Here is a 57,671-nt window from a genome sequence, read left to right on the forward strand (position 1 = left end):
CTTGAACTCGGCCGAATACTTGGCCATGCAAAACCCCCTACGGTTGGATCAGTGTCCAACTTTCGGGGGTCAGTTCAGAATGACGGGCCCTTCGCGTTACCGAGACTCGTTGTCAGAAAAATCAATCCACATTCAGCCCGGCCCCCTGCAGCCATTGTGCCAACGCCTTGGCGTGCGGTCCCAATTCGACATTGAGCGTCGAGAATTCCCGGCGTAGCGGATAATGTGCCCGGCAGGCATCGAAACCCTTGGCCATGCCGAGCCGGCGGCTCTCGCGCTGCAGGCTGTCGTGATCACGGCGTACGTCGTATACCGTGCGCAGGCACAGCCGCAACGCCTCATCCGGCGTCAGCCCGCCCTGCAGTGCCAGCCGCGACACGGGCGGATCCGGCAGCAGGTCGGTCAGGGCGAGCCGCGTCGGCAGCCCCAGGTCACGCGAAAGAGCCGTATAGATCTGATGGGTGCCGCGCAGCTTGCCATCGAGGCTATGGCCGGCGATGTGTGGGGTAGCCAGCGAGGCTAGATCGCGCAGGGCCGGATCGATGCCCGGCTCCCCTTCCCAGACATCCAGCACGGCACTGATATCGCCCTGCCCCGATAGACGCTGACGCAACGCAGCACCGTCAATGCAGTCGCCGCGTCCGGCGTTGAGCACTAACGTGCCGGGAGCCAGTTCGGCGATGCGCTGGGCGTCGAGCAGGTGAAGGGTCGCATGCGGGCCTTCACGTACCAGTGGGGTGTGCAGGCACAGCACGTCACACTCGCCGATCAGCGTCTCCAGATCGGAGAAACCGTCGCTGCCCTCACGCTGTGCGCGGGGCGGGTCACAGACCAGGCATTCGAGGCCCATGGCAGCAAGGCGAGTGCGCAGCCGTCCACCCACGTTGCCCACACCGACGATGCCGATGCGGCGCTCGGCGAGTCGCCAGTCCTGGCACTCGGCCAGGGTGAGCAGGCTGCCCAGCACGTAGTCGACCACTGCTTCGGCGTTGCAGCCCGGCGCACTGGCAAACGCAATGCCGTGACGCGCCAGGGCTGCCTGGTCGACGTGGTCGGTGCCGATGGTGCAGGTTCCGACGAAGCGCAGCCGGGCACCTTGCGCCTTGGCCGCGTCGATGGTCGCCGCATCGAGCCGAGTGATGGAGCGGATCACCAGCGCATCGACATTGCGCAGGGCCGCGGCGTCGATCTCACGTCCCGGCAGCCTCACCAGTTCGCCCAGCGGGCCGAAGCAGGCCTCCGCGCCGGGTACGTTGGCATCGACGAGAATCCTCACGTTTTCTCTCCTTGAGGTGGCAGTGGCAAAGGCAGCTGGCGTGGCTTGTGCCGGCGGCGTTAAGCCTTACAATACCGCACGAACCCTTTGCGCTTCCTCCCGGTAGCGCCTCAATGTTGGTGGAGCCTCCGTGATCGTCCGCTGGGAAAGTGAACATGACTACGTACTGGTGCACATTCATCAGGACATGTTCGGTGACTGGATATTCAGCCGCGCCTGGGGGCAGATCGGCACCCAGTTCGGCGGGCTCAAGCACATGCTGGCCGACGATCACGATCAGGCGATGATGTGGCTGTCCGACGAGACCACCATCCAATCGTCGCGTGGCCTGCGCAAGGTGCTCGAAGTGGAAGCCGAGAGCGCCGAGGGCCGGGCCGCAGTACGCCAGCTCTCGCTGCTGGATTCGCTATAGGACTGCCTCAATTATTGATCTTCCTGTATGGCCTCGCTGGCATCGATCCAGTATTGCAGCAGACCCAGCAATTCCTCGCTCACTCCCTCAACCTGTCGGGCATGCTGCTTCACTTGCTCGTCGTCCTCATGCACCTTGAGTTGCAACGCCTCCTCGGCAAGCCGGTCGTAGACGGCGCAGAGCGCGGCGATCCGCGCCGTGTGCTCACCCCCTCTGACCGGTGATTCATCGAGAGCGGAGAGCCACTGCTCCAGTCGGCTCTTGCGACAACTCACCGTCGGCGGGTCGGCCAACTCACCTTTCAAGTAGTGCAGCAGGCCGGCAGCACAGGCGCGATGATCGACCATGGCATAAATGGCTTGCAACTCTTCCGGCCGGGCACGCTGACGCTGACGCCAGGCCGGATCGGGGCGCCACGACTCGAGCCATCCCGGAATCGCCTTCGCGGGCATGGGTCGGGCGATGGCGTAGCCTTGTCCCAACTGATAGCCCATCGCCAGTAGCATGCGCCCATGCAGCAGCGTTTCCACCCCTTCGGCAATGATGCCCCGGCGGAACGCGACGGCCAGTCCAAGTACGCCTTCGAGTATCGTCAGGTCCTCCGGGTCATCGAGCATGTCGCGTACGAAACTGCGGTCGATCTTCAGCACGCTGGCGGGGAAATGGCGCAGGTAAGTCAGCGAGGAGTAACCGGTGCCGAAGTCGTCCAGCGCGAACTCGACGCCAAACGCGCGACATGCCTTCATCACGGATGCCACATGAGCGACATCTTCCAGTGCGTTGGTCTCGAGCACTTCGAGCATGAGATCCCCATGCTTCACACTCGGATGGCGCGCGATCTCGGCGCGCAGCCGCTCGACGAAGTCGCCCTGCTGGAGGTGAATGGCATCGATGTTGACACTGACCGGCAGTCGGATGCCGACATTGGCCCAAGCCTCGAACTGACCCAATGCCTGGTTCAGTACCCATTCGCCCAGGTCGATGGCCAGGGGATGTTGCTGGATGACCGGCAGGAAGGAGGCTGGGGCCAGAAGCCCTCGCTCGGGATGTTGCCAGCGAATCAGCGCCTCGACACCGACGACCTCGCCGGTGGACATGTTGACCTTGGGTTGGTAGTAGAGCACGAACTCGTCATTGGCCAGGGCCTCACGCACGCGCTCGACGCTTTCATGGTGCCCGCGCACTGCGCGGTCGTGTTCGGCATCGAAGATATGAAAGCGGTTCTTGCCCGCCTGCTTGGCCTGATACATGGCCTGATCCGCCTGGCGAATCAGTTGCTCGGGCTCGATCTCGTCGTCGGGAGAAAAATGCACCACGCCGATGCTGCCCGACACGTAAAGGTAGGTCCCCTCGATCTCGATTGGCTCGGCGATGCGGCGCAACAGACGGGTGATGAGGACGCTCACGGTAGCCACATCGTTCTGTTCCGGCAATACGATGATGAACTCGTCCCCCCCGAGGCGGGCCACCGTATCGGCCTCACGCAGGGCCGACGTCAGACGCTCGGCAATTACCACCAGTACCCTGTCGCCGAAGTCATGCCCCAGACGATCGTTGATCTCCTTGAAGCCGTCCAGGTCGATGTAGGCCAACGACACCTTGCAGCCGCTGCGCCGTGCGGCCAACATGGCCTGGCGCAGCCTGTCGGCCAGCAGGATCCTGTTTGGCAGCTCGGTCAGGCTATCGAAGAACGCCATGCTCTGGAGCTGGCGCTCATGCTCCTTCTGCCGGCTGATATCGGTGAACACGGCCACGAAGTGCGAAACCTGGCCCTGCCTGTCGCAGACCTTCGAAATGGTGAGCAATTCGGGGTAGGTCTGACCGTTCTTGCGCCGATTCCAGAGCTCACCCTCCCAGGCCCCCTTTTCCAGCAGTTCCTTCCACAGCGCCTGGTAGAAGCTCTCCTCCTGTTGGCCCGACTGCAGCAAACGCGGGTTCTTGCCCAGGACTTCATCGCGACGGTAACCGGTAATCCGCGTGAAGGCTTCGTTGACTTCAAGGATATCGCCCTTGGCATCGGTAATGACGATACCCTCTCGCGCATGCCGGAACACACTGGCAGCGAGTTCGAGCTCTGACGTCTTGCTGGCAACCACCTGACGCAGCCTGACGTTCCAGACCACGATCAGGGCGACCAGCAGCGCTAGACCTGCCCCGTAAGGCCAATAGCCACGCCAGTCGAACCCGGCTCCGGGTAGCTCGACGCCGACCCACTTCTTGTGCAGCCGCTCGAGCGTACCGCTGCTGCGTGCATGCTCGATTCCCTTGTTCAGAATCGACTGCAGCAGGTGGTTTCCTTCCGCCACCGCCATGGCGTTGCGCCCCACGTATAGCGGCTCGCCGACTCGCTTCATTAGCTGATGGTGGCCACTACTGTAGAGGTAGTAGAGAACGATCTGCTCGTCGCCCACCATGGCGTCGGCATTGCCTTCCATCACGGCTCGCGCCGCGCTGGCAAAATCGTCGGTCTGGACCAGCTCGATCTCGATATCCAACGACGCCAGGTACTCCTTGGCATAGTCGCCGCGCTGCGTCGCGACACGCTTGCCATCGAGATCCGATACCCGCGCAATGTCAGGGCGTTTCGCGGCAACGAAGATGGCGGCGGGTACCTCGAACACTGTCTGTGTGAAATCGAACTGGCGATCGCGAGTTTCGCTATAGAAGAAACTCGTCAGGACATGGGCGTCACCGCTCAGCACGCGCTCCTGAGCCTGGTGGAAGACGGTGTCGGTCAACTGCGCGTGGAAGCCGGCCTCGGTGGCAATCCATTGAGCCAGCTCCACCATGATGCCATGACGCTCCTCGTTGTCATCGAGGAATTCGAACGGAGGATAGCGGCTCTGGCTGACGAAAACGATGGGTTCGTTCTGCTCCAGGAAGTAACGCTCTTCTTCGGTCAGCGGTATTCCACCTGGCTCCACAGCACTCTGCACCGTATCCGCGAGTGCCAGCAGTAACGTACAGCCCAGGGCAATGTACTGCCACCGCCGTCTTTGCGGTGCACTCATTTCCACCCCCTGTGCTTTCGAATCCATGCTTCAAGATTGTTGCCAAGCCGAGGAGTTCAAACCACCTCGAAGCTCAGTAGTGGCTGACGTTGGATCAATGTACCCGGCTCAGCCGAGATAGCGCCGTCCCGAGGGTCGCTGGTTTGTCCGCTCCCTCTCATCCCGTGCTTGTCCATGCGGCTCGAACTGCGCTCCCAGCCGCCGCCAGGCGGCTTCGTCGAGCCAGTGGCGCTCGGCCAGCCACGCCGCCAGCCGCGGCGGCTCGAAGCCCATGTCGAGTTCATCACCCGCTGCGTCCACCAGCACCGGAATACGCGCGCCGTAGCGCGCCATCAATGCCTCGTCCTCGCTGATCTCGATCTTCTCCAGTCGATATTCGCCATAATGCAGCGCGGACAGCATGGCCTCGAGCCGTTCGCACAGGTGGCAGCCCAGGGTGGTGTACAGCGTCAAGCGATTCATGCGGCCTCTCCTGAGCAAACCAGTGCAGAGTGAATATCGGCACAGTGCCGCAGAAATGAAGAGCAGAGAGAGATTTCACGTCGCTTCACGATGGCGAATCCGGAATACATGATGAATGTCGGGACGGCGTTGGAAGTCAGGATCGAAGGTACGCGCCGAGATGTCCTCCACCGTGAAGCGTTCAGCCAGGCCCTCATCGAGCTGAAAGCGGCGCTGATTGTTGGAGAACACCAAGGTTCCACCCGGTGCCAGACGCGCCATGGCAAGCGTCACCAGGCGTACGTGGTCACGCTGCACATCCAGGGTGCCCTCCATCTTCTTCGAGTTGGAGAAGGTCGGCGGGTCGAGGAAGATCAGGTCGAACTGCGCCTTGGCGGTTTCCAGCCAGCGCAGGCAGTCGTCGCGCACCACGCGATGACGCGCCGGATCGAGTCCATTGAGAGCGAAGTTGTCCCGCGCCCACTCCAGATAGGTATTGGAGAGATCCACGCTGACGCTGTCGCAGGCGCCGCCCGCCTCCTCGGTGCCGAGCGCCGCCTGCACCGTGGCCGCAGCGGTGTAGCAGAACAGGTTGAGAAAACGTTTGCCCGCTGCCATTTCGCCCAGCATGCGTCGCACCGGGCGGTGATCGAGGAACAATCCGGTATCGAGGTAATCGCGCAGGTTGACCCACAGCCGGGCTCTGCCTTCGCGCACCTGGAAGCGCTCTCCGCTACTGGCCTGCTTGCGGTACTGGGCCTTGCCGCTCTGCTTTTCGCGACGCTTGATCACTACCTGGCCGGGGTCGACGTCGAGAACCTCGGGGATCACCTGCAGCGCATCGAACAGGCGCTTCTGCGCCTGGCCAGCATTCACCGAGCGCGGCGGCACGTACTCCTGCACGTGGACTCGACCGTCATAGACATCCACCGCCAGGGCATATTCGGGCATATCGGCGTCATAGAGCCGATAGCAGGTTTCACCCGACTGCTTGAGCCATTTTCTGAGCCGCTTGCGGTTCTTCTCCAGACGGTTGGCGAACATCTGCGCGCCCTCGCTGCGCGACGCAGCGCTGGCGCCGGCAGCCTCCCCCTCGTGCCTCTCGGCGGGCACGTCGAGCAGCAGCAGCTTGGCCTCCAGCGGGCCGTTCTTCAGCGAATACTGCTTGTCGGCACGCAGCCCGATACGGTGGCCAAGGTCGGGGTTGGCGGTAAACACCGCCAAACGCCAGCCGGGAAAGGCTTGCCGCACACCCTTGCCCAAATCCCGGTAGAGCGTCACCAGCTCGGGCAGCTCACCTAGCCGTTCACCGTAAGGCGGGTTGGTAATGACCAGCCCCCGCATCTCCTCGCCCAGTTCGGCGGGTCGGTTCAATTGAGTGAGCGAAGCGCCGGTGAACTCGATCAGTGCGGGAATCCCGGCACGCATGGCATTGGATTTTGCCGCCGCCAGCGCAGGGGGGCTCTCATCGAAACCGAAGAAGCGGTTGCGACAGCGCTTGCGGCCGATGCTGGCGCGCGCTTCTGCCTCGCGCTTGAGTTCGGCCCACACTGCCTCGTCGTGCTGCGCCCAGCCGTGAAAGCCGAAGCGTACCCGGCCCAGGTTGGGCGCCATGTCGGCGGCCATCAGCGCCGCCTCGATCAGCAGGGTACCGGCACCGCACAGTGGATCGACCAGCGGTGCGCCATCGCGCAGGCGTTGCGCCCAGCCGGCGCGGATCAATAGCGCCGCGGCCAGGTTCTCCTTGAGCGGGGCATGGCCGACATCGCGTCGATAGCCACGCCGGTGCAGGCTGTCACCGGAGAGGTCCACGCCCAGCGTCAGCCGGCCCCGGTGGAGATGGGCGTAGAGACGCAGGTCGGGGTGTTGCAGATCGACGCCGGGGCGCGGCAGGCCGCGCGCCTGCAGGGCGTCGACCACGCCATCCTTGACGGTCTGGGCACCGAAGCGAGTGTGGCGAATCTGCTCGCTGCGCCCGTGGAAGTCCACCGCCAGGGTGGCACCGGAGCGCAGGTGGCTGGGCCAGTCGACGCCGAACACCGCTCGATGCAGCTCCTCGGGACGCTCGACGCCCTCCTCGCGCAGCAGGCACAGCACGATACGATTGGCCAGCCGCGACCACAGGCAGGCGCGATAGGCGATCTCGAGATCGGCCTGGAAGTGAACGCCGGCCACCGTCGTCTTGTGCGGCTCGGCACCGAGCGAACGCAATTCGTCGGCGAGCAGCTCTTCCAGCCCCTTGGGACAGGTGGCCAGGAAAGGCCGTATTTCACGTTGGGATGACTCTTTCATGAAGCGTTCCCGCCCCCTTCGGCCGGGCAATATTCCTTTCGTTACAAAATTGTCTCGGTCTTATGACGAAACATAGGTCGACAATGGCCCCCATGATGGGCTAAGAGTAGTCATGGTAGCTACTGTAAAGACGCATGCGTTTACTTGGCGGGTCTAGACTGGACTCGCATGACCTCGCTCTGCCGTCGTTAAAAGGATGCAATAACGGCTAAGCGATCGGTAGAACGCCGGGGCGTGCATGTCGTACGTCCCAAATTGGTACCTTGACAAGAGGTCATCCGATGAAAAGACAGAAACGTGATCGCTTCCAACGCGCCTATCTCCATGGCTACAAGGCCGGTATTTCCGGGCGCTCCCGCGACGACTGTCCCAGTCAGGATGTCAACATACGAGAATATTGGATGAGTGGTTGGCGTGAAGGCCGAGGAGACCAGTGGGCCGGCATGACCGGCGTCTCCGGGATTCACAAGAACCCGATGGTAATGTAGCGACTTTCCCACCAACCGATCGTCCCTTTGTCACCGCCAGTGTGGCAAGGAATGAGCTAAGCCCGCGCCTTGCGCGGGCTTTCTAGTTGCACGGCACGAACCATCCGCTCCCTCCGCCCTGCTACCCCTGTGCTCCGGCCGCCTTGATGGCCCGGGCACACTCTCCGACCAGACTCGGCCCACGATAGATGAAACCCGAATAGAGCTGCACCAGGTCGGCACCGGCCTCGACCTTGGCCAGCGCCGCCGCACCGCTGTCGATGCCGCCCACCCCGATGATCGGCAGAGCGGGCAGATGGTGGCGCAGTTCACGAAGCACACGATTGGAGGGCTCGAAGACTGGACACCCCGAGAGACCGCCCTGCTCGTCGGCATGAGGCACACCGGCAACCGACTCTCGCGATACCGTGGTGTTGGTGGCGATCACTGCATCGATCTCGCTCCTGGCGATGCTCTCGGCCACCAGCCCCACCTCTTCAGTGCTCATGTCGGGAGCGATCTTGACCGCCAGCGGTACCCGCCGGCCAGCGGCCTGGTCCAGCCGAGTGCCCGCCTCGCGTAGGCTGCTCAACAAGGCGTCGAGGTGTTCGCCGAACTGCAGGTTGCGCAGCCCCGGCGTATTGGGCGAGGAGATGTTCACGGTCACGTAGTCGGCATGGGAATGGACCTTCTCCAGACAGATAAGGTAATCGTCCACGGCACGCTCCACCGGCGTGGTGAGGTTCTTGCCGATGTTGATGCCGATCACGCCGTCGAAACGAGCAGCCTTGACCCGCGCCACCAGATGATCGACGCCGGCGTTATTGAAGCCCATGCGATTGATGATCGCGCCATGCTCCGGCAAGCGGAACAGACGCGGCTTGGGGTTGCCTTCCTGAGGCTTGGGCGTGACGGTACCGACCTCGACGAAGCCGAAGCCGAGTGCACCCAGCGCATCGAGATGGTCGCCATTCTTGTCCAGTCCCGCTGCCAGCCCTACCCGGTTGGGAAACCGCAGCCCCATCAGCTGCACCGGATCGTCGACGCGTGTCCCCGCCACCAGCCCCGTCAGCTTCATGCGATGAGCTAGATCCAGGGCAGTGAGCGCATGACCGTGGGCAGTTTCAGCGTCGAAGCGAAACAGGATCGAACGGGCAAGCGCGTACATGGCATCTCCTGGCAGTCGGCGATTGGTGGCTGGCGAGTGGCGCGGCGGGCGGATTATAGCAGCGCCGCAGGCCCAAGACGACGCACCCCGCCATGAGGACGGGGTGCGTCACTACGCCGACGGGAGAGACCGGTCTCGCTCAGGCCTCGCCGTTGCTCTCGGCCAGGTCGACCAGTTCGCGCACCGCCACGGCAAACAGCGGGAAGCTCGCCTGACTGCCGCCCCGAACCTCGGCGATCAGGCGGCACCAGCGTTCGTGCAGCGAAGCATGCATGGTCAGCCAGTTGTCGACTCGCTCGTCCGGCTCGCGTCCATCCTCGGTCTTGAGCACGCTGGTGGTAAGTGCCAGCTGTTGGCGATCGATGTCGTCGCGGAAGGTCTCGCGAGCCTGGGCCTGCCAGCTGTCGCGCACGTCGAGGTTGCTCACCTGCTGGATCATCCAGGGCAGCTCGAGTCGATCGCCGATTTCGAAGAAGACCTCGGCCACACGCTGCGGCTTCTCGTCGGTCTGGCGTGCCGCCTGGATGATCCCGAGTGCACCGTAGAGACTGCCCGACGCGGCCACCGTGGCAGCCAGTTCCTCGGGCACGCCGGCCTCGAGCAGCTCACCGCGCTTCTGCTCCCAACGGCTGTGCTCCTCGCCGCGCAGCAGTTCGCCGATCCCCTCCTGCAGTTGGGCCACGCGTGGCGCGAAGTATTCGATGGCATCGCGCGTGGAGAGGCCCAGCCGTTGGCGCAGGAACCAGCGGGTGGTGCGCCGGATCAGCCGCATCAGGTCGAGCATCATCGAATGCTGGACTTCGCTTGGCACCTGGTTGTCCAGTGCTTCGATGCGCTCCCACAGGTCGGAAAGCTGGAAGCTGTCGCGGGCGATGATATAGGCACGAGCGACATCGGCAGGGCTGGCCCCGGTGGAGTCGATGAGGCGGCGCACGAAGACGATGCCCATGTGATCGACCAGATCGTTGGCCACCTGTGTGGTGACGATCTCGCGCTTGAGGCGGTGAGCGTACATCTCGTCGTGGAAGCGCTCGACCAGGATGCCCGGAAAGATCCGCTCGACGTATTGCTGGATATAGGGATCGTCGGGCACGTCGGAGGCCAGCACGTCGCCCTTGAGCACGCTCTTGGCGTAGGAGATCAGCACCGAGAGTTCCGGATGGGTCATACCCTGCTCGGCGTTGGCACGCTCCTGCAGCTCCTCGTCGGAGGGCAGGAACTCGAGCTCTCGATCGAGCTGGCCGGCGGCTTCCAGCTCGCCGATGAAGCGACGATACGGGCCGATGCCATAGCGCGACAGGATTTGCGAGAGATCCAGCGCCTGGGTCTGGCGATAATTGTCCAGGATGACCAGTTCGGCCACCTCCTCGGTCATGTCGGCAAGCAACTGGTTGCGCTGCTTCTCCGTCATGTCGCCGCGTTTGACCACCTCATCGATGAGGATCTTGATGTTGACCTCGTGGTCGGAGCAGTTCACCCCACCGGCGTTGTCGATGAAGTCGGTATTGACCAGTACGCCCTTGGCGGCGGCCTCCATGCGGCCGCGCTGGGTCAGCCCCAGGTTTCCGCCCTCACCGACCACGCGGCAGTTGAGCTCACGTCCGTTGATGCGCAGCGCGTCGTTGGCCTTGTCGCCGACCATGGCATCGGTTTCCTGGCTGCCCTTGACGTAGGTGCCGATGCCGCCGTTCCACAGCAGGTCGTACCGCGACTTGAGCATGGCGCGGATCAGATCGTTGGGCGAGAGCCGCTCCTCCTCGATGCCGAATACCTCCTGCATCTGCGGCGTGATCGGGATCGACTTGGCGCTACGCTTGAACACGCCGCCGCCTTCGGAGATCAGCGACGCGTCGAAATCCTCCCAGCTGGAGCGCGGCAGCTGGAACATACGCTGGCGTTCGGCAAAGGTGGCGGCGGCATCGGGGTGCGGGTCGACGAAGATGTGCAGATGGTTGAAGGCACCCACCAGGCGAATCTTGTCGGAGAGCAGCATGCCGTTGCCGAACACGTCGCCGGCCATGTCGCCGATACCGAGCACGGTGAACTCTTCCTGCTGGGTATTCAGACCCAGATTGCGGAAATGGCGCTTCACCGACTCCCAGGCGCCACGTGCGGTGATGCCCATCTTCTTGTGGTCGTAGCCATTGGCCCCGCCGGAGGCGAAGGCGTCGCCCAGCCAGTGGCCGTACTCGACGGAGATCTCATTGGCGATGTCGGAGAAGGTCGCGGTGCCCTTGTCGGCCGCCACCACCAGGTAGGCATCGTCGTCATCGTGACGCACCACGTCCTTCGGCGGCACTACGTCGCCGCCCACCAGGTTGTCGGTGACATCAAGCAGCGCGCGAATGAAGGTCTTGTAGCAGGCGATGCCCTCCTGCTGGATGGCGTCACGGTCGCCGCCTTCGGGCAGGCGCTTGCAGACGAAGCCCCCCTTGGCCCCCACCGGTACGATGACCGCGTTCTTGACCTGCTGGGCCTTGACCAGGCCCAGCACCTCGGTGCGGAAGTCCTCCTGACGGTCCGACCAGCGCAGCCCCCCGCGTGCGACCTTGCCGCCACGCAAGTGGACCCCCTCTACACGCGGGGAACAGACGAAGATCTCGAAGACCGGGCGCGGCTTGGGCATTCCGGTGACCCGCTTGGGATCGAGCTTGTAGGCGATGTAGTCCTTGAACCTTCCATCGGCGGTTTGCTGGTAGTAATTGGTGCGCAGGGTGGCCCGGATCAGCTCCATGAAGCGGCGCAGCAGTTGGTCGTCGTTGAGGCTGGCGACGCCGTCGAGGTGACGGTTGATGCGCTCTATGCAGGCTTGAACCTCGCTCTCGCCAGGACGCTGCTCGGGATCGAAGCGCAGCTTGAACAGGGTGACCAGCTCGTGAGTGATCTCCGGATAGCTCGTCAGCGTGGTGGCGATGTAATCCTGTGACATGCCGAAGCGAATCTGCTTCAGGTAGCGGGCGTAGGCGCGCAGCATGGCGACCTCACGCCAGTCCAGGTTGGCAACGATCACCAGGCGGTTGAAAGCGTCGTTCTCGGCCTCCCCGGCCCAGATGCGCTTGAACGCCTCGATGAAGGGCTCGCGCATCTTCTGCAGGCTGACTTCGGTAGCGGTATGGTGTTCGAGGTTGAAGTCATGCAGCCAGTAACGCATCTCGGGCGTGACGAACTCATAGGGGCGCTCGCCAATGACGCGCAGCCCCAGGTTTTCCATCACCGGCAGCACGTCGGAGAGCGGAATCGGGCGATCGCGCTGGAACAGCTTGAGATTGACGCCGCTGCCCTCCTCCTCCACCAGTCGATAGAGGGTGAGCGCCAACGGCTCGCCGGCGTCGAGGTCGGCCAGGTGCTGCAGGTCGAACACCGCGGTACGCGAACCGAAGTCATCCCGGTAACTGGCCGGGAAAGCATCGCGAAAGCGGTCCATCAGCCGGTTGGCCTGCTCCTCGCCGAAGCCCTCCACCAACGCCTCGTGCAGCTCGTCGCGCCAACTGCGGGCCAGCTGGGCCACCTTGGCCTCCAGGCGCTTGAGGTTGACCTCGCGGGGGGTATCGCCGCGAAAGCGCAGGATGAACTGTATGCGGGCGAGTATCGATTCGGAGAGATAGGTATTGAAGTCGCCGAAGGTGGCGTCGAGCTCCTCGCACAACAGGTTCTGGATGCGCACGCGCAGGTCGGTGGAAAAGACGTCGCGCGGCACGAACACCAGGCAGGAGTGGAAGCGCCCGGAGCGGTCGGTGCGGATGAACAGGCGCACCCGCCGACGCTCGCGGATGTCGAGAATGCCCAGTGCCGTGTCGGCAAGCTCCTGGGTGTCGATCTGGAACAGGTCGTCGCGCGGGTAGACCTCGAGGATCTGCAGCAGTTGCTTGCCGTTATGCCCCTTGGGGTTGAAGCCGGCAATCTCCATCACTGCCTTGAGCTTGCGTCGCAGCAGCGGAATGTTGCGCGGCGACTCGTTGTAGACACTCGAGGTGAACAGGCCCAGGAAGCGATGCTCACCGATGACCCGGCCCTGCTCGTCGTAGCGATCGACCGAAATGTAATCCGGGTAGGTGGGCCGATGAACCCGGGCATGATGCGCGCTCTTGGCGAAGGAGAGCAGTTGAGGCACCAGCACGAAGCGATTGCCCTCGATGCCCAGCTCGGTGCGGATGCGCTCCTGGTAGCGCGGCAGGTCCAGGCGGAACACGCCGAGCTCGCTGCCCGTCTCCTTGGCCAGCCGGTCGCCGTCGGCGTCGGACTCGATGGTATAGGCGTCGTAGCCGAGGAAGGTAAAGTTGTCGCGTACCAGCCACTCGAGAAACGCAATCGCCTCTTCATGATCGCCTGGCTCGATCTGCTCGGGGCGCGCGGCCTTGAGTTCGGTGACTACCTCGCGGGCGCGCTCGCTCATCGCCTCGTAATCGCCCACGGCGATGCGAACGTCACGCAGCACCTCCTGCAGCGACTGCTCGATATCGGCCAATACCTCGGGGTTGGAGTGACGATCGATCTCGATGGCAATCAACGACTCGCGATTGTCGGGAGCATTCGCCTCGCGCGGCGAACCGACCTGCAGCAGGTCGTGGCTACGGTTGCGCTCCACCGCCAGCACGGCATTGTGAATCGCATGGACGGTCAGGCCACGCCGGTTCAGCTCGATGCGCACCGAATCGACCAGGAACGGCATGTCCTCGTGCAGCACGGCGACGAAGGTGTGCGAGGACTGCCAGCCGTGCTCCTCGAAGTCAGGATTGAAAACGCGCACCTTGGGCGAGGCGTGATCGAAGTGCTGGATGAAGTGCCATACCGACAGGGTGGCCCCATAGAGGTCGTCCAGCCGACGATCGGCCAGATCCTCCAGGGGAACCGTGGCATAGAAGTGGCGGGCGAAGGCTTCTACTTCGTCGGCCCTCGCCTTCTCGAGTCGGCTGTCCAGGCGTTCGCGCAGCTGCTTGAGAATTTCCTGCCGGCCAACTTCGATCGTCTCGTATTGCATCCCTCACCTCGGCTGCCTGGGGCCGTGTCTCGGCCCTGGGAAAGAATCGGCGTGACCCACGGTCACGTGTCGGGAAGCTTACTGCAGCCCTGCGCCACACCCTACCGACTTGCCAGTCTTCTCATGGAGCATGTCGCTTGTGCATCAAGACGGGACGTTTCGCTACTTGACAACGCCACCCCCTTCCGAATGAGGCGGACGACTCGTCAGTCGGGGATTCTCTCCAGCAACACTCCGCATTCACAATGATGGGTCCAGGGAAACTGGTCGAACAGCGCGAAACGGGCCAGCCGATGAGTGCGGCTCAGCGCCTCCAGGTTGCGCTCCAATGTATCGGGGTTGCATGAAATATAGACGATTCGCGGATATTCGCTCAGCTGACGGCAGCTGTCCTCGTCGAGGCCGGCACGGGGCGGGTCCACCAGCACGGTGGAGAAGTCGTACTCCCCCAGCGCCATTTCCGTCACTCGCCTGCCACCTTTCTCGCCCTTGAGCGCGGCACTGAACTCCTCCGCCGACATGCGCCCCACTACCGCGTTGCCGATGTCGTTAGCCGCCAGGTTCTGCTGGGCACTGGCCACCGAGGTGCGTGAAATCTCGGTCGCCAAAACGCGGCGGAAGTTCTCGGCCAATGCCACGGTGAAGTTCCCATTGCCACAGTACAGTTCCACCAGGTCGCGGTCCTGGCTGCCCCGGGTCGCGTCCCGCGCCCAGGCCAGCATATCGCGGCTGATCTCGGCATTGGGCTGGGTGAAGCTGTTCTCCACCTGCTGGTAATGCAGGGTGCGGCCCTCCACCTCCAGCCGCTCCCATACATGGTCGCGCTCGAGCACCAGCCGCTGCTTGCGCGAGCGGCCGATGATCAGAATGTCGAGCCGCTGCTGCAGGCGCCTCGCCTCCTCTTCCCAGGCCGCGTCCAGCGGGCGATGATAGATCAAGGTGACCAAGGCCTCCCCGGACAGCGTGGTCAGGAACTCGACCTGGAACAAGCGCCGGCGCAGCACGTCGCTTCCCAGCAGCGCCTCGCGCAGGCGTGGCATCAGCTCGTTGATGCGCCGACTGGCCACCGGATAGTCGTCGAGGCGAATCACTCGCTTCTGCTTGGGGTCGTCGGGGTCGACTTCGAACATGGCATAAAAGAGATCATCACCTTCGTGCCATACGCGAAACTCGCAGCGCTGCCGATAATGGCTCGGCGGCGAGGGGAATACCTCGAGCTCAGGCGCAGCAAAGCGTTCGAACTGTTGGCCGATACGCTCGCGCTTGGCCTCTAGCTGCTGCTCGTAGCGTGCAGGGTCGACAATAGGTATGGACACGGCATCTCCAGTCGTGTGCAGGAGTATGAAAGGAAATCAGCCGACGATCAGCAGGCTCGGCTCGCCGAAGCCAAAGGTCGCCATGGCCCGAGCCAGCCCGGCACCGGGAGCCGTGGCCAGGCTCTGGTCGCGCCCCAACCTCGACGCCGGGCCGCGTGCCACTTCCACCGTGCGTCGGGCAATGGCGTCGCTGGAATCGACCAGGCGAATCGGCCGCGGGAACGCAGCGGCGAGCCGTTCTCCGAGCAACGGAAAGTGAGTGCAGCCAAGCACCACGGTATCGAGGTCGGGCTCACTGCTCAGGGGCTGCATGACGGCCCGGATAACGGCCCGGTCCGGCTCGTCTCCGGCGAGCAGGCGCTCGGCCTCGCGCACCAAGAGGTCGGCGGCCACCCGAGTGACCCGGCAATCAGCGGCAAACGTCTCGATGAGGCGGTCGGTGTAGGGTCGCGTCACGGTGGCACTGGTCGCCAGCAGGCCGATATGGCGGCTGGCACTCATGGCGGCGGCAGGCTTGATCGCCGGCACCGTGCCGACCACCGGCACCGTCAAGTGGGCACGCAGGGCATCCAGCGCCAGTGTACTTGCGGTGTTGCAGGCCACTACCAGCACACAACAGCCGCTGGCGGCCACCGCGGCATCGCACACCGCGAGAATGCGCTCCACCAGCCAGCCATCGGGGCGCGTGCCGTAGGGCAACATGGCATTGTCACAGGCATAGACCAGCGCGGCATCGGGCAGACGATGCCTGAGCGGGGGAACGACCGATAGGCCGCCGACACCTGAATCGAAGATCAGTATCGGGCCGGGCATGGCGAAACGAAGCTCATGAAAATCGCTCGGCTGCTACTAGGGAGGGCCTATTCTAGCAGCATGCCGAGCGAGCAGAAGCCTCCGTTCACCGGTGGGTATTGCACCGATCGCTATCAGGCAGCCGGTTCCGCCGTTTCGCGCAGCTCGGCATAGAGTTCCGGGTAGGCTTCCTGGAGCCGCTCCAGCTTGGCCGCCGCATCCTCGGGCAGCGCCTGGGCCAGGCTTTCCAGGTCGCGGTCATCGAAGTGATCGCGAATCAGCGGGAAGAGCAGTTCGCGCTCGTCACGCAGATAGGCGCGATGCGCATCGAGATAAGCCTTGAGGTCCTCGGCAAAGCGGTCCATCGGGATCACGGCGTCCATCAGGATCATGTCGATGTCGTTGGATAGGCGCATCAGGCGCGGCTTCAGGGCCTGGTAGTCGCTCGACAAACGTTCGGTGAGCTCCCTGCACTCGGGCACCACGGCCCGCAGCCTCTCCGAGCAGACGCGTTCCAGCGGAATGGTGAACCCCTCCATGTAGTCGAGAATGTAATCGACAACCTCACGAACCAGCTGGAAATTGGGGCGCTCGCCAGCGACCAAGGCCTTTTGCTTGAGCTGAAGAACGTGCAACATGCGCGCCATATTGGCATGATCCTGACGCAACTGGGTCAGCATGGGCATGTCGAGGCCTCCTCTAACGATGAGCGGGTAATAAGGTTTGGATTCACGGGACGGAAGCAGGTTCAGTCTTGTCGCTATCAGGCTACGGCCTCGTCGCATTCAAGACACGCAATGGCAGGATGCAACCTCAACCCTAGACCCTTTGGCTCGATCCCGCACATCGCCTAAGGTCGTATTGCCAGCCTCGAGTATCTGCGAACCCCATCCCTCGGCGTCGCCGGGCAGTACAAGGAGAACTCTTCATGGATCTTTTCGGCCAGGCGCACGACGATTCCGCACCGCTGGCCTTTCGCATGCGCCCGCGGCGGTTCGACGACTATGTGGGCCAACAGGCCCTGGTCGGGCCGGGTAAACCGTTGCGGCGCATGGCCGAGACCGGCAGCGTGCGCTCGATGATCCTGTGGGGACCGCCCGGCACCGGCAAGACCACGCTGGCCGAGATTCTCGCCGAACACTCCGGCGCGCATCTCGAGCGACTCTCGGCGGTGATGGCAGGCGTCAAGGAGATACGCGCCGCGGTGGAGCGGGCCCGCGCCATGCAGGCTCAGGGGCGCGCCACCCTGCTGTTTCTCGACGAGATCCACCGGCTCAACAAGAGCCAGCAGGACGCCCTGCTGCCCCACGTGGAATCGGGCCTGCTGACGCTGATCGGCGCCACTACCGAAAATCCCTCCTTCGAGGTCAACTCCGCCCTGCTCTCGCGTGCCCGTGTGTACGTGCTCACTGCGCTCGACGATGAGGAACTCATCGAAGTGATGCGGCGCGCCCTCAACGACCGGGAGCGCGGACTGGGCGAGCGCAACATCATCGTCGAAGACGAGGTACTGGGAATGCTGGCCCGTGCAGCCGCCGGCGACGCTCGCCGCGCCCTGGGCATGCTGGAAACCGCCTGCGACTTCACCGTGCCCGAGGGCGATAGCGAGCGGCTGCCGCGCGAAGCGCTTGATGCCGCGCTCGGCCACCAGGCCAGCGCCTTCGACAAGCAGGGCGATTACTACTACGACCTGCTTTCTGCGATCCACAAGTCGGTGCGCTCGTCGCGCCAGGACGCCGCCCTGCTCTATATCGCCCGCTTCATCCAGGGCGGCGGCGACCCGCTCGACGTGGTGCGCCGTCTGGCGGCGATCGCCTCGGAGGACGTCGGCAACGCCGATCCACGCGCCCTGCCGCTGGTCATGGCGGCCTGGGACGCCTACTTGCGCCTGGGCGACTACGAAGGCCAGCGCGCCATCGCCCACGCCGCCATTCATCTCTCCATCGCTCCCAAGAGCAATGCCATCGACCAGGCATGGAAACGGGCCAAGGCGTTTGCAACCTCCCAGCCGCGCCTGGAGGTCCCCACCTACCTGCGCAACGCCCCGACCAAGTTGATGGAGTCGCTTGGCCACGGTAGCGGCTATCGCTACGCCCACAATGAGCCGGAGGGTTACCCGGCGGGCAGCGCACACGACTGCTGGCCCGAGGACCTGCCCCACGAGGCCTTCTACCTGCCCAGCGAACATGGCCAGGAGAAGCGCTACGCCCAGCTAATGGCCTGGCGCGCCGAGCTGGATGCCCGCGCTGATCAGGGCGAAGGCGAATAGAGACGAAAGCGCCGCCTCGAGGGCGGCGCTGGCGGGTTTGCGCTGGCGACAGGCTTCAGTGCGCGTCGCGGATGACGTCTGCTCCATCGGGGATCTCGAACGTAAAGCGGCGATCGTCGATGGCATGGTTGGTCCGCATCTCGCTGAACTCGATGACGGTCTCCTGGCCGGTGCTGTCGATCATCTGCAGCGCCGCGAGCCGTTCGCCATTGAAGGTCATCTGCAGCTCTTCGAACAAGGTGTCGGGCGACTTCGGCACCAAGCGGAAGGTTTCGCTGCCACCCTGCTGCTGACGCGACACCTCGTAGCTCTCGGTCAGCTCGCTGGCACTGCCCGAGAGCAGGAGCGCCGGCGTATGGGTCACGCGCTGATCGAGCGCCTGCACGGTGACCTGCTCCAGGTCGGGATCGTAGAGATAGACCTCGTCGCCGTCGGAAATCACTTCCTGCTGGTAGGGGGCATCGACCTCCCAACGGAACTTGCCTGGACGCGACAGCCACATATGACCGTTGGCCTGCTGCAGGCGCTCGCCACTGCCGTCGAGGATCAACTGCTCGAAGCGCGCTTCGACGGTCTCCAGCGGCTCCAGCATGCGGGCTAGGCGCTCGGCGCCTTCATTGGCCAAGGCGACGGCCGGCATGACGGCGGTCAGGGCCAGTGCAGCTAGGGTTTTCTTCATGCTCATCGTGTCTCTCCCTGGGCGGGTCCTGAATGACTCCTGTCTCTCGGACTCGCTACGTGCCGGCGGGTTGCATCTCCGCCGGCGCTTTCATGATTAATGCATGGTTGGATTGTCGCCTGGCGCCGACGCCGGCGTCAGTGCCCTACCGGCGGCGGCGCCAGCACCTCGCGGCCGCCGTTGGTGCCCATCGAGGAGACCACGCCGGCCGCTTCCATGGCTTCCACCAGGCGCGCGGCCCGGTTATAGCCGATCTTGAAGCGGCGCTGCACCGCCGAAATGGAGGCGCGGCGGCTTTCGGTGACGAACTGCACCGCTTCGTCGTAGAGCGCATCCTGTTCGGCATCGCCGCCGCCCTCGCCGGCGTCAGCCTCGAGCCCGGTCAGGGCATCGGCCGATACGCCTCCGGCGAGGATCTCGTCGATGTATTCCGGCTCGCCGCGACGCTTCCAGTCCTCGACCACCCGGTGCACCTCGTCGTCGTCGACGAAGGCGCCGTGCACGCGGGTCGGCAACCCCGAACCGGCCGGCAGGTAGAGCATGTCACCGTGGCCCAGCAGGTTCTCGGCGCCGCCCTGGTCGAGAATGGTGCGTGAATCGACCTTGGACGAGACCTGGAACGCCATACGCGTGGGAATATTGGCCTTGATCAGGCCGGTGACCACGTCCACCGAGGGCCGCTGGGTCGCCAGGATCAGGTGGATACCGGCCGCCCGGGCCTTCTGTGCCAAGCGTGCGATCAGTTCCTCGACCTTCTTGCCGACGATCATGAACATGTCGGCGAATTCGTCGATCACGACCACGATATAGGGGAGTTTCTCGAGTACCGGCGGCGACTCGTGCATCTCCCACGGCTGCGGCTCCCATAGCGGGTCGGCGACCTGGGCGCCGGCGCGCTCGGCTTCGTCGAGCTTGCCGTTGAAGCCGGCAATGTTGCGCACGCCCATGGCGGCCATCAGCTTGTAGCGCCGCTCCATCTCGGCCACGCACCAGCGCAGCGCGTTGGCGGCCTCCTTCATGTCGGTGACCACCGGCGCCAGCAGGTGCGGGATGCCGTCGTAGACCGAGAGTTCCAGCATCTTGGGGTCAACCATGATCAGGCGCAGCTCCTCGGGCGTGGCCTTGAGCAGCATCGAGATGAGCATGGCGTTGACCCCCACCGATTTGCCCGAGCCGGTGGTACCGGCTACCAGCAGATGAGGCATCTTGCCGAGGTTGGCCACTACCGGGCCGCCGCCAATGTCCTGGCCCAGCGCCATGGTCAGCGCCGAGGCTTCCTGTTGGTAGCGGTCGGAGTCGATCACCTCCCGCAACCGAATCATCGCCCGATGCGGGTTGGGAATCTCGATGCCGACCGTGGGACGGCCGGGAATCACCTCGACCACGCGCACGCTCTTGACCATCAGCGAGCGCGCCAGATCCTTGGCCAGGTTGCTGATCTTCGACACCTTCACGCCGGCGGCTGGCTTGATCTCGAAGCGGGTGATCACCGGCCCCGGCCAGGTATTCACCACTTCGGCCTTGACCCCGTACTCGCGCAGGCGCGTCTCGAGCAGCTCGGCCATGTCGGCAAGTTGCTGCTGAGTGTAATTCTGCTGATGCGGCTCCGCCGGTGTCAGCAGGCGCAAGCTGGGTAGTTCGCCGTCCGGCTCCGGCATGTCGTCAAGTACGGGGCGCTGGCTCTGCAGATGCTCCACCGTCCACAGCGTCGGGCCGTCCGGCTCCTCCGCCGCTTCACGCGCCTGCTCCGCAGTCGCCACGCGGCCTACATCGGCATTGCTGGAAGTCGATGCGTCCGGCGCGTGAGATGCCGACTCGCGCCACGTGCGCAGACCTTCGGCCTGATCGGCGTAATGACGCGTCTCCTCCTGCTCCTCGTGACTTTCCGCTGCCGGAGAGGTGCGCTCGTTGCCCGCAGCAATGTCGTCCTGCTCATCGTCCTCGAGGCTGCCGATATCGCTCCAGCTCAAGCGCGGCTCAGACGCGTCTACCGGTTCTTCCGCTTGTATGTCACCAAGCCCCGGTTCGCGCCGTTCGACCGACCGGGCTCCGCCGACCTCTCTTGTCGGTGACGCTTCGGAAGCCGCCAGACGAGCGCTGTCCGGCTGCCCGACAGGGCCGGTTTCAGTTTCGTCATCCTTCGTTGCCCGCAGCGGCATGCTGGTCGCGGGGGACAGATCGTCGTCGCGGCTGGCCTTGAGCACCGCGGCTGTCGCCAGCGGCTCGGCATCACGAGTACTGCCAAGGCCAGGCTCCGGCGGCGTCACTGAAGCGGCTGCTGGCCGCGTCTCGGGTGCTGCCTCGCTCTGGCGCGCAGTGTAGGCGGCCTCTGGGCGCTTGGCCGAAGGCGTACGCTCCGGCACGTCCCAAGGGATGTCGGTAGCGCCGTCATTGCCGAATGACGGCTCCAGGCCCGGCTCACGCTGTGCCGCCCGATCGATGGCCGGCGTTACGCCGCGGCGGCGCCAGAAGCGCCAGCGGCGGCGCGGCTCATCCGCAGGCTCATCTTCCAGCTCACCCTCCGCTGGGCTGTCGTCATCGACCCAGTGCGGCTCTTGGCGTTCACGGGACAAGCCGAAGGGTGTGGCCGCCCAGTGCCACAAGTGCAAGAAGCGGTGTCCGAGCTCATCCATCACCGTCAACCAGGAAACGCCGCTGAAGAGAGGAAAACCGCACAGCATGGCGGCCACCGCCAGCAGGCCGGTGCCGCCCGACTCGACCAGCGGCACCAGGGCACCGACCAGCCCCTCACCGAGGATACCGCCCGATGCGTAGGGCAGCATGCTGTCCGGGCTATAGAAATGCAGCGCCCCCATGGTGGTCGTGCCCAGCAGCAGCAACACCAGACCACCCAGGCGCACGGCCACGGCGGTGGCGTCCCATTCGATCTGCACCCTGCGCGTACGAATCAGCCGCCAGCCGGCAAAACCCAGCATGCCGGGCCACCACAGGGCGCTGGCACCGAACAGTGAATAGAGCACATCGGCCAGCCAGGCGCCGAAGGGCCCCATCCAGTTGGCGACGGCGGTTTCCGGACCGCGGCGGGACCAACCCGGATCCGTCGGCTGATAGCTGAACAGTGCCAGCAGCAGGAATACGCACGCTGCCAACAGGAGGATGATCGCCCCTTCCCGGGCTACGCCTTGCAGGTGAAGCGCCAAGCGTGTGGTCGGCTGCTGGGAGTCTTCCTCCGCTGCATGCCGAGGTGCGCCCTTTTCCTTTACTCTCAACTCGCCAACCCCCTCGCACCGTACCAGGACGGTGCCTTTCCAACTTACATGAAGCAGAATGAATCAGCCGCCATCATACCGGGACTACAGCCCCCGGCACAGAGGCCATGACAGTCGCTTGAGCCAAATCGTCTTCGGCGTCAGACTAGTGAAACCAACGCCGACGAGGAGCGCCACTGCAATGCTGTCCTGGCTTCCCGAGCGCCCCGTGCGTTTTCCTCCCGTCTCGCAGGCTCTGCGTGATCCGGAAGGCCTGTTGGCAGCGGGTGGCGAGCTCACTCCGGAGTGGCTGCTGGCCGCCTACCGACGCGGTATCTTTCCCTGGTTCAGCGACGACCAGCCGATCCTCTGGTGGTGTCCGAATCCACGCATGGTACTGTTCCCCGATGAACTGCGCATTTCCCGCAGCCTGGCCAAGCGGCTACGCAACGGTAGCTTCACGATAACCTTCAATCGCCAGTTCAGCAGCGTAGTCCGGGCCTGCGCGGCCCCGCGCCAAGGACAGCCCGGCACCTGGATCACCACGGAGATGCATGCCGCCTATGTGACGCTGCATCGGCTCGGCTATGCCCGTTCGGTGGAAGTCTGGCAGGGCGACGAGCTGGTCGGTGGGCTCTATGGCGTGGCCATGGGCCCGGTATTCTTCGGTGAGTCGATGTTCTCGCGTACCAGCGATGCCTCCAAGGTCGCCCTGGTCCATCTGGTGCGCGCCATGCGCACCGGCGGCGGCCGCCTGATCGATTGCCAGATGCGCACCCCTCATCTCGCCCGCCTGGGTGCGCGGGACATCGCCCGCGCCGAGTTCATCAACTATCTTGAATCATGCCTGGCGACGCCGGGGCCCACTGACAGCCAGCACCCGCTGCCCTGTTGGTCACTGCCCGATGACCCCTGCGTCGAGACCTTGACCGCACTCACTTAGGAGGCGAATAACGTGAGCAGCAATACGCCTCGCCACCCGATCAGGGATCTTCGCTTCTTTCTGACAGTGCCCCATGCCTGCAGCTACCTGGAGGGGCACGAAGCCACGACCCTCTTCCTCGACCCCCAGGAATCCCACGGCCAAGGAATCTACGATTCGCTCGCCCTGCTCGGGTTTCGGCGCAGCGGACATCATCTCTACCGACCGCACTGCGAAGGCTGCAGCGCCTGCGTTTCGGTGCGCATACCGGTCGACGACTTCCAGCCCAGTCGCAACCAACGTCGGGTAGCCAGGCGAAATGGCGATCTGCGCCTGATCGAGCGGCCGGCGCTGTTCGATCCCGAGCATTACTCACTCTATGAACGCTACATCCGGGTGCGCCACTGGGACGGCGACATGTATCCGCCGAGCCGGGAACAATACCGCACCTTCCTGACTCTGGACGAACCCTATTCGCGGCTGCTCGAATTCCGCCTTGGCGAGCGCCTGCTCGCCGTCTCCGCTTTCGATCGCCTGGAACACGGCCTCTCCGCCATCTATACCTTCTTCGACCCGGCCGCCGAATGGGAGCGCCGTTCGCTGGGCACTTTTGCCGTACTGAGCCTGGTCAACGAGGCCTACCGCGAGGGGTTGCCCCACGTCTATCTGGGCTACTGGATTCGCGATTGCCGCAAGATGGCCTACAAGGAGGCCTACCGCCCCCTGGAGGTGCTGGAGGGGCGCCATTGGAGGCGCTTATTGGATACGGCGGCATCGACATGACTCGGCCTGCTTTGCCTTGACGCCCGGCTTGCGGCACAATATCGCGCTATCCTTGGCATCGGACGCGACGTAAGGCGCGTCCGATGCCGTGCTGCACATAGCCGTTGCGTCAGGCACGGCACACCTAACGTCATCAGCGAGGAACCGCCTATATGGCACGTGAAGACCATATCGAAATGGAAGGCGTCGTCGTCGATACCCTTCCCAACACCACCTTTCGCGTCGAGCTGGAGAACGGCCACGTCGTGACTGCCCACATCTCGGGCAAAATGCGCAAGAACTACATCCGCATTCTCACCGGCGACAAGGTCAAGGTCGAATTGACTCCCTACGATCTGACCAAGGGCCGCATCGTCTACCGCTCGCGCTGAACGGCTGATCGCATCGGCGGCACGACCAAGCGCCCCTGCTCCCGACACGACAACGCCCCGTCCGCAGACAGGGCGCTGTGTGCTGCTCCCGGCAAATCCGGCAACGTCAGGGGGCGTCGGCCATTTCCGACTCCGTGGAAAGATGCAGTTCGTTGTCTTCCACCGTGACGTGTACCACCCCGCCGTGTTCGGATAGCTCGCCGAACAGGATCAGCTCTGCCAAAGGCTTCTTGAGCTTCTCCTGGATCAACCTCGCCATGGGCCTTGCGCCCATGCTGGGGTCGTAGCCCTGCTCGGCCAGCCAGTCGCGCGCGGCCATGTCCACATCCAGTTGAACCCGCTTCTCGTCGAGTTGCGCCTGCAGCTCCACCAGGAACTTGTCCACCACGCTACGCACCACCGAGGTGGGCAGCGAGTGGAACTGGATGATGCCATCCAGGCGGTTGCGGAACTCCGGCGAGAAGGTCTTGCGGATCACCTCCATGGCATCGGTCGAGTGATCCTGGGTCTGGAAGCCGATGGAACGACGCGCCTGCTGCTCGGCCCCGGCATTCGAGGTCATGACCAGGATCACGTGGCGGAAGTCCGCCTCACGGCCGTTGTTGTCGGTCAGGCGGCCGTGGTCCATGACCTGCAGCAGCAGGTTGAAGACTTCGGGATGCGCCTTCTCGATCTCGTCGAGCAGCAATACGCAGTGCGGCTGCTTGGTGATCGCCTCGGTGAGCAGGCCACCCTGATCATAGCCGACATAGCCCGGAGGGGCGCCGATCAGCCGTGACACGGTGTGCCGCTCCATGTACTCCGACATGTCGAAGCGCACCAGCTCGATGCCCATGATCCGCGACAACTGGCGGGCCACCTCGGTCTTGCCTACCCCGGTGGGGCCGGCGAAGAGGAAACTGCCCACCGGCTTGTCGGGTGACTTGAGCCCGGCCCGCGACAGCTTGATGGCAGCAGAGAGGCTGTCGATGGCCTCGTCCTGGCCGAACACCAGCATCTTGAGGTCGCGGTCGAGATTCTCTAGCAGCTTGCGGTCGGAGCTGGAGACGCTCTTCGGCGGAATCCGCGCGATGGAGGCCACTACCGCCTCGACCTGGTCGACGTCGATGGTCTCGACCCGCACCTCCGGCGGCAGCAACCGCTGGTGGGCACCGGCCTCGTCGATCACGTCGATGGCCTTGTCGGGCAGGTGGCGGTCATTGATGTAGCGATCCGCCAGGCGCGCCGCGCTCTCCAGCGCCGCGTCGGTGTACTTGAGGCGATGGTGCTCCTCGAAGCGCGAACGAAGCCCCTTCAGGATGCGAATGGTGTCATCCACCGAGGGCGCCATGACATCGACCTTCTGGAAGCGGCGCGCCAGCGCACGGTCCTTCTCGAAGATGCCACGGAACTCCTGGAAGGTGGTGGAACCGATGCAACGCAGGTCCCCCGAGGAGAGCAACGGCTTGAGCAGGTTGGAAGCGTCCATCACCCCGCCGGAGGCCGCCCCGGCACCGATCACCGTATGGATTTCGTCGATGAACAGAATGGCGTTGGGCTGCTTCTTGAGCTCCGCCAGCAGGCTCTTCAAGCGCTTCTCGAAGTCGCCACGGTACTTGGTACCGGCCAGCAGCGCGCCCATGTCGAGGGAGTAGACCACGGCATCACCGATCACCTCGGGGACGTCTTCCTCCACGATCCGCTTGGCCAATCCTTCGGCAATCGCTGTCTTGCCCACGCCGGCTTCGCCCACCAGCAGCGGATTGTTCTTGCGCCGCCGGGCCAGGATCTGAATTACCCGCTCAAGCTCGTGTTCACGGCCGATCAGCGGATCGATCTTGCCCATCCGCGCCTGCTCGTTGAGGTTGGTGGCGTATCCGGTCAGCGGGTTGGCGCTGGTTTCGCCGCCGCCCTCCTCGGCTTCCTCGGCATCGCTGGGCGACGACGAGGGGTTCTGGCCGTGGCCGGCCACCTTGGAAATGCCGTGGGCGATGTAGTTGACCGCATCGACTCGGGCCACGTTCTGCTGCTTCAGGAAGTAGACCGCCTGGCTCTCCTGCTCGGAGAAGATGGCGACCAGCACGTTGGCCCCGGTGACCTCGCTCTTGCCTGAGGACTGCACGTGAAAAACGGCACGCTGCAACACGCGTTGAAAGCCCAGTGTCGGCTGGGTCTCGCGGTCGCTCTGGTCCTCCGGAATCAGAGGGGTGGTGGAATTGATGAAATCCTGCAGGTCGGACCGCAACTTGTCGAGGTTGGCCCCACAGGCTCTCAGCACGTCTGCCGCTGATGCGTTATCGAGCAGTGCCAGCAGCAGGTGCTCCACGGTCATGAACTCGTGGCGCTTGGAGCGGGCCACGGTAAACGCCGTGTTCAGGGTCAGTTCAAGTTCTTTGCTCAGCATGGCAGTCCCCTTCTCGCCGCTTAGGGCTTGCATCGGATCTTTCGTGGTCCGGCACCTTCAACATCGGGCACAAACGCTGCCGTTGCAAGTCTCTTCACTCAACGACTGCCATTCCTACCCCGTCTCTAGCAGACCGGGAGTCAGTCCGCCGCCTCGATGTCGCTGAGCAGCGGATGCTGACACTCTCTTGAATATTGATTGACTTGGTGGCTTTTGGTTTCCGCAATGTCACGAGTGAAGATGCCGCAGGTGGCCTTGCCCTGGGTGTGCACCGTGAGCATGACCTGCACGGCGGTCTCACTGTCCATGAGGAAGAAGCTCTGTAGCACTTCCACCACGAACTCCATGGGGGTGTAGTCGTCGTTGTGCAACACCACCTTGTACATCGGCGGGCGGGCCACCTCGGGATCGGCCGGCTGAACCGCCAGATCGCCATCGTCCTCCTGTTCGGGACGCGGAGGCCGCGTCATGCCTGCCGCGACACCGACCGACTCCCACACGTTCGGGTCTTCTGTCTTGAACATAAAAGCCACACACCATCTCGGCAAGCCGGCCATTTCGAATCAACGGTTAGACGTTGCAGGGCCGGCAGGGTTCAGGTTGATACGCAAAAGGCCCCCGTCCGCGTGGCGAACGGGGGCCCCGTTGGATCCGGCGAGCCGCTTACATGTTGTCCGCGACGGCCTGACCAAACTCGGAGCACTTGAGCAGCTTGGCATCGTCCATCAGGCGATGGAAGTCATAGGTAACCTCGCCCTTGGAAATGGCCTTCTCCATGCCCTTGAGCACCAGGTCGGCAGCTTCGACCCAGCCCATGTGGCGCAGCATCATCTCGGCGGAGAGAATCAGCGAGCCGGGGTTGACCTTGTCCTGGCCGGCATACTTCGGCGCGGTGCCGTGGGTAGCCTCGAACATGGCCACGGCGTCGGCCAGGTTGGCACCCGGCGCAATGCCAATGCCGCCCACTTCGGCCGCCAGGGCGTCGGAGAGGTAGTCACCGTTGAGGTTCAGCGTGGCAATGACGTCGTACTCGGCCGGACGCAGCAGGATCTGCTGCAGCATGGCATCGGCGATGACGTCCTTGACCACGATGTTCTTGCCGGTCTTGGGGTTCTTGAACTGCATCCAAGGGCCGCCGTCGAGCAGCTCGGCACCGAACTCTTCCTTGGCGACCTCGTAGCCCCAATCCTTGAAGGCACCTTCGGTGAACTTCATGATATTGCCCTTGTGCACCAGGGTCAGCGACTCGCGGTCGTTGTCGACGGTGTACTGCAGGGCCTGGCGCACCAGACGCTTGGTGCCTTCCACGGAAACCGGCTTGACGCCGATGCCACAGTTCTCGGGGAAGCGGATGTTGGTGACACCCATTTCCTCACGCAGGAACTTGATCACCTTGTCGGCTTCGGCGCTACCGGCCTTCCACTCGATGCCGGCATAGATGTCTTCGGAGTTCTCGCGGAAGATCACCATGTCGACGTCGGCAGGCTTCTTCACCGGGCTCGGCACACCCTCGAACCAGCGCACCGGACGCAGGCAGGTGTACAGGGCGAGCTTCTGGCGCAGCGCCACGTTCAGAGAGCGAATGCCACCGCCCACGGGGGTGGTCAGCGGGCCCTTGATGGAAACCACGTAATCCTTGACGGCTTCGAGAGTCTCTTCGGGCAGCCAGGTATCGGCGTCGTAGACCTGAGTGGCCTTCTCGCCGGCGTAAACTTCCATCCACTCGATCTTGCGCTCGCCGTTGTAGGCTTTCTGCACGGCGGCATCGATGGCGATCTTCATCGCCGGCGTCACATCAACACCGATACCGTCACCCTCGATAAACGGGATGATGGGATTGTTCGGCACGTTCAGGGTGTTGTCAGCGTTGACGGTAATCTTCTGGCCGCCTTCAGGGACGACAATTTTCTGGAACCCCATTGAGAACTCCCCTGTCTGGTCTATTCAGTGGAGCGCGGAGTATAGCATTCACCCCGACTCCCGGAGTAGGCTTGCCTCCATAATTTGTCGACAATCCATGGTAGCAAGACCTTCGTCGAATGAGCGCCATCTATCTATTGCACAAGCCCTATCGCATGCTTTCCCAGTTCACCGATCGCCGCAACGCGGGGGAAGCGCCGCGGGCCACGCTGGCTGAAATCCTCGACGTGCCGGGCGTCTACGCGGCCGGGCGGCTGGACTATGATTCAGAAGGGCTGCTGCTGTTGACCGACGATGGCACACTGATCCAGCGCATCAGCGACCCACGTCACAAGCAGCCAAAGACCTATCGCGTACAGGTGGAGGGCAACCCCGACGAGAGCGCCTTGGCCGCCTTGCGCCAAGGTATCGAGCTCAACGATGGCCGGACCCGGCCGGCCAAGGTCCGGCGCTTGGCGTCAAGCGGCCTTCCGGTGCGCACGCCGCCGGTGGACCCGAAGCGACATCCGGTCACGACCTGGCTGGAACTGACCATCAGCGAGGGTCGCAATCGCCAGGTCCGGCGCATGACGGCTCATGTCGGCTACCCCACTCTGCGCCTGGTTCGCGTAGCCATCGGCCCCTGGCGCCTGGACGGGCTGGCTCCGGGGGAATGGCGCCGGGAAATCCTGCACGCCCCGCGCAACACGCCAAGGCGCTCGCCGCGCCGTCAAGGAGGTCACCGATGAGCCGTTGGCACCCGCACGTTACCGTGGCCACCGTCGTAGAGCGCGCCGGCCGCTTCCTGATGGTGGAGGAATCCCCGAGAGGCAGCCAGACCACCCTGTTCAATCAGCCTGCGGGACATCTCGAACCCGGCGAACGAATCCAGGAGGCGGCGCTGCGCGAACTGCGCGAAGAGACCGCCTGGCAGGTCGGTATCACCGATTACCTCGGGCTCTACGTGTACCGGACGCCCAGCGGCGAGACCTTTCACAGTCATGGTTTCTTCGGCATGGCCCTGGCTCACCTGGGCAACGCCCTCGACCCCGCCGTAGTCGCCGTGCACTGGCTGACCCTGGAGGAGGTCGAGGAGCTGGAACGCCAGGGACGGATGCGCAGCCCGCTGGTACTCAAGCGCATTCGCGACGCCTTGGCCGAGCGCTTCTACCCCATGGATGTCGTCCACGAGCGTTAATTCCTTATCAGCAGACGGTACAACGCCGGGATCACCAGCAACGTCAACAGCGTGGAGGCGACCAGCCCCGCGATGATCGCCCAAGCCATCGGCGGCCACAGCGTCGACTGCGTGAGAGTCAGCGGCACCAGCCCGGCGACGGTGGTGGCCGTGGTGAGCAGCACCGGTCGCGTGCGGCGGGCCACGGCGGTGACTACGGCCTCGCCCACGTCGAACCCCTGGCGGCGGTTGGCATTCATCAAGTCGATCAGCACGATGGCGTTGTTGACCACGATGCCGACCAGCGCCACCACGCCGAGCATGGCGGTAAAGCCGAACGGCTGCCCGGTCAGCCACAATCCCGGCACCACACCGATGATCGACAGCGGTACCGTGGTCAATACGATGAGCAGTTGGCGGAAGGAGTTGAACTGCGCCAGCAGGAAGATCACCAACAGCAGACCACCGAACGGCAGGGTCTGGAACAGCGCGGTGTTGGCATCACCGGCCGACTCCGCCGCCCCACCGACGGTATAGCTTGCCCCAGCGGGAAGCTCGAGCGCCTCGAGGCGCGGCAGGATCTCTCCGAGCACGCCGTCGTAGGTCCAGCCATCGGCCACCTCTGCCAGCACCGCCGTCATGCGGCGCAGCCCGCGATGCTGTACCACCGCAGGGCGCCAGGCCAGCTCCAGACTGGCGATCTCACCGAGCGGCACTGCGCGTCCGTCGTCGGCGGCAAGGCGCAGTCCCTCCAGCCCGTCGACGGAGAAGCGCTCGCCCTCGGGCGCACGTACCAGCAGCGGCGCCGGATCGCGCCCGGCACGCCAGGTGCTGACCTCGACCCCACGGCTGGCACCGGCAAGAGCCGTGGCCACATCGCGCCGAGAAAGCCCGTACTCGGCGGCTCGGGCGTCGTCGGTCTCGACCCGTAGCGTGGCTAGACCCTCACCCAGGCGATGGCGTGCGTCGCGCGCGCCATCGGCCTGACGCACCACGCTGAGGATCCTGCCGGCGGCTTCGGCCAGCGCGGTGCGGTCCTCGGCATAGACGCGAATCTCCACCGGAGCCTCAAGCGGCGGCCCCTGGCCCAGGCGCCGGGCAACGACTTCGGCTTCGGGCAATCGTTCCGGTGCCACGGTTCGCACCCAAGCCATCAGCTGCCCCAGGTCGTCGGCTGATTCTGCCTCCACCACCAGCCTCGCTAGGTGCGGCTGCCGCGGCTGCTCGACCAGGTTGTAGTAGAAGCGCGGCCCACTGAAGCCAACGAAGCGATGCACTGCCCGCACGGCTGGCCGCTCGGCCAGCGCGGTAGCCAGCACCTCAGCCTGATGCGCGGTGGTGTCGAGGTGGGTGCCCTCGGGGAAATTGAGATCGACGACCAACTGGTTGCGATCGGTGTCGGGAAAGAAATTCTGGTCCAGCAGCGGCATCATCGCCACGGCACCCACCAGCAGCACACCGGCCCCTCCAAGCACCCAGACCGGCCAGCGCACCGCGAATCGACCGATTCGCGCACCCCATTCCTGCAGCCGCTCCCGCCGCGCACCCAGGCGCGGCTTGAGGATACCCGCGGCGAACACCGGCGTGACGAACACGGCATAGACGTAGCTCACCGCCAGCGTCAGCATCACCATGATCGGAATGGCGCGAGTGAAGTCGGCGGTGTTGCCGCTGGAGAGCAGCAGCGGAACGAAGGCCGCCAGGGTGGTGCCCGTGGCGGCCAGCAGCGGCGTGGCGAGTTCGCGCACGGAGCGGGTCACGGCCTGGGCCGCCGAGCGCCCCTGGTCGCGATGCCACTGGATGTTCTCGACCATGACGATGGCGTTGTCCACCAACATGCCCAGCGCGATCACCATGCCGGCCACGGCAATCTGGTGCAGTACGCCGCCACCCATGGCGTAAAGCGCCAGGGAGGAGAAGGTCACCAGCGGCACCACCACCATCACCGCTAACCCCAGCCGTATGCCCATGGCCAGAAACAGCAGCACGCCGAGAATGCCGATACCCAGCAGCAGCGAGAAGCCGAGTTCGGCAAGCCGCTGCTCGACCCAGCGCGGCTGGTAGAAAGTCTCCTCGATGCTCAACGGCGCATAGGCCGGGCGTAACTCCTCCACCAGCTCACGCAACCGATTGCCGAAGCGCACGGCGTTGACACGGTCATTGGAGAGCACCAGCCCCAGCGCCACCGCCGGCCGGCCATCGTGCCACAAGCGCTCGGTGGCGGGCTCCCTGGGCGCGAGATGCACGTCGGCCAACTCACCGAGCGGCAGCTGATCGCCCCGCAGGGTACGTATCGGCGTATTGGCCAGTTCCTCCAGCGAGCCGAATTCGGTGCGCGGATCGAGCACCAGCGAGCGCCCACCGATCGTCAGACTTCCGCCAGGCGAGGTCAGGTTGCGTGCGGCGAGCTGTTCACCCAAGGCGCGGGCGTCGAGACCGGTCAGCTCGGCCAGGGTATCGTCCCAACCGATCACCACCTGTTGTCCCGGGTCGGCCAGTAGGTCGATACGAGCAATCTCCTTGAGCCGGAACAGGTCCCGGCGCAGCCGTTTGGCCGCTTCGCGCAGCTCGAGCAGATCGTCAGAGCCAGTCACCGACAGCACGATGCCATGAGCATCCGAATCCCGGTCGCTGATCTCGGCCTCGCCGACGCCATCGGGAAATTCCCGGCTCGCCCTGTCGACGGCAATTCGCACCCGCTCCCAGGCGGCGTCGGTGTCGTAGACGTGCTCGTGCATCTCGACCGTGACGTGGGCCACACCGAGGCGGACGGTCCCGATGATGTCGTTGACCTGCTCGATCTGGGCCAGCTCCTCCTCCAGCGGATTGAGCACCAGCCGCTCGACCTGCTCGGGTTCCGCGCCGGGATAGGGCACCAGCACCTGGCCGAAGCGATAGGGAAAGAAGGGATCTTCTTGACGATCCATCGCCAGCCAGGCCGCCAGGCCGAGCAGGGCCAGCAGCAGCGTAATGCTGAGAATGAGCCGCTTGTAGCGCAGCGAGGAGAGCAGCCAGCTCATCGCAGCACCCTCACCGGGTCACCCTCTTCGAGACGCCCCTGACCCGCCGTTACCACTCGTTCGCCCGAGACGAGCGACGCGGCCGATACCGTAACCCAGCCATCGGCCAGACGCCCCGGCGTCACTGGCACGCGTCCGATCGTATCGTCGTCTGTCAGTACCAGCACATGCGGGTCTTGACCACCGGAGTCGACCACCGCCGCCAGCGGTACCTGCATGACCGGCTGGGCAGCCAGGGCAAGCTGCACGCGTAACGATTCCCCTAGCGCCGGGCCAGGCTCAGTCCCAATGGCGACGATGACGGGAGCCATGGCATCATCCGCACGACCCACATGAGCGACCCGGCCCGTAAGACGCCGCGCCCCGGATAACGACATCAAGCTTGCTTCCTGTCCCATTTCCAACTGAACGACAAGGCGGCCCGGCACCCGAATCTCCACCTCGCGCCCCGTGAGTCCGGCCAGACCCAGCACGGACTGTCCCGCAGCGACGAAATCACCGGGCTCGACCAGCAAGTCGGTCACTTCGGCATCGAATGGTGCACGCAGAGTCAGCTCGTCCAGCTGTGCCTGGGCTTCGTCGCGCTGCGCCAGAGCCTGTTCGCGAGCCTGGGAAAGGGCCTCGCGCTCCGAGCGCAGGCGGTCCAGCTCTTCCTCGGCGCTGAGGTTACGCTCACGCAACATACGCGAACGCTCGACGTCCCGCCCCAGGCGGCTCAAGCTGGCATCGAGTTCACGCACCCGTGCTTCTGCGGCCGCTAGCGCCGGAGCCATGGTCGGATTGTGTAGCGTCGCCAGCGGCTCACCCCGCTCGACTCGCTGCCCAAGCTCCACGTGCCGTTCCTGCAATACACCGCCGTGCAGGAAGGCGGGAGCCGCGCGTTCACTGGCCCGCACCGTGCCGGGAAAGCGATAGCTCACCACATCCTGGGACAGGCGCACCGCTTCAGCGCGCACGCTGGGCAGCGGCTCCTCGTCCCGCGCGATCTGCGCGGGGGCCGCATCGCAGCCCACCAGTATCGCCGCCGTCAGCATCAGCGAGATCACCAGACTCTCTTTCGCCACCCTCCGCATTGTTCTCCCTCCGACAAACTGGCCGACCGGTCAATTATTGGTTCAAAAAAACTCATACGCGGGGCGTAACCCCCTCCATGAAGATCTTCAGGAAATCCTCCAGGAACGCTTCGTCGGACCCCATGCCCGGCCAGTGTTGGTGATGGCATTTGGCCTCGAACCACTGGGTGCAGGTCATCACGAAAAGTGCAATGACGTGGGTAGGGTTGATGTCCTGGCGCAGCAGGCCACGCATTTGGGCCTGGCGAACCCACTCGGCCCCCGCTCCGACGAGCTGGTTGTCGAGCTCGCCGCAGTGGCTGTCTCCTTCCAGATGGGTCCAGGCGAACAGCCGCACCACGCCGGGGTTGTCGCGCAGGAAATGAAAATAGGCTTCCACCGAGCTGCGCAGCAGGGCGGCATCCGGCTCGCCGGCCTCCTCGAGCATCGCCATCTGAGCCGTGAAGTAGCGTTCGAAGGCACGATTCTTGACTGCCTCCCACAACTGCTCCTTGCTACCGAAATGGTGGTGAATCAGGCTCTTGGTCACCTCCGCCGAGCGCGCCAACGCGCTGAGCTTGACGGCCGAGAAGCCCTGCTCGACAAACAGCGCCTCTGCCGCATCGAGGATGCGGGCGCGGGTCAGTTCGGGATCTCTGGTCTGGATTCGGTTGGTCATGTCGTCGACGATAAACCTAACTGGTCGACCGGTCAATTAAATCCCATCCATTACGCATCGCTCCCCGCGAAGCCGCAGCACGAGATGAAGCCCTTGGGCAAGATAGGGTATAATTCCCGCCCATTTGCGGCCACCCAACTCGAGAGCGCCCATGACCGCCACCTCAGCCAAGGTGATCGTCGGCATGTCCGGCGGCGTCGACTCCTCCGTTTCCGCCCTGCTGCTGCTCGAGCAGGGCTATCGGGTCGAAGGCCTGTTCATGAAGAACTGGGACGAGGACGACGGCACCGAGTACTGTACCGCCAAGGCCGACCTGGCGGATGCCCAGGCCGTGTGCGAGAAACTCGGCATCAAGCTGCACAGCGCCAACTTCGCCGCCGAATACTGGGACAATGTATTCGAGCACTTTCTGGCCGAGTACAAGGCCGGGCGGACGCCGAACCCGGACATCCTGTGCAACCGCGAGATCAAGTTCAAAGTGTTCCTCGAATACGCCGAGATGCTCGGCGCCGAGAAGATCGCCACCGGCCACTACGTACGCGGCGGTGATCGCGGCGGGCGGCCGCGGCTGCTCAAGGGACTCGATGCCAACAAGGATCAGAGCTACTTTCTGCATGCCGTGCCGGAGGCCGCCATCGCCCGTACGCTCTTCCCCGTCGGCGAGCTGGAGAAACCCGAGGTGCGCGCCATCGCCGAGCGCCATGGCCTGGTCACCGCGCGCAAGAAGGATTCCACCGGCATCTGCTTCATCGGCGAGCGACGCTTCCGCGACTTCCTGCAGCAATACCTGCCGGCCCAGCCGGGCGTGATCGAGACACCCGAGGGCGAAATCATCGGTGAGCACATGGGCCTGATGTACTACACCCTGGGCCAGCGCCAGGGACTCGGCATCGGCGGCCTGGCCAATCACCCCGAGGAGCCGTGGTACGTGGCAGGCAAGAATCTCGAACGCAACGTACTGATCGCCGTGCAGGGCAAGCACCACCCGCTGCTGTATACCGACTCACTGGCCACCGAGGCGATGGACTGGGTGGCAGGGGAACCGCCCGCAGCCGAGGGTCGCTACACCGCCAAGACCCGCTATCGCCAGAGCGACGTGCCCTGCCACATGCACACGCTGCCCGACGGCGGCGTCGAGGTACGCTTCGATGATCCCCAGCGCGCCGTCACCCCAGGCCAGTCGCTGGTGCTCTACGACGGCGACATCTGCCTCGGCGGCGGCGTGATCCGCAGCACCTGGAATGCCACGGAGAGCGGCGCATGAACACCACTCCCATTCACCGCGCCCCCGACTCCGCCACGGCGCGCCAGACGCTGGCGCTCGCCGGCGTGTTCCAGGCCGCCAGCCTGGTTGACGAGCTGGCCCGCACCGGACAGGTCGACAACCGTCCCTGGGAGACGCTGATCCGTGCCACCCTGGACACCAATCCGGAAAGCTTCGAGGCGATCTACGGTGGCCACCCCAACAACCTGCGCCGTGGCCTCGAGGTGCTCGAAGCGGTGGTGGGACGCAAGCAGGCCAACCCGGCGGTACTGCGCTACGGTTTCTCGCTGCTGCTGCTGATGAACAAGCTACGCAGCGACAACGACATGATGGCCGCCCTCGGTCAGCAACTGAACCGCATCCAGGGCCAGGCCGAGCATTTCGGCGCCACCCATGAGAACGTCATCGCCAGCCTCGGCGAGGCCTACCAGGAAACACTTTCGACTCTCAAGACACGCATCGTGGTGCAGGGCGATCCTTCGCTGCTGCAGAGCCGCATGATGCCCGAGCGGGTGCGCGCCATTCTGCTCGGCGGCATTCGCTTCGCCCTGCTCTGGCACCAGCAAGGCGGCCGCCGCTGGAAGCTGGTATTCCAGCGCGGCGCCCTGAAGCACGCCCTGGACCAACTAGGCTGAACCCTTTCCCTACACGTACCGGACAAACGCCCATGCAAGCCGCTTCCCTGCCCCTTACCGCTCTAACCGCCCTCTCTCCCGTCGATGGTCGCTACGCCGGCAAGGCCGCGGCCCTGCGCGAGCACTTCAGCGAGTTCGGCCTGATCCGCGCCCGGGTGATCGTAGAGATCCGCTGGCTGCAGCGTCTTGCCGAGCAGGGCGGTATCGTCGAGGTACCGCCGCTCTCCGCCGAAGCCACTGCCTTTCTGGAGACACTGATCCGCGACTTCTCGCTGGCCGACGCCGAGCGCATCAAGGAGATCGAGCGCACCACCAACCACGACGTCAAGGCGGTTGAGTACTTCCTCAAGGAGAAGATCGCCGACCAGCCGGAGCTGCATGCGGTTACCGAGTTCGTGCACTTCGCTTGCACCAGCGAAGACATCAACAACCTCTCCTACGGCGTCATGTTGTCCGACGGTCTCAAAACTTTGCTGCCGGTGATGCATCGGATCGCCGACGAAGTCGCCAAGCTGGCTCAGGAGCATGCCGCCCTGCCGATGCTGTCGCGCACCCACGGCCAGACGGCAAGCCCCACCACCCTGGGCAAAGAGATGGCCAACGTCGCCTACCGCCTGCGTCGCCAGCTCGCGCAGATCGAGAGCGTCGAGATACTCGGCAAGATCAACGGTGCGGTGGGCAACTACAACGCTCATCTGGCCACCTACCCCGAGGTCGACTGGGAGGCCAACGCACGAACCTTCGTCGAGGGCCTGGGGCTGACCTTCAACCCCTACACCACCCAGATCGAGCCTCACGACTACATCGCCGAGCTGTTCGATGCCGTGTGCCGTTTCAACACCGTGCTGATCGACTTCGACCGCGACGTGTGGGGTTACATCTCGCTGGGCTACTTCAAGCAGAAGACCGTCGAGGGCGAGATCGGCTCCTCGACCATGCCGCACAAGGTCAACCCCATCGACTTCGAGAACTCCGAAGGCAACCTGGGCCTGGCCAATGCCGTGCTCGGCCACCTGGCGCAGAAACTGCCGATCTCGCGCTGGCAGCGCGACCTCACCGACTCCACGGTACTGCGTAATCTCGGCGTGGGCCTGGCCTACGGCCTGATCGCCTACGAAGCCGCACTCAAGGGCATCGGCAAGCTCGAGGCCAACCCGGCGCGCCTGGCCGAGGATCTCGACAACAGCTGGGAGGTACTCGCCGAACCGATCCAGACGGTGATGCGCCGCTACGGTATCGAGAAACCCTACGAGAAGCTCAAGGAGCTGACCCGCGGCAAGCGCATCGACCAGGCCGGCTTTGCTGCCTTCATCGATACGCTGGAACTGCCGGCCGAGGTGAAGAGCGAGCTCAAGGCGCTGACGCCGGCGACCTACATCGGCAACGCCGAGACCCAGGCTCGCCGACTCTGATCCCGACGCCTCAGGAGCGCAGCATGGTAAAGCTGACCAAGATCTACACCCGTACCGGTGACAAGGGCGATACCGGCCTGGGCGACGGCAGCCGGGTGGCCAAGCACGACCTGCGCGTGGAAGCTTTCGGTACGGTGGACGAGACCAACGCCGTCATCGGCATGGCCCAACTGCATGCCGAGGGCGAGCTGCACGACGTTCTGGCCCGCGTTCAGAACGACCTGTTCGACGTCGGTGCCGATCTGTGCACACCCGAGCAGGAGGCCCCGAAGTACCCACCGCTGCGGGTCACGGCGGCTCAGGTCGAGACTCTCGAAAGCAGGATCGATGCTTACAACGCCGAACTCGCCACCCTGCGCTCGTTCATTCTCCCCGGGGGCACGCCGCTGGCCGCCCACCTGCACCTGGCGCGCACCGTCACCCGCCGGGCCGAGCGCCTGGTCACGGCACTGATGATCGAGCAGTCAGTGAACCCCGAGGTGCTACGCTACCTCAACCGGCTCTCCGATCTGCTGTTCGTGCTTGCCCGCCGAGCCAATGGCAACGGCGATAACGACGTGCTATGGGTACCCGGCGCCAATCGATGAGCTTTCTCCAGGAGAACACCATGGCGAGCGACACGCCCCTGCCCCTGCTCGGCGGCCTCACGCCTGCCGAGTTCCTGCGCGACTACTGGCAGCGCCAGCCGTTGCTGATCCGCGGGGCTCTGGCCGACTTCGAGAGCCCACTCGATCCCGACGAGCTCGCCGGGCTCGCCTGCGAGGAGGGCGTCGAGGCACGCCTGGTGGAAGAGCAGGGCCCCGACGGCCCTTGGCAGGTCAGCCATGGCCCCTTCGACGAGGCCGTGTTCGGCGAGCTGTCGGAGCGCGACTGGACCCTGCTGGTACAGGCCGTGGACCACTACGTGCCGGAGGTGGCCGAGCTGCTCGACCGCTTCGACTTCCTGCCCCGCTGGCGGCTCGACGACGTCATGATCAGCTACGCCCCGCCGGGTGGCAGCGTCGGGCCGCATGTCGACCAGTACGACGTCTTCCTGCTGCAGGGCAGCGGTCGGCGGCGCTGGCAGCTCGGCGGCAAGGTGGCCGACGACGCCTCCATCATCCCCGGCATCGACCTGCGCATCCTCGAGCGCTTCGAAGTCGAACCGGGCGACGACTGGGTGCTGGAGCCGGGCGACATGCTCTATTTGCCGCCCGGCTGGGCACACCACGGCGTCAGCCAATCCGATGACTGCATGACCTACTCGGTGGGCTTCCGCGCGCCTTCGGCGGACGAGGCGATCACCTCGTATGCCGACTATCTCGGCGAGCAGCTTCCCTCCTCGCTGCGCTATGGCGACGCCGGCATGGTGCCTCCTGCCGACCCGACGGAGCTCGACGACGCCGCAATCGAACGCGTGCGTCGGCTGATCCTCGACACGCTCGACGACCCGGCCCAGCTCGCCCAGTGGTTCGGTCGCGTTATGACCCAGCCCAAGTACGTCGACCAACTGGTGCCCAGCGAAACCCCTACCGACGTCGATCAGCTTGTCGCTCTACTACAGGAGGGTGAGGAGCTGCTGCGTAGCCCCGGATCTCGCTTCGCCTGGCACGCCCTGAACGGGAGCCGCGCCACTCTGTACGTCGATGGCGATGGCATCGATTGCGTGCTGCCCCTGGCCCGCGCCGTCGCCGCCGATGCACCGCTGGACGCCGAGCTCCTCGAATTCCCCGGCGCCGCCGAGCTGATGGCCACCCTGCTCGATGCCGGCAGCCTCGCCTGGCCCGACGAGGAGGAGTAACCCATGACCGGCCCCATCGAGATACGCGAAGGCAGTTGGGCCGAACTCGGCGAAATCGCCAGCGAGATACGTCGCGTGGTATTCATCGAGGAACAGCAAGTGCCCCTGGAAGAGGAGTGGGACGGCCGCGACGATGCATGCCGCCACTTCCTCGCCAGGCGCGGCGACACGGCTCTCGGTACCGCCCGACTGCTGCCCGATGGCCATATCGGCCGCGTGGCCGTGCTGCGCGAAGCGCGTGGCCTGGGTATAGGTGCGGCGCTGGTGCGCGCCGCCATCGACTCGGCGCGCCAGCGAGGCCATCTCCAGGTCGAACTCGCGGCCCAGACCCAGGCCCTCGCCTTCTATGAGAACCTCGGCTTCAGCGCCTTTGGCGAAACCTTCATGGATGCCGGCATTCCGCATCGCAACATGCGCCTCTCGCTGAAGAGCCCTTAACGTCCTCCCACCCCTCCCCGACGAAATTCGACTACAGGAATGGATACCTCCCAGTGTCTCCTGTAGTCGAACTACAACCCTTCTTGCCCCCAAGTGATGATTGTGAAGTTCCGTCATCATGCGGCATAGTGATTCCAAGACGACGTTAAAACGACCGTTCGATAATACCCAGAAAAGTCTGGCACAACGGAAGCGTTTCAGCGTCGACTGGATTCGACCAATGCCGTAGAGACAAGCAAATCGTTCTGGTTGAACCTGACACTACTTCGCACTTGCAGCATAGCTCCGGTTCATTCGGCTGAATGCAACGAGCAAGCTTCGACAAGGTAACGAACGCCGCCGCTGGCGATCGATGCCGACGACCCAACCTCTGATCGGAAGGATGGCACCATGTCATACAAAGACGACATCAAGGCACTGGCTCAACTGCGTGAAGCCCAGCAAGGCAAGTGGGCCAGCATCAGCCCCGAGAATGCCGCCCGCATGCGCGCCCAGAACCGCTTCAGGACCGGCCTGGACATCGCTCGCTACACCGCCAAGATCATGCGCGAAGACATGGCCGCCTATGATGCCGACAGCTCCCAATACACCCAGTCGCTGGGGTGCTGGCACGGCTTCATCGGTCAGCAGAAGCTGATTTCGATCAAGAAGCACTTCGGCACCACCAAGCGCCGCTACCTGTATCTTTCCGGCTGGATGGTCGCCGCGCTGCGCTCCGAGTTCGGCCCGCTGCCCGATCAGTCAATGCACGAGAAGACTTCCGTATCGGGCCTGATCGGGGAGCTCTACACCTTCCTGCGTCAAGCCGACGCCTGGGAGCTCAACCACCTGTTCCGCGACTTGGAAGCCGCCCAGAAGGCCGGCGACAAGACCAAGGCCGACGAGCTGATCGCCAAGATCGATAACCACGAGACCCACGTGGTGCCGATCATCGCCGATATCGACGCCGGGTTCGGTAACGCCGAGGCCACCTACCTGCTGGCCAAGCAGATGATCGAAGCCGGTGCCTGCTGCATCCAGCTCGAGAATCAGGTCTCCGACGAGAAGCAGTGCGGTCACCAGGACGGCAAGGTCACCGTGCCGCATGAGGACTTCCTGGCCAAGATCAACGCCGTGCGCTATGCCTTCCTCGAACTGGGTGTGGACGACGGCGTAATCGTCGCACGCACCGACTCCCTGGGTGCCGGCCTGACTCAGAAGATCGCCGTAACCAAGGAGCCGGGCGACCTGGGCGACCAGTACAACAGCTTCCTGGACGGCGAAGAGATCACCTCGGCTTCCGACATCGACAACGGCGACGTGGTCATCAAGCAGAACGGCAAGCTGGTCAAGGTCAAGCGCCTGGCTTCCGGCCTCTACCAGTTCAAGCCGGGCACCGGTGAGGATCGTGTGGTGCTGGACTGCATCACCAGCCTGCAGAACGGTGCCGACCTGCTGTGGATCGAGACCGAGAAGCCCCACGTCGGCCAGATCGCCAGCATGGTCAACCGCATCCGTGAAGTGGTGCCGGACGCCAAGTTGGTCTACAACAACTCGCCCTCCTTCAACTGGACCCTGAACTTCCGCCAGCAGGTGTTCGACGCCTGGGAAAAGGAAGGCAAGGACGTCTCCGCCTACGACCGTGCCGGTCTGATGAGCGCCGAGTACGACGACACCGAACTCGGCAAGCTGGCCGACGAGTGGACACGCAACTTCCAGCGCGACGCCGCGCGCGAAGCGGGCATCTTCCATCACCTGATCACGCTGCCGACCTACCATACCGCCGCCCTGTCCACCGACAACCTGGCCAAGGGTTACTTCGGCGACGAAGGCATGCTGGCCTACGTGGCGGGCGTGCAGCGCCGCGAGATTCGCGAAGGCATCGCAACCGTCAAGCACCAGGACATGGCCGGCTCCAACATCGGCGACGACCACAAGGAGTTCTTCCACGGCGAAGCGGCACTGAAAGCCGGCGGCAAGGACAACACCATGAATCAGTTCGGCTGAGCATGGCGACACGGTAAGAACGACTGGAACCCCTGGGAGGCCTCGTGCCTCCCTTTTTTCGTTGGCGACAGCCAGCGCTGATGACAGCTCCCATCCTGATCAAGTACTTTCACATTCTTTACCCGCTTTGCGCCGCTGTTGAGCGGCACCGGCACAGCGACGCGCTGGTCAAATGCAGCATGAGTGGTTAAGCTGATTAGCAAACAGTGTTTCCCTAAACTTGGCAACGATGATCCTCAGCCCCGCATCGGCTTGCCACAGGAGGTGTATATGAAGCGTCTTCTCCCCGTACTAGCCATCGGCATGCTGGCCCTGGCCGGCTGCGCCAACACCTCGACCATGGGTGGCGACGTCTACCGCGGCAACCAGGCCCAGACCGCCCAGACCGTGACCTTCGGCACCATTACCGCACTGCGTCAGGTGCAGATCCAGGCCGACAGCCGCATGGGCGGTATCATCGGTACCGGTGGCGGCGCCGTGATCGGCGGACTGTTGGGCAACCAAATAGGTGGTGGCTCCGGCCGGCAGTTGGCAACGGCCGCTGGTGTCATCGGCGGCGCCGTGGCGGGTAGTGCCGCCGAGGACTCGGCCAATCGCGTGCGCGCCTGGGAGATGGAGATCCGCCGTGACGACGGCCAGAACGTAGTCATCGTGCAGAAGGCCGATCGTCCCTACCAGGTCGGCCAGCGCGTGCGCATGATCGGCAGCGGCGCCAACGTCAGCGTGGCACCTTACTGAGCCAACTTGTTTCGTTGGCCGCAGCAGTCATCGAAGTGCAACATAACAAGGGCCCGTGGCGCATGCCACGGGCCCTTGACGTATTGAATGCCGCCTGTTCAGGCGACGCGCACCGCATCAGTGGAAGTGAGCTCGATCCATCGCCCAGCCAGCCACTTTCTTGACGATCAGCACCAGGACGGCGATGACGATCGCAGTCAGCAGCATGTCGATGGGACGCACCAGCGTCGTGGCGCCCAGGATAGCCAGCGCGACGCTCCAGACCCAGCGGTTGTCGTCGTCGCTCTTGATGGCGCGAGGCACCACCTTGTTCAGACCGGCACTGACGGAGGACTCCCACATCCTGAGGCTGAAAAACAGGATGAGGGCGAAGGCAATCAGCCAGATCACGGTTACGGTCATGGGCTTGCTCCAGGCAAGAAGTTGGCTCGGATTGGACAATAATGGGATCACGCTAGGGTAGCCGCGGGGCACTGGGCGTGCAACCACGCCAAAAGGCGTGAATGACGCTCAGGACCAGCCTCGATAAGCTGAAAAAACCGCATCCCCCCTGACAGCCCTGGTATCGCGCGTTACCATGGTGTCTACATGCACTCACCGAAAGGTTCATCAATGCAGATTGCGCAAAATTCCGTTGTCGCGTTCCACTACACCCTGACCAATGATGCAGGTGAGGTGCTGGACAGCTCGGAAGGCCGCCAGCCGCTGACCTATCTCCACGGCGCCGGTAACATCATTCCCGGGTTGGAGAAACAGCTCGAAGGCCGCGAAGCCGGCGAGAAGCTCAATGTGTCCGTCTCTCCGGAAGAGGGCTACGGCGAGGTGCAGCCTCAACTCGTACAGGAAGTACCGCGCGACGCCTTTCAGGGCGTCGAGGCCGTCGAGCCGGGCATGCAGTTCCAGGCCCAGACCCAGGGCGGCCCGCTGATGGTCACCGTTACCCAGGTGGAAGGCGACACCGTGACCGTCGACGGTAACCACCCGCTGGCCGGCCAGAAGCTCAACTTCGATGTCGAAATCGCCGAAGTGCGCGAAGCCAGCCAGGAAGAGATCGAGCACGGCCACGTACATGGCGAAGGCGGCGTCGAGCACTGATCGAGCACTTCACGTTCAGCAGGCGTACTGAAAAGGGCAGCTCCAGGCTGCCCTTTTTGTGTTTCATACCCTGGCATCGAGGCCACGCAACGTACGGTAGCCTCCCCATAGTCGCGTGGAAGTGGTAATCAGGCAGGCCACAGCGAAGAGCGTGGCCAGCAGAGGGAAATAGCTCGGCAGCAGGCAGAAGAGCACAAAGGCAAGGATGGTCTCCGTCCCTTCGGTCAAACCATGCAGATAATAGAATGCCTTCTTCTGAAACCGCGGCCGTTCGAGCCCGTGCCGGGCGGCCATGATGGCAAAGGCCAAGAAGGAAGTGCCAGTACCGATGAAGGCGAACAGCAGGAAGGCTGCCGACAGCGCATTGGCGGCCGGGTCGGCCAGCGCGAAGCCCAGCACCACCGCGGCATAGAAGACGAAGTCGAGACCGATATCGAGAAAACCTCCCGCATCGCTTGCCGTGCCGGATAGCCGAGCCAGGGTACCATCCAAGCCATCACCCAGGCGGTTGAGCAGGATCGCCGCCAGAGCCACCGCATACCACTCCATGGCCAGCAATGGCAGGCTGAGCATGCCGATGACGAAGGCCACCAACGTGATCTTGTCAGGCCGGATTCCCCGGGACATGAGCCGTCTGGCAATGAGTTCCAGTGGTGCCTGTGTCAGGGGCATGGTCCAACGGTCAAGCATTCTCCCTCCTCGTCTCGCTTTGCGCCCCGGTCGACGCTGCCTGGTGAGCTCCTCGGCGCCAGGCAAAGTAACGGGCCAGCCAGCCCAGCAGGCGCTCGGGCTTGTGCGCGTTTTTCCATACCCCCGCTGTGGCCTTGGCCGCCTCCGACCAGGTGGGATAAGGATGAACGGTAGCCAGCAGCTTGTTCAGGCCGATGCCGTGGGTCATCGCCAGAGTGAACTCGGCCAGCAGCTCGCCTGCGCCCCGCCCCACAACGCTCGCCCCGAGAATCCGATCCCTCCCGGGCACCGTGAGCACCTTGACGAAGCCTTCGGTCTGGCCCTCGGCAATGGCCCGGTCCAGCTCGGCAAGCTCGTAGCGCGTCACCTCGAAGTCGATGCCGCGGGCACGCGCTTCGCGCTCGCTGAGCCCCACACGCGCCACCTCCGGCTCGGTATAGGTCACGGCAGGCAATGCCCGGTAGCTGACCCGGAAGCGCTTGAACTCACCGAACAGCGCGTTCACCGTGGCATGCCACGCCTGATGAGCACTGGCATGGGTCAACTGGAAAGGGCCGGCCACGTCGCCGCAGGCCCAGACGTTGGGCAGCACGCTCTGCAGGTTTTCATCCACCGCCAAGGTGCCATCCGGGCGCGTCTCCACCCCCAGCGCCTCGAGCCCCATGCCGGCCACGCTCGCCTGGCGCCCCACTGCCACCAGCAGACGGTCGAACGGCAGCCGATGCGTTTCGAGCTCGCCCGAGGCCAGACGGCGCTCCACCTCGAGCAAGTGGCCGGCCTCTGGCGCCTCGTCCGGTACGACGCGAACGGCGCGAGTATCGAGCCAGAGCGTCACCTCCTCCCTCTCGAGGCGCAATCGCAGTGCATCGGCGGCGTCGAGGTCCTCCCGGGGCAACAGCTGCGGGCCCATCTCGACCAGGCTGACACGGCTTCCCAGGCGAGCGAAGCTCTGCCCCAGCTCACAGCCGATGGGGCCGCCGCCCAGCACCACCAGGCGCCCGGGCAGGGTCGTGAGCTGCCACAGGTTGTCCGACGTCAGCACTTCGACGGCCTCGAGCCCGGGTAGCGGCGGTACCTTCGGCCTCGCCCCACTGGCGATGATCACATGCCGGGTAGTAACCACGCGCTCTCCCTCATCCCCCCTGACGCGCACTCGCCACGGATCCTGCAGACAGGCCTCGCCGGCGAGTACCTCCACGCCCAGGCCTTCGTAGCGCTCGCGGCTGTCGTGCGGCTCCACTTGGTGAATGGCGCGCTGCACATGGCCCATCACCGCGGCGAAATCGACGCGTGGCTCGCCGGCATGGATGCCATAGCGGCCGGCGTCGCGAATCTCCTCCGCCAGCCGTGCCGCTCGAATCAGCGCCTTCGACGGCACGCAGCCGGTATTCAGACAGTCACCACCCAGCTTGTCACGCTCAACCAGCATCACCCTGGCCTTCACCGCCGCAGCGATATAGCTCGCCACCAGGCCCGCCGAGCCACCACCGACGACCACGATGTCATAGTCGAATCGCGTCGGCCTGGCGAAACGCAACGCCAGCCGACGGCGCTTGGCGATGGCCACCAGGGCGCGCGCCAGCCAGGGAAACAGCCCGATCAGCACGAAGGAGCCGATCAGACCCGGCGATAGAACGTCGGATAGCGATTGCAGGTTGCCAAGCTCGCGGCCGGCATTCACGTACAGCGCCGTGCCCGGCAGCATGCCCAACTGGCTGACCCAGTAGAAGGTCCACAGGCGCATGCGGGTCAGTCCCATCACCAAGTTGATGACGAAGAAGGGAAACAGAGGGATCAGCCGCAGGGTAAAGAGGTAGAAGGCGCCTTCACGCCGAATGCCGGCATTGATGCGCTCGAGTTGCGGCGCGAAGCGCTTTTCCAACGGGCCTCTCAGCAGGGTGCGGGCAATCAGCGCAGCCAGGGTTGCCCCCAAAGTACTGGCGAAGGAGATGATCACCAGCCCCCAGCCGAGCCCGAACAGCGCACCACCCAGTACCGTCAGCAGCGCGGCACCGGGTAGCGACAGCGCCGCCATGATCACGTAGAGAAGAAAGAAGCCACCCACTACCGTGAGTGGGTCATCGGCAAGCCAGGCCTGGAAGCGCGCCTGCTCGGACTGCAGGTTGGTCAGCGTCAGTGCCTCGTCGGCACCGCTGAGGAAATAGGCCGCCACGACGACGACCAGCACCAGCGCAAGGAAAAGACGACGACGCGTCACGGGCGACTCCCGAGTTGGAGATAGACTTTAAACAGAGGTTATACGGAACCTGTGTCGCCTGACAGCTTCCAACCTTACAGACTGCAACTCAGTGAAACGAGGAAACCCGTCATGCTCAGGATACGAAATGTCTTGCTGTGTGGGCTGATACTGGTGCCGCCCTTCGGCATGGCCATGGCGAGCGAGGAAACGGCCAGTGCCGTCTTTGGCGGTGGCTGCTTCTGGTGTGTCGAGGAGGCATTCGACAAGGTGGAAGGTGTCGTCTCGACCACCTCGGGGTACAGCGGCGGCCACGTCGAGAACCCCAGCTACGAACAGGTAGTCGATGGCGGTACCGGCCATGTCGAAGTGGTGCGGGTGGAATACGATCCCGCGGCGGTCGACTACGCCACGCTGCTGCACGTGTTCTGGCGCAATGTCGACCCCTTCGCCGTCGATCGCCAGTTCTGTGACGAGGGCGAGAGTTACCGCAGCGTGATCTACACCGCCAGTGAAGAAGAGCGCGAGCTGGCCGAGGCCACGCGCGACGAACTCAGCGAGCGCTTCGATAGGGAGATCGTCACCGAGATAAGCGATTTCGAGGCGTTCTATCCCGCTGAGGGCTATCACCAGGATTACTATCGCAAGAATCCGGTGCGCTACAACTTCTACAAGTCGGCCTGTGGTCGCGAGGAGCGCCTCGAGGAAGTGTGGGGGGATGAAGCGGGAGGCCTAGGGAGCCGGTGATGCCTGCCCGAGGTAGCGTTCACAGCGCCACAGCCACATCGCAATGGCGAGAGTGATGCCAAGCAGCAGCCAGGAGCCGACGGCCACACCGAGCCAGCCGCCCCGCTGCCAGAACGGCTCCAGCCAGACGCTGCCGAGGCTGGCCCCAAGGTAATAGAAGACTAGGTAGAGCGCCGAGGCGCTGCCCCGTGCTCGCTGAGCCTGGCGACCGACCCAGCTCGAGGCCATGGAGTGCGCCAGGAAGAAACCTACCGCGTTGATGGTCAGCCCGGTGATGATCCATGCTAGGGAATCCGCCAGCGTGACGAAGGTACCGATCATGAGAATGAGCACACCCAGCGCCATGCAGGCCGGTTGGCTGAGGTAGCGAGCCAGTCGGCCGGAGAACGCTGAACTCAAGGTACCGCCCAGATAGGTCAGGAAGATCATGCCCAGCCAGCGTGCGCCCAACCCGAACGGCTCCTCGGCCAGGCGAAAGGTGATGTAGCTGTACTGGTTGATGAAGATCAGAAAGTTGATGCCGCCGAGCAGGTAGGCAGCCAGCAGCAGCGGATGGCGCAGGTGACCGCCCAGGTCCGTCAGCGCACCACGCAGCTCGAAGCGACGCGGCGTGAATTGACGCGGCGGCGGCAGCAATCTCCAGAACAGCGCCACGCCGACCAGAGTTACCAGGCCCACCGTCAGGAAGCCGGCGCTGGCCCCACCGATCTCGCCGACGCCTCCACCGATCAGCCGCCCACCGATACCACCCAAGGTATTGGCACCGATGTAGAGCCCCACGGCCGCCATCAGCGCCGGGCGGTCGAACTCATCGCCCATCCAGGCGATAGCCACCGCGGGCAGCCCGCCGAGCAGGAAGCCCTGTACCAGACGCAGCGCCAGCAGCACCTCGAAGGTGGGCGCGTAGGCCAGCGCCAGCGAACAGAGCCCGACCAGCAGTAGCGTCACGCGCATGATGCCACCGCGGCCGATGGCGTCCGATAGTGGTCCGAAGACCAGCAGCGCACCGGCAAGCGACAGGGTAGCCACCGACATGACCAGGCTGACGCCCAGCGTCGAGACGCCGTAGGCCTGGCGCAGGTCGGGCAATAGCGGCTGCGGCGCGTAGAGATTGACGAACACCAGGATAGAGCCGAGACAGAGCGCCAGTGTGGCACGCCACCAGGCAGGGGAACGAGCGACGATCATGCGAATACCTGCACCGGAAAACTGTCAGTCATGATCGACCATGCAGTACGATAAGCCAAACAGCATAAAAAGATTAGAGCCATCTCTTTAGCTTATGGACATTTCACATGGCCCTGCCCTTCGATCTGCGCGCCCTGCGTGTCTTCGTCACGGTGGCTGAGCGAGCCGGCTTCAGTGCCGCCGCGCGCGAGCTCCACGTGGCCCAATCTGCCGTCAGCCAGACCATCGCCAATCTCGAGCGTCACCTGGAGCTGACCCTGTTTCACCGTCACGAGCGACGTATCGCCCTGACGCCGGAGGGCCAAGCGCTCCATGCCCACGCGCGCGAGTTGCTCGAACGCGCCGAGGCCACTCACTTGGCCATGCGTGAGCTTCACGGACTGGTCAAGGGCGAGGTACGCATCGGCATTCCCTCTATGCTCGGTTCCTACTACTTCCCGCCGCTGTTGATGGGTTTCAAGGCGCAGCACCCGGGAATCCGCTTGACCGTGGTGGAGGCGGGCGCGCGACGGCTGCAGAACATGATTGCCGGCGGCGAACTGGATCTCGGCGTGGTAATCGACGACGAGCAGAGTCGCTACATGGAAAGGCGGCACTTGACCCGTGAAGAGATGGTGGTATGCGTGCCGCGCTCACACCCCTTCGCACTGCGAAGCCGCGTGAGCGCCTCGGAGTTCTTTCAGGAGCCGCTGGTGCTGTTCCAGGATGGTTACTTCCATCGCGAATTCGTCGACGCGCTCTCGCGGCGGACAGGTCTTGCCGCCAACATCGCCTTCCAGTCGAACCTGATACCGCTGACCAAGGCCATCGTACGCCAGGGCTTCGGCATCACCACCTTCCTGCGTCGAGTCGTGGACGAGCCGGAACTGGTCGCCGTCTCCTTCGATACCCCGGCCTGGCTCGACCTGTCGCTGGCCTGGGCAAAGGACGCCTACCTGTCGCGAGCGGAGAGCGCCTTCGTGGAGTATGCCATCTCGCATCGTGGAGTCTTGTGAGAGCCAAGCGCAAGCGCTCGTTCAGAAGCCGGGCTGGGTTCGAGCAACCAGGCGGGTCAGGCCGGCTTGGTTTCAGCCTTCGGGAATGACGACTCGCTGCGCCAGGGTGGTCGGCTCCAGGGTCCGGCGGGCCTGCCAGTAGTAGCGCTGCCAATAGGAGTTGTCGAGCTCGGAGAGCATCACGCCCTGGGAGGTGGAGGCGTGAAGAAAATAACCGTCGCCGACGTAGATGCCGACATGGTCGTAGCGCCCCGGCGGACGGAAGAAGACCAGGTCGCCCACCTGGAGATCATCGCGGGAGATCGGTGTGCCCTGCTGTACCTGCTCGCCGGTGGAGCGCGGCAGATCGAGGCGGAAGGTCTCACTGAATACGTGCTGTACCAGCGCCGAACAGTCGATCCCGCCTCGGCCGGTACCGCCGAGCCGATAAGGCGTCCCGGCCCAGCGCTCATGCTGAGCCAGCAGCGCTTCGCGCACCAGCTCGGGCGGCGGATTGTGCAGGCTGCTCACCCGCAGGATAGGATTGTCCACCGGGGACATCAGCGGGCTGTAGGAAGACGACATGCCCGGCAGCTGCCGCGCAAAGTAGTCGTCTGGAGCTTCCAGCGACGAGGTCGACGATCCAGCACATCCGGACAGCAATGCCAGCAACACAACGAGCACAGCGATACGACTCGATCCCGTGGCCAACATACTTGCGAAGTCCTCATTCCCTGAGCCGCACGCATGCCCGGGTCGAGCAAACAAGCCCTACCTGACAAACCCGAGAGGATCGCTGTGGCAGTGGTGCCTGGCCTTTCGATGCCCGTACCACTGCCAGAGCGGCCTTGCGCCGGCTCACGTTCATTGCTGCACGAAGGCCCCACACAGGGAGCCATTTATAAACCAACTGACTATAAACCACACTTCCTGACCAGGGCGAGCCCTAATGTAGCGTCTTTATGTCGCCCGGTAGCGTGTCGATATGCATAGGCGCCCAATGGCGCGGCCTGGCCCCGGGGAAATCCAGGCTCGCCCAGGAGCCGGCCAGCGGTGGCGCCCCAGACAGCCAAGCAACCAGAGCCTGGCGAAAACCGGCAAGGAAACCCTCGCGCTCGGGCGTTTCCCCCATGAAGAAGGAGAATCCCGCATAGAGGCCTCGGGCGTATTCCTCCCAGCTGCCGTAGTGTTCGGCTGCCAGCGCATGGGCGCGTTCCAGCATGATGCTGAAAGCGGCACCATCCAGCCAGCCAAGCTGGCGGCCGGCAATGGCCAAGTCCACCGCCTGAGCCACGTCCCATGCGGTCATGTCCAGCTCGTTGCAGCCATCGGCATTGTCTCGCACGCGCTGCAAGCGCAACAGGTGAGTACGATCCTCTTCACTGCACTCACCGGTTTCCAACATGGCGATTTCCGAGGCCAGTCGCTGGGCATTGAGCGTATAGGGCGCATAGTTGATCTGGTACTCCTGCCGGTCACCCGCTTCGAGCAGAAAATCGAGAAACTCGTTGAGCTCGGCTTGGCCATGCAGGCCATAGTGCCCATCTATCCATTCTCTGATCGAGACCGCTTCCCGTGCGCTCTCTACATGCGGTTCGCTCCAGGCGGCATTGTTGAGCGGCCCCACCAAGGCCATGGCGGTGAAGCGCGACAGGGTCGGACGCGGGCCTGGCTCGTGCCATTGGGCGGAATGCCAATCGAGCCAATGAAACGGGCTGCCCGGATCGTCCAGGTGCCAGCGGATCTCGCTGATCAGCGGCGGATGCTCCCCCTCCGGCAACAGTCGCTCCCACTGGGTCCAGGCCTCGAGCAGACGGCGTGCACCGGGGTAGAAGCGACACAGGGTGCCACGCAGGGCCTCGGCCAACGCATTCATCGCCTCGGCATCGAACGCCTCGCTGTCCATCGCCATCTGCAGGTAGAAGGCATACTTCTCGGCCATGTGGATGGTCGCCGCATGCCGGCTGCCCTGCTTCAGCGCTACGAGGCTGCCCAGGTCTTCGGCCTCGGGTCGCCCGAACGGAGTGTCGGCCGCGGGCAAGGCGCCATGGGCGGCATCGGCCGCCAGTTGGTTGAGGTGATGTGCCTGGGCCGGCAACCAGTAACGCGTCAATGCATCCACGCCTTCATCGGGGTGTAGCCCCAGGGTTTCGTCGAGGTAACGCAGGGCATCGTCACGCCGCTCGACGGCGACAGGCACGGCCGGCCCTTGGCGCATACCGAACTCCGGCTCGCGTACCGAGGCCAACGCCAGTACCCAATGACGTGGCGAACGCCGCCAGGCCATGATGGAGTGCCGCGACCTCTCCTTCTCTTCCTCGCTCAGCAACTGTTGCAGCGGTGCCCGCCAGGGGCTCACGGGCGAGTTGAGCAACAGGCTCCAGTCACGCTGCATGTCAGCCAGTCGATCATGCCCTTCGAACAGGCTACAGCCCCGCTGATAGGCTCGCGCCAGCGCCGACCAGTCGCTGTAGCGGCGCAGTATCAGGTCGGCACCATGGGTGGCGAAATCCTGGGCTTCCGCCACGTCGAGCCAGCCCGCACAGGCACCGGCCCAGGCCAGGTCGATCAGCCGCAACCAATCCCAGGCGGCCCACTCCAGCGGCTCGCCGCGTTCAATCAGATCAAGCAACACCCGGCCATAGTCACGCTCAGCGCTGGAGAGTCCCTCGAACCACGCTTGGCGCTCGTCACCCGACGCCGTCAACAAGCGGGTGGCATCGAGATCCCAGCCCTGCCGATGGCCATAGCCAGCCAGCCACAGCAGACTCTGGACCAGCCCGGTGCGGTCTTCGATCTGCCAGTTCCGCCATAGCCACTCCTTCGCTTCGGGCCAGTCCATCTCACCAGGCGGCTCTTCCACCACCGGGGAAAAGACTGCTCTCAGACGCCAGGCGCGGGCCTGCGGGGCATCGGGCCAGAGCGTGAGCGTGCGGTCCTTGCTCTGCTTGGCAACCCATTCGGTCAGGGTGTCCCAGGTGATGCCCTCGCCGTCACGCTCGAGGGCCGCCAGGGCCTCGCAGGCCTCCCAGAAGCCATCGTCACCGCGCACCCAGCCCTCGGCGCTCTTGGCATGCCGCAGCGCCTCGAGCCAGCTTCCCAGGTTGGGGTAGAGACGTGTGATCTCATCGGTCAGGCGCACCAGCCAGCCACGCAAGCGCGGCTCGCCGAGCCAGCCGACCGAGCCGGCCAGGGCGAGCAGCTCGAGTGTCGCCAACAGGCGCGCCGGATCGGCAGTACCGGTGCCGAAGGCCTCGACCAGACGCCAGCCCAACTCACCGCGATCATTGACGCCCAGCGCCTGCAACCTGGCGCTGGCCGCCTTGGCCTCGATCGTATTGGGTTCGGGTTCGAAGGCCCACTCGCACAGAACCAGCTGCTGAGCCCACCAGGCGTAAAGGGGATCGACCAAGTCTCACCTCGACGTTCAACCAGCAGAGATAAAAGTGCAGCACTGCCACACCAGGGAAATCGGCGCCTAGTGTAGCGGAAAGCGCGGCGCACGCCGATGGCCCTGGACGGCTAAAAAAAGCCGGGAGGGCTGTTTAACGGAGTCTTGGCGAAACGTTTTAAATAATGCACACTCGCAAGACAAGATAATCAACACACGGAGCCCCCATGTCACTCCCTGCCGACGTTTTCATCGACAAGGCCTTCATCGATGGCCGGTGGCGCGACGCCGAGCGCCGCTTCGACGTGACCGACCCCGCCACCGGCGAGACGCTGGCCAGCGTGCCGGACCTTACCGCGAACGACGCGCGTGATGCCGTGGCGGCGGCAGAAGCAGCCTGGACAGCATGGCGCCGCCAGCCTGCCAAGCAGCGTGCCGGCCTGCTGCGCGCCTGGTTCGATGCGATCATGGCCCACCAGGAATCGCTGGCCCGCCTGATGACACTCGAGCAAGGCAAGCCGCTGGCGGAATCCCGCGGCGAAGTCGCCTATGGGGCATCGTTCGTCGAGTTCTACGCCGAGCAGGCCAAGCGCACGGCAGGCGAAACCCTGCCCAGCCATGGCGCCGACAAGCGCATTCTGGTCTTCCGCGAGCCGATCGGCGTGGTGGCGGCAATCACACCGTGGAACTTCCCGCTGGCGATGATCACGCGCAAGTGCGCTCCGGCACTGGCCGCCGGTTGCCCGGTGGTGATCAAGCCCGCCGAGGCCACGCCGCTGACCGCCCTGGCCCTGGCCAGGCTGGCCGAGCAGGTGGGCTTCCCCAGCGGGGTGCTCAACGTGATCACGGCGAGCCGTCCTGCCGAGATCGGCGAGGTGCTGACTACCGACCCGCGGGTGCGCAAGGTCTCCTTCACCGGCTCCACCCCGGTGGGCAAGCGCCTGCTCGCGCAGTGCGCCGGCACGGTCAAGAAGGCTTCCCTGGAGCTCGGTGGCAATGCGCCCTTCATCGTCTTCGACGACGCCGACCTGGACGCCGCAGTCGAGGGTGCGGTGGCCTCGAAGTTCCGTAATTCGGGCCAGACCTGCGTGTGTACCAACCGCCTGCTGGTGCAATCGGGCATTTACGATGCCTTCGTCGAGAAACTGGCCGCCCGGGTCGGCGAGCTCCAGGTGGGCAATGGCCTCGAAGACGGCGTGGTGCAGGGCCCGCTGATCAATGCGGCTGCGGTGGACAAGGTGCAATCCCACATTGCCGATGCCTTGTCCAAGGGCGGCAGATTGGTGTGCGGGGGCGAGCCCCACGCACTGGGGGGCACCTTCTACCAGCCCACGGTGATCGCCGATGTCACCGATGAGATGCGCGTGGCACGCGAGGAGACCTTCGGCCCGCTGGCACCCGTATTTCGCTTCGATACCGACGATCAGGCCATCGCCATGGCCAACGCCACCGAGTTCGGCCTGGCGGCATACTTCTACGCTCGCGACTATCGCCGAATCTGGCATGTGATGGAGGGCCTGGAGTATGGCATGGTGGCCGTCAACGAAGGGATTCTCTCCACCGAACTTGCGCCCTTTGGCGGCGTCAAGGAGTCGGGCCTGGGTCGTGAGGGTTCACATCACGGCCTGGATGAATTCACTGAACTAAAATACGTCTGTGTCGGCGGCCTTTGATCGCCCGCAACGTTCACGTATGAAGGGAGGCTAGATGAATAACGCACAGCTCAACGAACTCAAGCAGCGCTACGTCGCCAACGGCGCGGCCAGCCCCGCCACTCAGTTTGCCGATCGCGCCGAGAACGCGCTGATCTGGGACGCCGACGGCAACCGCATCATCGACTTTGCCGGCGGCATCGGTGTGCTCAACATCGGCCATCGCCATCCCAAGGTGGTCGAAGCGGTGAAGGCACAGCTCGACAAGGTAATGCATACCTGCCAGACCGTGATGCCCTACGAGGGCTACGTGAAGGTCGCCGAGCGTCTGAGCAAGGTCACGCCCGTACGCGGCCACGCCAAGGTGATGCTGGCCAACTCGGGCGCCGAGGCACTCGAGAACGCAGTGAAGATCGCCCGCGCCGCCACCGGCAAGAACAACGTGATCTGCTTCGATGGCGGCTACCACGGCCGCACCTTCATGACCATGGCCATGAACGGCAAGGTCGCGCCCTACGCCACCGACTTCGGCACCATGCCGGGCAATGTCTTCCGCGCCCCCTACCCCGTGCCCTACCACGGCGTCAGTGAGGACGAGGCGCTGCGCGGCCTCAAGATGGCGATCAAGACCGACGCCAACCCCCGCGACACCGCTGCCATCGTGCTCGAGCCGGTCCTCGGCGAGGGCGGCTTCTACCCCGCTCCGACCAGCTTCCTCAAGGCGATTCGTGAGATCTGCGACGAGCACGGCATGCTGATGATCGTCGACGAAGTGCAGTCGGGTTTCGGTCGCACCGGCAAGCTGTTCGCCATCGAGCACAGCGGCGTCGAGCCGGACATCATCACCATGGCAAAGAGCATGGCCGACGGTATGCCGATCTCGGCCGTGGTGGGGACCGATCGGGTAATGGATGCTTCGGGTGCCAACTCGCTGGGCGGCACCTATACCGGCAACCCACTCTCCTGCGCCGCGACCCTGGCCGTACTCGACGTGTTCGAGGAGGAGAAAATTCTCGAGAAGAGCCTGGCACTCGGCGACAAGCTGGCCAAGCGCTTCGGCCAGTGGCAAAGCGATTTCGATTGCGTCGACAACGCCCGCAACATGGGCGCCATGGCCGCAATCGACCTGGTGACGGACAAGGCCAAGCACACGCCTGACGCCGACCTGGCCGCCGCGCTGTGCAAGAAGGCCCGCGAGAAGGGGCTGATCCTGCTCTCCTGCGGCCTCTACGGCAATACCATCCGCTTCCTGATGCCGGTCACCATCGAGGACGAGATCCTCGAAGAGGGCCTGGATATCGTCGAGGCCGCACTCAAGGAGCTGGTCGGCAGCAAGGCCACCGCCTGATTTCGGCTGCGTAGCAAAACGCCCGCTGGCACTAGCCGGCGGGCGTTCTCGTTAGCCCCTTCTCTTCGAGCGCTGGAAGAGCTGAACAAATCGCCGAGCGAGATGAAGCGGCTAGGTTCGTTCCCTACGAACCAACGACTTCCCACATCCCTGTGGGTCGCAAGGTGCACGGAGCACAGAACCGAGCGAAGCGACAAACATCTGCAGGACGGCTCCGGAGGAGCGAGAAGCCGAGGATTCCGACCGGGCTGGCGCTCCAGCACCGCGCACAAATCCGCCGGGAACGAATTTGAACAGCCTTCAGGCTGGCCCGAAGGGTAGCCGCCAGGGATGGCGGCTATAGCGCAGTGATTCGCTCGCGCAGGCATTTGTCAGGCCGGCATGTCGTTGGCCTTGGGGTCGCGAGCCCATACCCTATGCTGCCCCATCGCATCCCGCAGTGGGGTAAAGACGTCATCCACCGCGGCGCCGGTCAGCACGCCCTCCTCGCCGGTGGGCACGTCCGCCGCGTCCAGCAGCAGCTTGCCCTCGCCCACGGCGGCAATCGCCTTGAGGTGCTTGTAGGCTTCCTGCACGTAGTACCGACCCTGCCCCGACCTGGCCAACGCAGCCACGCTATCGCTGCCGCCAGGCACCACTACCGCGTCCACCGCCACCGAGGGCATGCCGTTGAGCATGGCGTCGGGCGTCACGCTCTTGCCATTCGCGGCCCTGACGGGGGCCATGCTGGGTGCGATCACGATGCCCTGCGCACCTTCGGCCTCAAGCTTCTTCTTTAGCGCCTCGACCTGGTCGGCCTCGACGCCGTCGGCCGCCAGGATCGCCACCTTGCGATACTTGATATTGCCCGGCAGGCGTGCCATCAGGCTCAAGGCAGGCGACTCCAGCTGTGAACTCCTGCCCAGCTCCTCGGGAGCTGCCGGCTTCTCCGTCGGTGCCTCGATGCCGTGATTCTCGCCGACCCGGCGCGCCAGCTCCAAGTCGATGTTGGGCAGGATCTGCTGGATCACTCGCTCGCGAATCCACGGCCGCTGCACCTTGGAGAGCTCAAAGGTATAGGCGGCGATAATGTGCTCCTTCTCCACTTCGGTCTGACTGTTCCAGAACAGCGTGGCCTGCGAATAGTGATCGCCGAACGAGGGGCTGCGGGCACGGATCTTGTGCGCATCGATACGCTCGCAATGGGACTCGAAGCCGCCATTCTCGGGCGCCGCCGGCGTCTCGCTGGGCCAGCCGCCGTCGATGGAGTTGGGCTCGTAGGAAGCCTGTCCCTTGTTGATCGTCTGGCGGTGCATCGCGTCGCGCTGGTTGTTGTGGAACGGGCACACCGGCTGGTTGATCGGAAGCTCGTTGAAGTTGGGCCCGCCCAGGCGCAGCATCTGGGTGTCGAGATAGGAGAACAGCCGTCCCTGCAGCAGCGGGTCGTTGGTGAAATCGATGCCCGGCACCACGTGGGCCGGATTGAAGGCCACCTGCTCGGTTTCGGCGAAGAAGTTGTCCGGGTTGCGGTTGAGCACCATCTTGCCGATGGGCGTAACCG

The 57,671-nt window shown here is 64.3% G+C and carries 45 protein-coding genes (1 of these 45 running past the window's edge); 21 read left to right on the forward strand and 24 right to left on the reverse strand.

Annotated elements, in window-relative coordinates; translation table 11 throughout:
- Positions 1-121: 121 nt before the first annotated feature.
- Positions 122-1,276: a 4-phosphoerythronate dehydrogenase PdxB gene (gene pdxB / locus HBJ55_RS20360; protein ID WP_167119477.1), complete on the reverse strand. Its 1,155-nt coding sequence runs from the start codon at positions 1,274-1,276 to the stop codon at positions 122-124.
- Between the two features lie 130 nt (positions 1,277-1,406).
- Here pdxB and HBJ55_RS20365 point away from each other — a divergent pair, with 130 nt between their 5' ends.
- On the forward strand, positions 1,407-1,688 hold the full coding sequence (locus HBJ55_RS20365; RefSeq protein ID WP_167119480.1) for a hypothetical protein: 282 nt from the start codon (positions 1,407-1,409) through the stop codon (positions 1,686-1,688).
- 11 nt (positions 1,689-1,699) lie between these two features.
- Here the strand turns inward: HBJ55_RS20365 and HBJ55_RS20370 are convergent, their stop codons facing one another.
- The 3 genes from HBJ55_RS20370 to rlmKL form a co-directional block, all read right to left on the reverse strand.
- Complete coding sequence (locus tag HBJ55_RS20370; protein ID WP_206022788.1) at positions 1,700-4,699, reverse strand: EAL domain-containing protein; 3,000 nt, start codon at positions 4,697-4,699, stop codon at positions 1,700-1,702.
- Positions 4,700-4,807: 108 nt separating this feature from the next.
- On the reverse strand, positions 4,808-5,161 hold the full coding sequence (locus tag HBJ55_RS20375) for a glutaredoxin family protein (RefSeq protein ID WP_167119483.1): 354 nt from the start codon (positions 5,159-5,161) through the stop codon (positions 4,808-4,810).
- Positions 5,162-5,236: 75 nt separating this feature from the next.
- Positions 5,237-7,432 carry a bifunctional 23S rRNA (guanine(2069)-N(7))-methyltransferase RlmK/23S rRNA (guanine(2445)-N(2))-methyltransferase RlmL gene (gene rlmKL / locus HBJ55_RS20380; RefSeq protein ID WP_167119485.1) on the reverse strand — a complete coding sequence of 732 codons (2,196 nt, stop codon included), beginning with the start codon at positions 7,430-7,432 and terminating at the stop codon, positions 5,237-5,239.
- Positions 7,433-7,713: 281 nt separating this feature from the next.
- Between rlmKL and rmf the strand changes: the two genes are divergently transcribed.
- Positions 7,714-7,920: a ribosome modulation factor gene (rmf, locus tag HBJ55_RS20385; RefSeq protein ID WP_111412507.1), complete on the forward strand. Its 207-nt coding sequence runs from the start codon at positions 7,714-7,716 to the stop codon at positions 7,918-7,920.
- A 121-nt stretch (positions 7,921-8,041) separates the two neighbouring features.
- Here rmf and HBJ55_RS20390 read toward each other — a convergent pair whose 3' ends face one another.
- The 5 genes from HBJ55_RS20390 to HBJ55_RS20410 all read right to left on the reverse strand — a co-directional run bounded on the left by HBJ55_RS20390 (position 8,042) and on the right by HBJ55_RS20410 (position 16,833).
- On the reverse strand, positions 8,042-9,067 hold the full coding sequence (locus HBJ55_RS20390) for a quinone-dependent dihydroorotate dehydrogenase (RefSeq protein ID WP_167119489.1): 1,026 nt from the start codon (positions 9,065-9,067) through the stop codon (positions 8,042-8,044).
- Between the two features lie 139 nt (positions 9,068-9,206).
- Positions 9,207-14,045, reverse strand: a complete 4,839-nt coding sequence (locus HBJ55_RS20395; RefSeq protein WP_167119492.1) for an NAD-glutamate dehydrogenase — start codon at positions 14,043-14,045, stop codon at positions 9,207-9,209.
- 206 nt (positions 14,046-14,251) lie between these two features.
- Positions 14,252-15,361: a tRNA (uridine(54)-C5)-methyltransferase TrmA gene (gene trmA, locus HBJ55_RS20400; RefSeq protein WP_167119495.1), complete on the reverse strand. Its 1,110-nt coding sequence runs from the start codon at positions 15,359-15,361 to the stop codon at positions 14,252-14,254.
- A gap of 36 nt (positions 15,362-15,397) precedes the next feature.
- Positions 15,398-16,174, reverse strand: coding sequence for a glutamate racemase (gene murI / locus HBJ55_RS20405; protein WP_167119506.1), 777 nt, complete (start codon positions 16,172-16,174; stop codon positions 15,398-15,400).
- Between the two features lie 113 nt (positions 16,175-16,287).
- Positions 16,288-16,833, reverse strand: a complete 546-nt coding sequence (locus tag HBJ55_RS20410) for a hemerythrin domain-containing protein (RefSeq protein WP_167119630.1) — start codon at positions 16,831-16,833, stop codon at positions 16,288-16,290.
- Between the two features lie 248 nt (positions 16,834-17,081).
- Here HBJ55_RS20410 and HBJ55_RS20415 point away from each other — a divergent pair, with 248 nt between their 5' ends.
- Positions 17,082-18,422 (forward strand): replication-associated recombination protein A, encoded by a 1,341-nt coding sequence (locus HBJ55_RS20415; RefSeq protein ID WP_167119508.1) that lies wholly within the window; start codon positions 17,082-17,084, stop codon positions 18,420-18,422.
- A 55-nt stretch (positions 18,423-18,477) separates the two neighbouring features.
- Here HBJ55_RS20415 and lolA read toward each other — a convergent pair whose 3' ends face one another.
- Both lolA and HBJ55_RS20425 read right to left on the reverse strand, forming a co-directional pair.
- On the reverse strand, positions 18,478-19,107 hold the full coding sequence (gene lolA, locus HBJ55_RS20420; RefSeq protein ID WP_167119510.1) for an outer membrane lipoprotein periplasmic chaperone LolA: 630 nt from the start codon (positions 19,105-19,107) through the stop codon (positions 18,478-18,480).
- Between the two features lie 131 nt (positions 19,108-19,238).
- Positions 19,239-22,331, reverse strand: coding sequence for a DNA translocase FtsK (locus HBJ55_RS20425; protein WP_422674222.1), 3,093 nt, complete (start codon positions 22,329-22,331; stop codon positions 19,239-19,241).
- 181 nt (positions 22,332-22,512) lie between these two features.
- Here HBJ55_RS20425 and aat point away from each other — a divergent pair, with 181 nt between their 5' ends.
- From aat to infA, 3 genes are all read left to right on the forward strand, one after another.
- Positions 22,513-23,253, forward strand: coding sequence for a leucyl/phenylalanyl-tRNA--protein transferase (gene aat / locus HBJ55_RS20430; protein WP_167119512.1), 741 nt, complete (start codon positions 22,513-22,515; stop codon positions 23,251-23,253).
- A gap of 12 nt (positions 23,254-23,265) precedes the next feature.
- Positions 23,266-24,015: an arginyltransferase gene (locus HBJ55_RS20435; protein ID WP_167119514.1), complete on the forward strand. Its 750-nt coding sequence runs from the start codon at positions 23,266-23,268 to the stop codon at positions 24,013-24,015.
- Positions 24,016-24,167: 152 nt separating this feature from the next.
- Positions 24,168-24,386: a translation initiation factor IF-1 gene (gene infA / locus HBJ55_RS20440; RefSeq protein ID WP_010627817.1), complete on the forward strand. Its 219-nt coding sequence runs from the start codon at positions 24,168-24,170 to the stop codon at positions 24,384-24,386.
- 106 nt (positions 24,387-24,492) lie between these two features.
- On the opposite strand, the gene clpA is transcribed toward infA, so the two are convergent.
- The 3 genes from clpA to icd all read right to left on the reverse strand — a co-directional run bounded on the left by clpA (position 24,493) and on the right by icd (position 28,689).
- The gene (gene clpA / locus HBJ55_RS20445; RefSeq protein ID WP_167119516.1) at positions 24,493-26,769 is read right to left on the reverse strand and encodes an ATP-dependent Clp protease ATP-binding subunit ClpA; all 2,277 of its coding nucleotides are present in this window, start codon (positions 26,767-26,769) and stop codon (positions 24,493-24,495) included.
- Between the two features lie 140 nt (positions 26,770-26,909).
- The gene (clpS, locus tag HBJ55_RS20450; protein WP_240936220.1) at positions 26,910-27,293 is read right to left on the reverse strand and encodes an ATP-dependent Clp protease adapter ClpS; all 384 of its coding nucleotides are present in this window, start codon (positions 27,291-27,293) and stop codon (positions 26,910-26,912) included.
- Between the two features lie 139 nt (positions 27,294-27,432).
- Positions 27,433-28,689, reverse strand: a complete 1,257-nt coding sequence (gene icd / locus HBJ55_RS20455; RefSeq protein WP_167119518.1) for an NADP-dependent isocitrate dehydrogenase — start codon at positions 28,687-28,689, stop codon at positions 27,433-27,435.
- 119 nt (positions 28,690-28,808) lie between these two features.
- On the opposite strand from icd, the gene HBJ55_RS20460 reads away from it, so the two are divergent.
- Both HBJ55_RS20460 and HBJ55_RS20465 read left to right on the forward strand, forming a co-directional pair.
- On the forward strand, positions 28,809-29,417 hold the full coding sequence (locus HBJ55_RS20460) for a pseudouridine synthase (RefSeq protein WP_167119520.1): 609 nt from the start codon (positions 28,809-28,811) through the stop codon (positions 29,415-29,417).
- Positions 29,414-29,866, forward strand: a complete 453-nt coding sequence (locus tag HBJ55_RS20465; RefSeq protein ID WP_167119522.1) for an NUDIX domain-containing protein — start codon at positions 29,414-29,416, stop codon at positions 29,864-29,866. The genes HBJ55_RS20460 and HBJ55_RS20465 overlap by 4 nt, the downstream gene beginning before the upstream one ends.
- On the opposite strand, the gene HBJ55_RS20470 is transcribed toward HBJ55_RS20465, so the two are convergent.
- From HBJ55_RS20470 to HBJ55_RS20480, 3 genes are read right to left on the reverse strand one after another with little or no spacing between them, the layout of a single operon-like run.
- Positions 29,863-32,865 (reverse strand): efflux RND transporter permease subunit, encoded by a 3,003-nt coding sequence (locus HBJ55_RS20470; protein WP_167119524.1) that lies wholly within the window; start codon positions 32,863-32,865, stop codon positions 29,863-29,865. The genes HBJ55_RS20465 and HBJ55_RS20470 overlap by 4 nt on opposite strands.
- Entirely contained in the window at positions 32,862-33,938 is a 1,077-nt protein-coding gene (locus HBJ55_RS20475) for an efflux RND transporter periplasmic adaptor subunit (protein WP_167119526.1), read from the reverse strand. The genes HBJ55_RS20470 and HBJ55_RS20475 overlap by 4 nt, the downstream gene beginning before the upstream one ends.
- A gap of 52 nt (positions 33,939-33,990) precedes the next feature.
- The gene (locus HBJ55_RS20480) at positions 33,991-34,596 is read right to left on the reverse strand and encodes a TetR/AcrR family transcriptional regulator (RefSeq protein WP_167119528.1); all 606 of its coding nucleotides are present in this window, start codon (positions 34,594-34,596) and stop codon (positions 33,991-33,993) included.
- A 151-nt stretch (positions 34,597-34,747) separates the two neighbouring features.
- On the opposite strand from HBJ55_RS20480, the gene mnmA reads away from it, so the two are divergent.
- The 8 genes from mnmA to HBJ55_RS20520 all read left to right on the forward strand — a co-directional run bounded on the left by mnmA (position 34,748) and on the right by HBJ55_RS20520 (position 42,849).
- Positions 34,748-35,860: a tRNA 2-thiouridine(34) synthase MnmA gene (mnmA, locus tag HBJ55_RS20485; protein ID WP_167119530.1), complete on the forward strand. Its 1,113-nt coding sequence runs from the start codon at positions 34,748-34,750 to the stop codon at positions 35,858-35,860.
- Positions 35,857-36,495 carry a high frequency lysogenization protein HflD gene (gene hflD, locus HBJ55_RS20490; RefSeq protein WP_167119532.1) on the forward strand — a complete coding sequence of 213 codons (639 nt, stop codon included), beginning with the start codon at positions 35,857-35,859 and terminating at the stop codon, positions 36,493-36,495. The genes mnmA and hflD overlap by 4 nt, the downstream gene beginning before the upstream one ends.
- 47 nt (positions 36,496-36,542) lie before the next feature.
- Complete coding sequence (purB, locus tag HBJ55_RS20495; protein WP_167119642.1) at positions 36,543-37,907, forward strand: adenylosuccinate lyase; 1,365 nt, start codon at positions 36,543-36,545, stop codon at positions 37,905-37,907.
- A gap of 23 nt (positions 37,908-37,930) precedes the next feature.
- Positions 37,931-38,494: a cob(I)yrinic acid a,c-diamide adenosyltransferase gene (locus HBJ55_RS20500; RefSeq protein WP_167119535.1), complete on the forward strand. Its 564-nt coding sequence runs from the start codon at positions 37,931-37,933 to the stop codon at positions 38,492-38,494.
- Positions 38,495-38,514: 20 nt separating this feature from the next.
- Positions 38,515-39,687, forward strand: a complete 1,173-nt coding sequence (locus tag HBJ55_RS20505) for a cupin domain-containing protein (protein WP_167119538.1) — start codon at positions 38,515-38,517, stop codon at positions 39,685-39,687.
- A 3-nt stretch (positions 39,688-39,690) separates the two neighbouring features.
- The gene (locus HBJ55_RS20510) at positions 39,691-40,125 is read left to right on the forward strand and encodes a GNAT family N-acetyltransferase (RefSeq protein WP_167119541.1); all 435 of its coding nucleotides are present in this window, start codon (positions 39,691-39,693) and stop codon (positions 40,123-40,125) included.
- Between the two features lie 390 nt (positions 40,126-40,515).
- A complete protein-coding gene (locus HBJ55_RS20515) occupies positions 40,516-42,111 on the forward strand; it encodes an isocitrate lyase (protein WP_167119544.1) in 1,596 nt (531 codons plus the stop codon).
- Between the two features lie 270 nt (positions 42,112-42,381).
- Positions 42,382-42,849: an outer membrane lipoprotein gene (locus HBJ55_RS20520; protein ID WP_167119547.1), complete on the forward strand. Its 468-nt coding sequence runs from the start codon at positions 42,382-42,384 to the stop codon at positions 42,847-42,849.
- A 117-nt stretch (positions 42,850-42,966) separates the two neighbouring features.
- On the opposite strand, the gene HBJ55_RS20525 is transcribed toward HBJ55_RS20520, so the two are convergent.
- Positions 42,967-43,251, reverse strand: coding sequence for a hypothetical protein (locus HBJ55_RS20525; RefSeq protein WP_167119550.1), 285 nt, complete (start codon positions 43,249-43,251; stop codon positions 42,967-42,969).
- 210 nt (positions 43,252-43,461) lie between these two features.
- On the opposite strand from HBJ55_RS20525, the gene HBJ55_RS20530 reads away from it, so the two are divergent.
- Complete coding sequence (locus HBJ55_RS20530; protein WP_167119552.1) at positions 43,462-43,944, forward strand: FKBP-type peptidyl-prolyl cis-trans isomerase; 483 nt, start codon at positions 43,462-43,464, stop codon at positions 43,942-43,944.
- 63 nt (positions 43,945-44,007) lie between these two features.
- Here the strand turns inward: HBJ55_RS20530 and HBJ55_RS20535 are convergent, their stop codons facing one another.
- Complete coding sequence (locus tag HBJ55_RS20535; RefSeq protein ID WP_167119555.1) at positions 44,008-44,634, reverse strand: CDP-alcohol phosphatidyltransferase family protein; 627 nt, start codon at positions 44,632-44,634, stop codon at positions 44,008-44,010.
- Positions 44,627-46,852, reverse strand: coding sequence for an FAD-dependent oxidoreductase (locus tag HBJ55_RS20540; RefSeq protein ID WP_167119558.1), 2,226 nt, complete (start codon positions 46,850-46,852; stop codon positions 44,627-44,629). The genes HBJ55_RS20535 and HBJ55_RS20540 overlap by 8 nt, the downstream gene beginning before the upstream one ends.
- A gap of 111 nt (positions 46,853-46,963) precedes the next feature.
- Between HBJ55_RS20540 and msrA the strand changes: the two genes are divergently transcribed.
- A complete protein-coding gene (gene msrA / locus HBJ55_RS20545; RefSeq protein ID WP_167119561.1) occupies positions 46,964-47,578 on the forward strand; it encodes a peptide-methionine (S)-S-oxide reductase MsrA in 615 nt (204 codons plus the stop codon).
- Here msrA and HBJ55_RS20550 read toward each other — a convergent pair.
- A complete protein-coding gene (locus HBJ55_RS20550) occupies positions 47,564-48,766 on the reverse strand; it encodes an MFS transporter (RefSeq protein ID WP_167119563.1) in 1,203 nt (400 codons plus the stop codon). The genes msrA and HBJ55_RS20550 overlap by 15 nt on opposite strands.
- Positions 48,767-48,873: 107 nt before the next feature.
- On the opposite strand from HBJ55_RS20550, the gene HBJ55_RS20555 reads away from it, so the two are divergent.
- On the forward strand, positions 48,874-49,761 hold the full coding sequence (locus HBJ55_RS20555; protein WP_167119565.1) for a LysR family transcriptional regulator: 888 nt from the start codon (positions 48,874-48,876) through the stop codon (positions 49,759-49,761).
- A 72-nt stretch (positions 49,762-49,833) separates the two neighbouring features.
- On the opposite strand, the gene HBJ55_RS20560 is transcribed toward HBJ55_RS20555, so the two are convergent.
- Both HBJ55_RS20560 and HBJ55_RS20565 read right to left on the reverse strand, forming a co-directional pair.
- On the reverse strand, positions 49,834-50,367 hold the full coding sequence (locus HBJ55_RS20560) for a C40 family peptidase (protein WP_240936225.1): 534 nt from the start codon (positions 50,365-50,367) through the stop codon (positions 49,834-49,836).
- Positions 50,368-50,686: 319 nt separating this feature from the next.
- Positions 50,687-53,152 carry a DUF1266 domain-containing protein gene (locus HBJ55_RS20565; RefSeq protein ID WP_167119570.1) on the reverse strand — a complete coding sequence of 822 codons (2,466 nt, stop codon included), beginning with the start codon at positions 53,150-53,152 and terminating at the stop codon, positions 50,687-50,689.
- Positions 53,153-53,358: 206 nt separating this feature from the next.
- Between HBJ55_RS20565 and HBJ55_RS20570 the strand changes: the two genes are divergently transcribed.
- Both HBJ55_RS20570 and gabT read left to right on the forward strand, forming a co-directional pair.
- On the forward strand, positions 53,359-54,804 hold the full coding sequence (locus HBJ55_RS20570) for an NAD-dependent succinate-semialdehyde dehydrogenase (protein ID WP_167119578.1): 1,446 nt from the start codon (positions 53,359-53,361) through the stop codon (positions 54,802-54,804).
- A 34-nt stretch (positions 54,805-54,838) separates the two neighbouring features.
- Positions 54,839-56,131 (forward strand): 4-aminobutyrate--2-oxoglutarate transaminase, encoded by a 1,293-nt coding sequence (gene gabT / locus HBJ55_RS20575; protein ID WP_167119581.1) that lies wholly within the window; start codon positions 54,839-54,841, stop codon positions 56,129-56,131.
- 371 nt (positions 56,132-56,502) lie between these two features.
- Here the strand turns inward: gabT and katE are convergent, their stop codons facing one another.
- Positions 56,503-57,671, reverse strand: the 3' portion of a protein-coding gene (gene katE / locus HBJ55_RS20580) for a catalase HPII (RefSeq protein ID WP_277345746.1). Its footprint extends 1,141 nt past the window's final position; the window shows 1,169 of its 2,310 coding nt (coding positions 1,142-2,310); its start codon lies beyond the right edge, outside the window; the stop codon is at positions 56,503-56,505.

Origin of the sequence: Billgrantia bachuensis, assembly GCF_011742165.1 — a bacterium.
Lineage (GTDB): Bacteria > Pseudomonadota > Gammaproteobacteria > Pseudomonadales > Halomonadaceae > Halomonas > Halomonas bachuensis.

Excerpts from the sequence above, each read along its gene's own strand:
- HBJ55_RS20370 (WP_206022788.1), bottom strand. The coding sequence starts at position 4,699 with ATGAGTGCACCGCAAAGACGGCGGTGGCAGTACATTGCCCTGGGCTGT.
- HBJ55_RS20375 (WP_167119483.1), bottom strand. The coding sequence starts at position 5,161 with ATGAATCGCTTGACGCTGTACACCACCCTGGGCTGCCACCTGTGCGAA.
- rlmKL (WP_167119485.1), bottom strand. The coding sequence starts at position 7,432 with ATGAAAGAGTCATCCCAACGTGAAATACGGCCTTTCCTGGCCACCTGT.
- rmf (WP_111412507.1), top strand. The coding sequence starts at position 7,714 with ATGAAAAGACAGAAACGTGATCGCTTCCAACGCGCCTATCTCCATGGC.
- HBJ55_RS20390 (WP_167119489.1), bottom strand. The coding sequence starts at position 9,067 with ATGTACGCGCTTGCCCGTTCGATCCTGTTTCGCTTCGACGCTGAAACT.
- HBJ55_RS20395 (WP_167119492.1), bottom strand. The coding sequence starts at position 14,045 with ATGCAATACGAGACGATCGAAGTTGGCCGGCAGGAAATTCTCAAGCAG.
- murI (WP_167119506.1), bottom strand. The coding sequence starts at position 16,174 with ATGCCCGGCCCGATACTGATCTTCGATTCAGGTGTCGGCGGCCTATCG.
- HBJ55_RS20410 (WP_167119630.1), bottom strand. The coding sequence starts at position 16,833 with ATGCTGACCCAGTTGCGTCAGGATCATGCCAATATGGCGCGCATGTTG.
- HBJ55_RS20415 (WP_167119508.1), top strand. The coding sequence starts at position 17,082 with ATGGATCTTTTCGGCCAGGCGCACGACGATTCCGCACCGCTGGCCTTT.
- lolA (WP_167119510.1), bottom strand. The coding sequence starts at position 19,107 with ATGAGCATGAAGAAAACCCTAGCTGCACTGGCCCTGACCGCCGTCATG.
- aat (WP_167119512.1), top strand. The coding sequence starts at position 22,513 with ATGCTGTCCTGGCTTCCCGAGCGCCCCGTGCGTTTTCCTCCCGTCTCG.
- infA (WP_010627817.1), top strand. The coding sequence starts at position 24,168 with ATGGCACGTGAAGACCATATCGAAATGGAAGGCGTCGTCGTCGATACC.
- clpA (WP_167119516.1), bottom strand. The coding sequence starts at position 26,769 with ATGCTGAGCAAAGAACTTGAACTGACCCTGAACACGGCGTTTACCGTG.
- clpS (WP_240936220.1), bottom strand. The coding sequence starts at position 27,293 with ATGTTCAAGACAGAAGACCCGAACGTGTGGGAGTCGGTCGGTGTCGCG.
- icd (WP_167119518.1), bottom strand. The coding sequence starts at position 28,689 with ATGGGGTTCCAGAAAATTGTCGTCCCTGAAGGCGGCCAGAAGATTACC.
- HBJ55_RS20460 (WP_167119520.1), top strand. The coding sequence starts at position 28,809 with ATGAGCGCCATCTATCTATTGCACAAGCCCTATCGCATGCTTTCCCAG.
- HBJ55_RS20465 (WP_167119522.1), top strand. The coding sequence starts at position 29,414 with ATGAGCCGTTGGCACCCGCACGTTACCGTGGCCACCGTCGTAGAGCGC.
- HBJ55_RS20470 (WP_167119524.1), bottom strand. The coding sequence starts at position 32,865 with ATGAGCTGGCTGCTCTCCTCGCTGCGCTACAAGCGGCTCATTCTCAGC.
- HBJ55_RS20475 (WP_167119526.1), bottom strand. The coding sequence starts at position 33,938 with ATGCGGAGGGTGGCGAAAGAGAGTCTGGTGATCTCGCTGATGCTGACG.
- HBJ55_RS20480 (WP_167119528.1), bottom strand. The coding sequence starts at position 34,596 with ATGACCAACCGAATCCAGACCAGAGATCCCGAACTGACCCGCGCCCGC.
- mnmA (WP_167119530.1), top strand. The coding sequence starts at position 34,748 with ATGACCGCCACCTCAGCCAAGGTGATCGTCGGCATGTCCGGCGGCGTC.
- hflD (WP_167119532.1), top strand. The coding sequence starts at position 35,857 with ATGAACACCACTCCCATTCACCGCGCCCCCGACTCCGCCACGGCGCGC.
- HBJ55_RS20500 (WP_167119535.1), top strand. The coding sequence starts at position 37,931 with ATGGTAAAGCTGACCAAGATCTACACCCGTACCGGTGACAAGGGCGAT.
- HBJ55_RS20505 (WP_167119538.1), top strand. The coding sequence starts at position 38,515 with ATGGCGAGCGACACGCCCCTGCCCCTGCTCGGCGGCCTCACGCCTGCC.
- HBJ55_RS20510 (WP_167119541.1), top strand. The coding sequence starts at position 39,691 with ATGACCGGCCCCATCGAGATACGCGAAGGCAGTTGGGCCGAACTCGGC.
- HBJ55_RS20515 (WP_167119544.1), top strand. The coding sequence starts at position 40,516 with ATGTCATACAAAGACGACATCAAGGCACTGGCTCAACTGCGTGAAGCC.
- HBJ55_RS20520 (WP_167119547.1), top strand. The coding sequence starts at position 42,382 with ATGAAGCGTCTTCTCCCCGTACTAGCCATCGGCATGCTGGCCCTGGCC.
- HBJ55_RS20525 (WP_167119550.1), bottom strand. The coding sequence starts at position 43,251 with ATGACCGTAACCGTGATCTGGCTGATTGCCTTCGCCCTCATCCTGTTT.
- HBJ55_RS20530 (WP_167119552.1), top strand. The coding sequence starts at position 43,462 with ATGCAGATTGCGCAAAATTCCGTTGTCGCGTTCCACTACACCCTGACC.
- HBJ55_RS20535 (WP_167119555.1), bottom strand. The coding sequence starts at position 44,634 with ATGCTTGACCGTTGGACCATGCCCCTGACACAGGCACCACTGGAACTC.
- msrA (WP_167119561.1), top strand. The coding sequence starts at position 46,964 with ATGCTCAGGATACGAAATGTCTTGCTGTGTGGGCTGATACTGGTGCCG.
- HBJ55_RS20550 (WP_167119563.1), bottom strand. The coding sequence starts at position 48,766 with ATGATCGTCGCTCGTTCCCCTGCCTGGTGGCGTGCCACACTGGCGCTC.
- HBJ55_RS20555 (WP_167119565.1), top strand. The coding sequence starts at position 48,874 with ATGGCCCTGCCCTTCGATCTGCGCGCCCTGCGTGTCTTCGTCACGGTG.
- HBJ55_RS20570 (WP_167119578.1), top strand. The coding sequence starts at position 53,359 with ATGTCACTCCCTGCCGACGTTTTCATCGACAAGGCCTTCATCGATGGC.
- gabT (WP_167119581.1), top strand. The coding sequence starts at position 54,839 with ATGAATAACGCACAGCTCAACGAACTCAAGCAGCGCTACGTCGCCAAC.